The sequence below is a fragment of the Streptomyces sp. NPDC029138 genome (assembly GCF_055564375.1).
In genome coordinates, this window is sequence record NZ_JBVHWM010000077.1 from 1 (window position 1) to 45643 (window position 45643).

A 45643-nucleotide genomic window follows, 5' to 3' on the forward strand; every position below is an offset into this window, starting at 1 on the left:
GAGTTCGCCCGACGTCGGTGGGGGAGTCGTGAAGCTGCGTGTTGTTGGTCGCGGTGTTGGGGACACCCCCCCCGACCCCGGCTCGGCATGCGGGCGTTGACGAAGTGCTTCAGCGGCTACGGCAGCCAGGGTGAGTGGACGGACACGTCTTCCCACCCTGGCCGGAGAAACAGAGATCTCTGGGGCATGAGAGCCGGAAGGTACGGCACTGACCGCGGTCGCGTCATCGTCCGCAGATCCGGCCGGGCCGCGCCGGTCGGCTACAGACGGCTGCCGGGGCGGTAGCCGAGGCGACGTGACGCCTCCTCGCCCGCCTCGACGACCACCGGGGCGAGGCGGCTCACGTCGGCCGGTGTGAGGCGCTGGGTCGGCGCGCCGATCCCGATGGCGGCGACCAGGTCGCCGCTGCTGCCGAAGACCGGTGCGCTGATCGAGGCGGCACCCAGGTCTCGTTCCTCGAACGATGCCGAGAAACCGCTGCGGCGGATCTCCTCCAGCTGCCGGTCCAGCACGTCGATGTCGACGACGGTGCGCGCGGTGTGGCGGGTGAGACCGTGGCTGACCGCGGCACGGCGCGCCGAGGGGTCGAAGGCCATGAAGACCTTGCCGGCCGACCCGGCGTGCAGGGACATCACCATGCCGATCATGAACAGCCGCATGACCACGTGCCGGGTCTCGGCGAGCGACACCACGGTGCGGAACGCCCCGTCGCGCACGTACAGGCAGGCCGTCTCACCGGTGCGGTCACGCAGCTGTTGGAGGGCCGGGCGGGTCAACTGGACCATGTCCAGGCCGAAGGTGCCCGGCGCCGCCCAGCGGACCAGCCCGAGGCCGATGCGATAGGTGTCGTCGACGCGGTCGAGGAAGCCCTCGCGGGTGAGGTTGTGCACCAGGCGCTGGCAGGTGCTGGCGGGGAGGCCGGTGGCCTTGGTGATCTGCTGGAGATTCAGTTCCGGCTGCTCGACGGTGAAGCACTCGAGGATCTGCCGAATCTTGTTCAGGACAAGCAGCGGCGCGGTGCCGCCTCTCTCGTTCTCGCTCATCGCCGCGTCTCCCCGCCAGGACTCTGCTGTCTACGAGGACATACCGTATGTCAGCCGGGTGCGTGCCCGGCACGCAGAGGTGCCGGCGCCGCGGGCACGGCCGACAGTGCCGAGTCCAGCTTGCGCCCGAGCAGGACGCGCAGTTCCTCGCGGAGCGCGGCCAGCCGCTCCACGTCGATGCCGGTGGCGATGCCGGCTTGGTGGAAGAGGTTGACCAGGTCGTCGGTGGCGATGTTCCCCGCGGCGCCGGGCGCGAACGGGCAGCCCCCGATCCCGCCGAGCGCGGCGTCGAACCGGCGGACACCGAGCTGGAGGGCCTCCCAGGCGTTGGCGGAGGCCATGCCGTAGGTGTTGTGCAGGTGCAGGCCCACCGGCATGTGCGGCAGCCGCGCCTGGACGGCCTTCACCGTCCGCCGGATGTGCCAGGGGCTGGCCGCGCCGATGGTGTCGGCGAGGTGGAGCACCGAGATGCCCAGGCCGGTCAGACGGTCGGCGATCCGCACCACCAGTTCGGGTGGTGTCTCGCCGTCGAAGGGGCAGACGAAGGCCGTGGCGATGGTGGCCTCCAGCTGGACCCTGGCCTCGGCCAGCAGCTCCGCGGCGGGCTTGAGCCGGTCCAGCGCCTCCGCGGTGGGCACGCCGGCGTTGGCCCGGCTGTGGCCGTCGCTGGCCGAGACGGTCAGGCGGACGTGGCGGACTCCGGCGTCCAGCGCGCGGCGGGCACCGCGCTCGTTGAAGACCAGCGTGTGCAGGGAGGCCGATTCCCCGGCGCGCAGCTGTGCGGCCAGGCGGTCGGTGTCCGCCATCTGCGGAACTTTCGCAGGGTGGACGAAGGAGCCGATCTCCAGGGAGGTCAGCCCGGCCTCCAGGAAGCCGTAGGCGAGCCGGAGCTTGTCCGCCGTCGGCACGATCACCGGTTCCATCTGCAGTCCGTCACGGAGCAGGACCTCCGTGATCAGGACCTGTTCGGGCATGCCGTTCATTCACACCACTCCCATGTCGCGCAGCGCCGCGCGGCGCTGCGCGTCGATTCCGATCTCGGCCAGGACGGCGTCGGTGTGCTCGCCCAGTTCCGGGCCGAGCCAGCGGGTGCGACCCGGCTGCTCGGTGAACCGGGGCACGACACCCGGGAAGGCCACCTCCCGCTCGTCGTCGGCGGCGACGGCCACCCGGTGACGCTCGAGCATGCCGCGCGCCGCGAAGTGCGGGTCCGTGGCGATCTCCGCGGCCGTGAAGATGGGTCCGGACGGGATCTGTCCGTCGTCCAGGAGCTTGAGCACCTCGTCGTGCGGCAGGCCGCCGGTCCATGCGGAGATGGCGTCGTCCAGTGCCTCGGCGTGCCGTACCCGCCCGGCGTTGTCGGCGAGATCCGGGTCGGAGGCCAGATCGGGCCTGCCGATCACCTGCATCAGCCGCCTGAAGATCGAGTCGCCGTTGCCGCTGATCACGACGTACCGGCCGTCGGAGCACAGGTAGGTGTTGGACGGTGCGATGCCCGGCAGGGAGCTTCCGCTGCGTTCCCGCTCCACCCCGAAGGCGTCGTAGTCGGGGGTCAGGGACTCCATCAGGGAGTAGACCGCCTCGTACAGAGCGACGTCGACCGTGTCGCCCCGGCCGGTGGCCGCGCGCCGGTGCAGGGCGGCGAGCGCGCCGATGACCGCGTAGAGGCCGGCGACGGAGTCGGCCAGGCTGACGCCGACCCGGGTCGGCGGCCGGTCCGGGTAGCCGGTCAGGTGCCGCAGCCCGCCGATCGCCTCCGCCACTCCCCCGAAGCCGGGCCGGTCACGGTAGGGGCCGGTCTGCCCGTAGCCCGAGATACGGGTGAGGATCACGCCGGGGTTGACCTCGCGCATCTGCTCGATGCCCAGCCCCCAGCGCTCCAGCGTGCCGGGCCGGAAGTTCTCCAGCACGATGTCGCAGCGGCGGATCAGCCGCAGGGCTACGTCCCGGCCCTCCGGGTGCTTCAGGTCCAGGGTGAGGGAACGCTTGTTCCGGTTCATCGCCCGGAACAACAACGACGTGTCGCCCTCGTGCAGCCGCCAGCGGCGCAGTTCGTCGCCGCCGACCGGCCGTTCCACCTTGACGACGTCCGCGCCGAAGTCGGCCATCAGCCGGCCCGCGGAGGGGGCGGCGATGAAGTTGCCCAGTTCCACCACGCGCAGGCCTGCCAGGGGCCCTTGCGGGCACCCCTCGCTCTCGCTGCTTCCAGCCATGAGCACTCTCCTAGTGCCGCTCACAATGTGGGTTCTCAACTCAGCATGCGGGCGAAGAGCAGCCTCCGTCAAGCGGCCTTATGGGGTGACCGGCGGCCGGCAAGGGGGTCAGGGAGGAAATAAGTGGATGTCAGGCAGAGCCTGTGGGGCAATTTCGTTTTCGCCTCAACCATTGACCTGGAGTGGCCATCCCCTCATCATGAGTTGCCATCCCACGGGCCTCGGTTATCCGAGTAACTTCACGCGAGCGGTGACACTGGCGTCGCAGCATCAGCAGTCCGCCGACCACTGCTCCCACCCGCACAGCACGGCCCCCTGGGGCCGCAGTCAAGGAGCGAGCGGTATGTCAGACGTCCCGGTCCTGGTCAACACGGCCGTGGCCATCATCGCCACCGTCGTCCTGATCGTCAGATTCCATGTGAACCCAGTGATCTCCCTGGTGCTGGGCTCCCTCTACCTGGGGCTGACGACCGAACTCGGCCTGGACAAGACCGTCCAGACGATCACGAAGGGCTTCGGCGACATCATGGCCGAGGTGGGCCTCCTGATCGCCTTCGGCGTCCTGATGGGCGCGATCCTCCAGGAGATGGGCACCATCGAGGAACTGGTCCACCGGCTGATCCGGCTGTTCGGGCCCAAACGGCTGCCCTATTCGCTGGCCCTCACCATCGGCACCCTGCTGCAGTCCATCTACCTGGACGTGCTGCTGGTCATCTCCGCTCCGCTCGCCCGCTCCGCTGCCCGCCGGATCGGTCACCTGGGGACGCCGCGGATGGCCGTCGCCATGGCCATCGCACTGGAGTGCGGCATCGTCCTCGTCGTCCCGGGTGTGGGCGCACTCGCCCTCGCCGCTCTGCTGCACGTACCGCTCGGCACCATGCTGCTGTGGGGCCTGGTCCTGATCGTCCCGACCATCATCATCTCCGTCGCGATCATGACCTTCCTGTTCCGCAAGGGCTTCTGGAACCCCGCCAACGACGAGACGGCCCTGACCCACGAGGCCGGTCTCGCGGCCGGTGACGAGGCGCACACCGAGCAGACGGCCGGGGCCGGACAGCAGACCGCGGCCCGGTCGCAGGTCACCCGGCACGGGACGGACTCGTCATCTGCCGGGGCGGCCACGGCCACGCTCGTCGGCCCCGACGGCGCCGGGGCGGACGCGGAGGAGGCGGAGACCGCCGCCGGCCGGCCCCACCTGCTGCTCAGCTTCGCCCCGCTCCTGCTGGCCCTGCTGCTGATCGCCGCGGGGGCCATCGCGGAGGCCGCGGGCTGGCACAACCGCGTGCTCGCCTTCCTCGCCGACCCGGTCGTCGCCCTGCTCGTCGGACTCATCGGCACCGTGGTCGTCGGCCGGATGCACATGGGCCGGGAGCGGGTCGACGACGCCATCACCCGCGGGTTCAAGGACAGCGGCCAGATCCTCATCCTCACGGCCGTCGGCGGCTCGCTCGCCGCCGTGGTCGCCGCCGGTGGCCTCGGCGACATCCTGCGCGGCTACTTCGGCGCCCATACCTTCGCTCCACTGCTGCTGGTGTGGCTGATCGCCGCGGTCCTGCACATCGCGGTCGGCTCGGTGACCATCTCCGCCATCACGGCCGCCGGCATCCTCGCCCCGCTCGCCCCCGGCCTCGGCATCGACCCCGTGCTGATCGCCCTGGCCGCGGGGACCGGTTCGCTCTTCGCCGTCCACGTCACCAGCAACACCTTCTGGCTGCTGCAGTCACTGATGGGGCAGACCACCCGCGGCACCCTCAAGACCTGCACGGTCGGTGTCTCCCTGGCCTCCGTGGTCGCCATCATCCTGCTCCAGCCGATCAGTCTGCTGTTCTTCTGACACCACCGAGCCGAAGCGGCCTGCCGGTTCAACATCCCGGCAGGCCGCTTCGGCCTTCCCGTGTCGGGTGCCCTGGCGGAGGATCCGGTTCAACGGAGAGCGCCCGGCCCGGGCGGAACGACTGGACGAACAGCGCGGCCTCGTCGCCGCGCCGCCGTCCTCCCCGGGCGTCGACGCGCCGCACGCCCGTCGTGCCGTGCTCCACCAGCCCGCGCGCCTCGCTCGAGTCGGTTCGTTGAGGCGGGGCGCCTCCGCGGCGAACGGCGCGTCCGACTCCGCCCGTCCTACGTCGTCAAGAGCCCACAGGCGGGGTGCGCGGCCACCAAGGCGGCGGTGAAGGTGCTCACCGAGGGACTGCGCGAGGAATCCGGGCCCGACCTGCGTGTCACCCTCGTCTCGCTCGGCTTCACCAGCGCCGAAGGCGTCGGCAGAAGAGCCGGCCCCGAGGCCGTGGCCGCGATGCCCCGGCAACGCGAGGAGATCGCCATGCCGCCGTCCGCCATCGCCTCCACCATCGGCTACGCCGTCGAACAACCCGACGGCATCGACGAAGGAAGAATGTCGTCAGCCCTGCCGAGCAAGTCTGACCCGCCGTCGCCGCCCTCGTGGAAGGCTCGGCGTCGGCGCCCCAGGCGGGCGCCGACGCCGCACTGCGCAAAGTGGGGCGATCATCGCCCTGCGCGTCACCCGCGGACGAGCGCCAGTACCTCGTCGGTGATCCGCTCCAGCGTCTGTCTGCCCACGGCCTCGGCGTTGAGCCGCAGCAGCGGCTCGGTGTTGGAGGGGCGCAGGTTGAACCACCAGTCGTCGGTGGTGACAGTCAGGCCGTCGAGTTCGTCGATCCGCGTGCCGGGGCCGGTGAACGCCTGCCGCACGGCGGCGATCGTGGCCGCCTGGTCCCGGACCGTGCTGTTGATCTCCCCCGAGGCCGCATAGCGCTGGTAGGCGCGCACCAGGTGCGAAAAGGGTTCCGGCCGGCTGCCGAGTGCCGCAACGACGTGCAGGGCGGCCAGCATGCCGGTGTCCGCGTGGAAAAAGTCGCGGAAGTAGTAGTGCGCCGAGTGTTCGCCGCCGAACACAGCGCCGGTGCGCCTCATCTCGGCCTTGATGAAGGAGTGCCCCACGCGCGTGCGGACCGGGTTGCCGCCGTGCTCGCGGACGACCTCCGGCACGGTCCTGGAGGTGATCAGATTGTGCAGGACGGTACTGCCCGGGTGGTCCGCGAGCATGCGCGCGGCGATCAGCGCGGTGACGGCGGAGGGGGAGACGGGCTCGCCGCGCTCGTCGACCACGAAGCAGCGGTCGGCGTCCCCGTCGAAGGCGAGGCCCAGGTCGGCCCCGCCGGTGCGGACGGCGCGCTGCAGGTCGACGATGTTGGCCGGATCGAGGGGGTTGGCTTCGTGGTTCGGGAAGGTGCCGTCGAGTTCGAAGTACAGGGGGACGATCTCCACCGGCGTGTCACGGAAGACCGCCGGCACGGTCAGGCCGCTCATCCCGTTGCCGGCGTCCACCACGATCCGCAGGGGGCGGACCGCGGAGAGGTCGACCAGGCCGCGCAGGTGGGCCGCGTACTCCCCGAGCAGGTCACGGCGGGTGATCGAGCCCGGGGCGCGGCCGGGTGCGGGGAGCCGTTCGCCGGCCGCCCAGCGTTCCACCCGGGCGCGTATCTCCCGCAGGCCGGTGTCCTGGCCGACCGGGACCGCTCCCGCCCGGCACATCTTGATGCCGTTGTAGCGGGCCGGGTTGTGGCTGGCGGTGACCATGGCGCCCGCCCGGTCCAGGGTGCCGCTGGCGAAGTACAGCTCGTCCGTGGAGCACAGGCCGATCTCCACCACGTCGGCCCCCTGGCCGGCGGCGCCGCGTGCGAAGGCCCGGGCCAGCGCGGGTGAGCTGGGACGCATGTCGTGTCCGGTGACGACCGCGGTGGCGCCGGTGGTCTCGACGAGCGCGGCGCCGAAGAGCCGGGCAAGCTCCTCGTCGAGCTGGTCGGGGACGACGCCGCGGACGTCATACGCCTTGACCACAGCGGACAGGTCGACGATGGGGCCGTCGTTCACGTCGTTCATGCCGAATTCTCCTCATGGGTCGTCCACACGGTGGTGTCCTGGAGCACGTGGCGGCCGTCGAGGGGTGAGCTGGACAGCAACACCCGGGCGCCGTCGTCGAGTGGGACCGGCCGCTTCCCGAAGTTGACCAGGCAGCGCAGCCGGTCCGTACGCTGGAAGGCGAACCACTCCCCGCTCGCGGGGCCCTGCAGGCGCGGGACGGTGTCCGCGGCCGGGTGGGCGCGCCGCAGGCGCAGGGCCGCCCGGTACAGGGCGAGCATGGAGGACTTGTCGGCCTGCTGTGCGGCGACGGTCAGTGTGGCCCAGTCGGCGGGCTGGGGGAACCAGCACTCTTCGGCGCCGGCGTCGCTGAAGCCGTAGGGCGGGGTGGTGCCCGCCCAGGGCAGTGGCACCCGACAACCGTCGCGTCCGCGCTGCCGGTGCCCGGAGCGCTCCCACAGGGGGTCCCGGATCCGGTCGTCGGGGATGTGCGCCTGCGGCAGGCCCAGTTCCTCGCCCTGGTAGACGTAGGCCGCGCCGGGCAGGGCCAGCATGAGCAACGCGGCTGCCCGGGCGCGCCGTTCGCCGAGCGCGCCGCCTCCGTAGCGGCTGACCGGACGGATCGCGTCGTGGCTGGAGAGGACCCAGGTGACCGGAGCGCCCACCGTCTGCATGGCGAGGGCGGACTGCTGGACCACCTCGCGCAGCGCGGCCCCGTCCCAGGGGCACTCCAGGAAGGCGAAGTTGAAGGTCTGCTGCATCTCGCCGGGGGCGACGTAGCGGGCGAGCCGCTCGCGGTCGAAGATGCCCGCCTCGGCCACCATGACCCGTTCGTGCGGGGCCACCGCCCCGGCGGGGGCCGGGTGCCGGTCGAGCAGGGCCCGCCAGTCACGGAACAGCGGGTGCAGTTCGGGCTGGTCGTAATAGGGCATCAGGTGGTTGCGGTGGATGTCCTGGTGCTGGCGGGGGCCGGCGTCGGGGAGGCCCTCGGCCTTGAACAGGGTGTGGGCGACGTCGACACGGAAGCCGTCGACACCGCGGTCCAGCCAGTGGGTGAGGATGCGCTCGAAGTCGGCGACGACTTCGGGATGGCGCCAGTTCAGATCCGGTTGTTCGGGCGCGTGCAGGTGCAGGTACCACTGGCCGGGGCTGCCGTCCTCCTCGTCGATCCTGGTCCAGGCGGGGCCGCCGAAGGCGGACTGCCAGTCGTTGGGTGGCAGTTCGCCCTTCTCGCCGCGGCCCTCCCGGAAGACGTAGCGCGCTCTGGCTGATGAGCCGGGCGCGGCGGTGAGCGCCTCGCGAAACCACGGGTGGCGGTGCGAGGTGTGGTTGGGAACCACATCGATCAGGACCTTCAGGCCCAGCGCGTGGGCCTTGTCCACCAGCGCCGCGACATCGTCGGGCGTTCCCAGATCGGGGGCGACGCCGGTGTGGTCGGTGATGTCGTAGCCGCCGTCCGCCAGGGGTGAGGGATAGAACGGGGTGATCCACACCGCGTCGACCCCCAGGTACGCCAGGTGGTCCAGGCGGGCGGCGGCTCCGGGCAGGTCGCCGATGCCGTCCGCGTCGCTGTCGCAGAAGGCACGTGGGTGGATCTCGTAGCAGACGGCCTCCCTCCACCAAGGCACCCTGCCGTCGTCGCCCGTGGCCGTGGGGGCCGTCATCGCACTCCTCCCCCGGCCGGGGCCAGGGCGGAGAGTGCGACGGTCCGCCCGGTCCGCGCGGACCGGGTCGCCGCGCGGGCCACAGCCACCGCCGCGAGCCCGGCACGTGCGTCGGCCCGCGGTCTGCCTCCGTGTGCGGCGCAGTGCACGAGGTCCGTCATGGCGGCCCGTACGCTCTCGGCGTAGACGTGCTGTTTGCGGGCCTCGCCGCCGAGGTCGACGACGCACTCGACGCGGTGCGGCACGCTGCGGGTGACGCCCCGGCCGCGGGCCGGCCGGGGCGAGCCCGCGTCGCGTGCCACGGACACGCTGACGCGTTCCCCGCCGTGCGGGCGCAGCCCGGGTACGGCGAGCAGTTCGGCAGCCCGTTCGGGCAGAGCCTCCCAGCGCGCCGCGCCCGCCTCGTCGGTCCACGCCGTGACCGTCGCGTACGTCGGGATCCATCCGGTGACCCGGGCCTCGGCGAAGCCGTAGTCGAGCCGCAGCAGCTGACGCTCGGCGCGATGGGCGTGGGTGAAGGAGTGGGCGTGGGTGGCGACCGCTCCGCCGGGGTGGGTGGCCGTGGCCACCACGATGTCCACGGGGCCGCCGCCGTCCCGGCGTACCTCGATGCCCTGCACCTGCAGGGGCTCCGCGCCCATCAGAACGTTGGCGGCGTCGAAGAAGTGGACACCGTGCTCGACATGGATGCCGCCGCTGCGCGCCGGGTCCCAGAACCAGTGGTCCGCGCCCAGGTCCTCGTCGGAGGCGTCGTTCTCGAAGGCGAACCGCCGCAGCCGGTCCAGCAGGTGCTCCTCCCCCAGCCGCTGGAGCAGTCGCAGCACCGGGTTGTAGCGCAGTACGTGGTCGACGACGAGGACGCCGGGCGAGCGGCGGCCGGCCGCCTCGACCCGTGTGGCGTCCTCGACGGTGAGGGCGAGGGGTTTCTCGCAGAAGACGTGCTTGCCCGCTTGGAGGGCGGTGACGGCGGCGTCCGCGTGCGCGGCCGGCGGGGTGGCCACGACGACCACGTCGACGTGCGAAAGGGCGGCGACCTCCTCCACTCCGGCGTGGACCGTGGCGTCGTGTTGCACGGCCAGTCGCTGAGCGCGCCGGCGGTCGGAGTCGGCGCACGCCGCGATGCGGAGTCCGGGGATGTCGCGTATCGCCTCCAGCACGAACGTGCCGAAGTCACCGCAGCCGACCAGTGCGACGGCGTACTCGGTGGGCGCGGCCCTCACTCGGACCGGTCCAGCCGGGCCACGCCGATGTGCGCGTCGGCCATGCCGTAGAAGACATAGCGCACCCCGTCGATCTCCTCGATCGCGGTCGGGAAGACAACGTTGGGCACGGTGCCGGAACGTTCCTCCTCCGTCTCCGGGGTCATCAGCGGTTCGGACGTGCGGGCCAGGACGCGGGCCGGGTCGGCGGGGTCGAGGATCATCGCCCCGGCCGCGTAGTTGACCGTCTGCGCCTGTGCGAAGGGGTCGTCGATGGTGCCGGAGACGCCGTGGTGGATGAGCAGCCAGCCCTCCTCGACCCGGATGGGGGCCGGGCCCGCTCCGATCTTGAGTTCTTCCCAGGGGTGCTCGGAGAGTGCGACGAGGCGGTGGTGGCGGGGCCGGGTCAGGGCGCTCAGGTCCCGCTCGACCTCCTCCACGGGCACGTAGGAGATCCAGATCCCGGGGCGCTCGTCGGTCACGCCGGCGGGCAGGTGCACGCCCTCACCGGGCCGGAACCAGCCGAGGTCCCACATGGGACGGTGCAGCATCGCGTAGGACGGCGTGCCGTCGGGCCCCGGCACGGGCTCGGGGAAGTGCACGACGTCCTTGTTCGGGAAGAGGTTGAGGTCGGTGTCCAGGTCGGGCTGGTAGGCGAACTGGAGCGGGCCGAGGCGCTCCCAGTGGAGCAGGTCCTTGGAGACGGCGAGGGCGGGCTTGGGGCCGAGCGGTCCGTAGGCCACGTAGGACATGACGTACAGGCCCAGGGTCTCGATCCAGGTGGTGCGGGGGTCCTCCACGCCGGCGTTGTTCCTGCCGCGTTCCCAGCCCGCGTCGGGGGCGAGGACCACCCCGCGCCGCTCCACTGCGACGGGCACTCCCTCTTCGAGGACGACCTCGGCGAGGCCGACGCGGGAGACGTTGCCCTCGGCGACCAGGCGGGGCAGCAGGTGCAGGGTGCCGTCGGGTGTGCGGCCCGAGGCGGGGTTGAGGACCCCTTCGGCCTCGTGGGCCTCTCCGGGCAGGGGGGACATCACGACGCCGAGCCGGGTCAGGGTGTACGGAACGGCGGCGGTGGTGCGGTGGGACACAGGATCAGCCCTTCGTTGCTGAGTCGAGGTCGGTGGAGGTGAAGCGGCTCTGGAAGAGGAGGTAGAGGCCGACCGCCGGGGCGGCGAGCACACAGGCTCCGGCGAGGATGGCGCCGAAGGGGTTGGCCGCGCTGGAGGCGACGGTGCTGATGTAGTTGGCCAGGGAGACGGCCAGGGGCTGCATGTCCTGCCGTTTGGTGACGAGGAAGGGCCACAGGAACTCGTTCCAGGGGCCGGTGAAGCTGAGCAGCACGACCGACAGCAGGGCCGGTCTGCACAGCGGCAGGGCGATGCGGAAGAGGATCTGCAGCTCGCCGGCGCCGTCCATGCGGGCCGCCTCGAACATGGCGGCCGGCAGTTGCAGGAAGAACTGCCGGAAGATGAACACCGCGCTGGTGTTGATCGCGAACGGAAGGATCATGCCGGCGTAGGAGTCGGCCAGGCCGTAGTCGCGGACGATCAGGACGTACAGCGGGATCAGCAGGAGCTGGAAGGGGACGACCTGGACCAGCAGGACCAGGGCGAAGGTCGAGCCACGCCCGCGGAACTGAAGACGGGCCAGGGCGTAGCCGGCGAGCAGCCCGAACACGGTGGTGCAGACGATCACGCCGCCGGTGAAGATGCCGGAGTTCACCAGGGAACGCCCCAGTGAGATGGCCGAGTCGATGGCCGCGTAGTTGTCCAGGCTGAGGTTGGCCGGGTTCGGGAACGCTCCTGCCGGCCCGGAGTCGGGCTCCTTCTGCAGCGAGCCGATGATCATGTAGTAGAAGGGGAAGAGGAAGGCGAACGCCCCGAGGAGCAGGGCGATCCGCGATCCGAGCGCCCGGGGGCGCCACCGAGGGGCGGGCCGGGTGGCCGCGTGGTTCCCGTGGGCCGGGCGGGGCGTGACGTCGGTGGTCATCTCAGTCCCTCTCCACGAGTCGGCGGTAGACGAGGGAGACGGCGGTGACGAGCACGACGAGGATCACGCCGATGGCCGCGGCCTCGTCCGGGTGCCCCTGCTGGAGACCCCGCTGGTACATCAGCAGTACCGGCGAGGTGGTCGCGCCGTCGGGTCCGCCGCCGTTGGTGAGCAGGTAGGGCTCGGTGAACAGGTTGGCACCGGTGATGGTGGCGAGGATCAGGACGAGGAGGGTGGCCGGGCGGACCGCCGGGACGGTGATCGAACGGAAGATGCGCAGCCGGCCGGCGCCGTCCAGGGCCGCGGACTCGTACAGTTCGCGGGGCACGTTCTGCAGTGCCGACAGGTACAGGACCACGAAGAAGCCCAACTGCTTCCAGGCCACGAAAATCGCCACGACCGGCATCGCGAGATGCGAGCTGACCAGCCAGGACGGGTCGGGTGCCAGCGAGCCGAGGGCCCGGTTGACCAGTCCGTCGGAGTTGAACAGGAACATCCACACACCCACGACCGCGACGCTGGCGGTGATGTACGGGATGTAGTACGCCGTACGGAAGAAGGACCGCAGCGGCAGTTTCGTGTTCAGTGCCGTGGCCAGGACCAGGGATGCGACGACGGTCAGCGGCACGTTGATGACGAGGAAGACGGTGATGTTGGCGAAGGAGTGCCACACATCGGGATCGGTCAGCACCGTCCGGTAGTTGTCCAGCCCGACGAAGGGCCGGTCGACCTGTACGCCGGGCGCGGCGAAGAAGTAGTCGTGGAAGGACATCCACACGGCGAAGCCGAGGGGATAGACGAAGATCGCCACGAGGTACAGCAGGTACGGCGAGACGAACAGCATGCCGATGGGCTGGTGCCCGCCCAGGCGCAGCCGCCACGGCTGCCTCGGCGCCGGCGTCCTCCGCGCGGCCCCGGCGGCGTGCCGGGGCCGGTGGGTGTCATGGGTGGTGGAGGCCATGGCGGGTGCTCACTGGTCTTCCGCGAGCTTGTCCACCTTGGCCGCCGCGCCCTTCAGGGTTCCGGTCAGGTCGCCCTTGCCGAAGATCACGGCCTTGGTGTAGGCGTCACGGAACGTCTGCCAGATCTCGACTGAGTTGGGGACGTTCGGCGCCTCGACGGTGTGCTCGGCCTGTTCGGCGAAGACCTTGTAGGCCGGGTGGGAGGCGAAGTAGGACGGGTAGGCGGCCGTCAGGCCCGCGCGCATCGGCATCTGGCCGGTCGCCTCCAGCAGCTTGCCGTCCTGTTCCTTGCCGGTGGCGAACTTCAGGACGTCCCAGGCCGTCCCCCGGTTCTTGCAGCTGGTGTACATGCCGATGGACTTCTCGTCGCTGAACGTCCCCTTGCCGGGGGTACCGTCGGCGGTGGGCACCGGCACGACGCCCCACTTGACCTTGTCGCCGTAGACGGAGACCGCCCAGGGGCCCACGGTGGCCATGGCGGCCTTGCCGTCGGCGAAGGCGTCACCGTTGTAGCTCTCGTTCGGCGCCAGGTGCTCGGCGTACATGGTCTTCCACAGCTGGGCGGAGCGGATGCCCTCGGGGGAGGCGAACTGGGCCTTGCCGTCCTCGACCAGCTGCTTGCCGGTCTGCGCCGCGAACATCGGGTAGTAGTCGAACCAGGACTGGTAGAACTGCGAGGTGGGGGCCGGCCAGATCGCGGCCTTGGCGGCCTTGGCGGCCACCAGCTTGCGCGAGGTGCGCAGGAAGTCCTGGTAACTGGCGAGCTTGGGGTGAGCCGGGTCCAGCCCGGCCTTCTTGAACAGGTCCTTGTTGTAGAAGATCATCACCGGGTTGCTCTTCCAGGGCATCTGGTAGTACTTGCCGTCCGGTGACGCGTACTGCGAGAGCGTGCCGCCGACGCGCTTTTGCAGGTACTTCCTGCCGTCGGGGAACTCGTCGAGCGCGACCAGACCGCCCTGCTTCTGGAAGCCCGGTACGGCCGCCGGGGCGGTGTTGAGGACCAGGCACGGGGCGTTGCCGGCGGTGATGGCCGCGCCGATGACCTCCTCGGAGCTCTTGCCCGCGGGGATCTCCTGCGCGGTGATCTTCTCCTTGGGGTGCGCGGCGTTCCACTCCGCCACCATCTGCTTGCCCCACGCCACTTCCTGCGCGTTGTTGGAGTACCAGATGGTGATCGGGCCGCGGGCGTCGGCGGAGGCGCCGGCGTCCGCTCCGCCGCTGCCGCACGCGGAGAGCGCGAGGGCGGCCACCGGCAGCATGGCGAGGAGGGCCTTCTTCATGAGAGGTTCCGTTTCTGGCTGGATGAATCGCTTGCGGTACGGCCCGGCCGGTGCCGGCTCCCACCCGTCCCGGGGCGGAAGGGCACCTGCGCGCCGCAGGTCTGTCTGTCTCAGCGGACCGGCACGGGGCCGGTGGAGCCGCGCACCACCAGGGCGGCCGGCTCGAGTTCCACGTCGGGGGTGGTTCCCGCCCCGATCAGCTCCACCAGTGCCTGGGCCGATGCCCGGCCCCAGGAGAACGGGTTGGCCCGGCAGGTGGTCAGCGGAGGGCTGGTGTAGGAGGCGAGGGGAACGTCGTCGAATCCCACCACCGACAGGTGGTCGGGCAGCCGCAGTCCGGCGTCCTGGGCGACCGCCATGCCGGCCGTCGCCGACAGGTCGTTGCCGTAGACGATGGCCGTCGGCGGGGTCGTTCGCTCGAGCAGGGCACGCGTGGCCCGAGCCCCGCCCTCGGCGGTGAAGCCGCCCGGCAGTGCCGTCCCCTGCGGCAGGCCGGCTTCGGCGAGTGCCTCCGCCCAGGCCTGGCGGCGGCGCCGGGCGTGCACGAACTCCTCCGGGCCGGCCACGTAGGCGATGTCGCGGTGTCCCAGGCCGATCAGGTGCCGTACCGCCTCGCGAACGGCGGGCCGGTCGTCGAGGTTGACCACGGGCAGGCCGGTGTCGGCGTCCGGGGCCCCGACGGCGACGGCGGGCAGTCCCAGTTCGGCGACCAGCGCCGGGCGGGGGTCGTCGGCCCGCAGGTCGGTGAGGAAGACGCCGTCGACGCGCTGGTCGGCGGCGAGCCTGCGGTAGGTGTCGACCTCGCTGCCGGGGCGGCTCATCTGGAGCATCAGTCCGTCACCGCTCTCGCAGATGACCGCCTCGATGCCCGCCATGAACGCGGGATAGAACGGGTCGGTGCCGATCAGTTCGGGTTCGCGGGCCAGGACCAGTCCCAGGGCGCGGGCCCGCCCCGTGGACAGGGCTCGGGCACTGGTACTGGGCGTCCACCCCAGTTCCTCGGCGGCGGACCAGACGCGCTGCTGCGTGGCCGACGCGACGCCGGGGCGGTTGTTGAGGACGAAGGAGACGGTCGCGCGGGACACTCCGGCCAGCTTGGCCACATCCGCAATGGTGGGACGGCGAGGCATGCGCGTACCGCTTCCTTTCGACAGGAGCCGTTCCAGGGGCCTTCCGAGGGCCGTCCGGGCTTTGCACCGCGCGGCGGAACAGCGGGTGTGTCACCGGAGCCGCACAGCTGAAGCCGGGTGGAACGGGAAGGAACCGGCCCAACGTTTGAACCGGTTTAAATGGCTGATCGGTAGCGTCTGCTCCAACAGCGCGACAAGTCAAGAGCCGAAACAAAAACGGCGGCTTGCATACCGATATGTACAGTTATGCCGCTCTTCTGCCAGGCGGAAGGTACGCCGACCGGCGCCGGGCACCGCCGTGAGCGGCGCACGGCCGGGCGGACGACGGGCAGCAGAGGGTGCCCATTGCTCCGGGTTCGAGCGTGGCACGGACGCCGGTCGCACGGTTGCCGGGACGATGGGCCGTACTGGGCGCGGCCGCCCCAGGTGACATCCGACCGCCGGCACGTCCGATCTCGTCAGCGACGCCGTGCAGTTCCTCGCGCCGTTGGCCGCCGACGACCTGATGCGGGCCGCAACCGCGCCCCTCGACGTCGTACCGGCGGTGTGGTTCGAGCCAGGGCTGCCGGAGCGGATCGTCGCGGACGCGGGCAATGAACCCGGCCGGATGCCGCTGGTCCCGTCACATCGCCCTGGCCACCGACCGGCGCCTGGAGGTCCTCGACGCCTCCCGCACATGGCGTCCGCTGCTCGGCCATGTCGGTCTTCGGCGACTGGTTTGTGCCCCAGGGGGCCTGCCCAGCACGGTCGCCCTCCGCGCCTTCTCCGGACCGTTGGAGTTCGTGCTCGATTCGGTCGGCGTCGGGGTGCCGGCCTTCCCCCAGGAGCAGTTCGGCCTGCCGCTCGGTCGCCACGCCACCGGCCGTGAGGCCGACCGCGGCCAGGCCCCGGCCCTTCCAGACGCCGGGTGGGACACCGGCCACGCCCTCGTCGGCGCGCCGCTATGCATGATTCCGGGTGGCCTCCGGCAGGCCTCCCCCTTGCAACATATTTGACACGGCAAGGAAATTTGCGTTTCGATGCTGCGCACCGGCCGCCCGCGACTGCCTCGCCCTCCCCCGGTCGGTCCGGCGCGGAAGCGTCCGGCGTCGCACTGAGCATCGGAGCAACCCATGAGCTTTCTGCTGAACGACGTGGCACCCGACGACCCGATGCGGAACAGGCGCGGCGCGCTCTACGTCCCGTCCGGCGAGGGTCCGACCGTGTGGGGCGCGGACGACGTCTACACGGTCAAGGCCACCGGCGCGCAGACCAACGGGAACATCGGCTTCATCGAGGCCACCGTTCCGGCAGGCGGCGGCCCGGTCCCGCACGCGCACACGAAGGAGGACGAGACCTTCTACGTGCTGGACGGAGAGCTGGAGTTCATCGACGGCGACCACGCCTTCACCGCCGTGGCGGGCGACTTCATCCACGTGCCGAAGGGTATCCGGCACGGTTTCAAGAACAAGGGCGTGCACGCCGCCAGGCTGCTGTTCATCTACACGCCGCCCGGCCTGGAACAGCTCATGCTGGACCACAGCACGCCCGCGCGTCCGGGCGAGACACCACCGCCCATCGACGAGGACATGGCCGCGCGCGCCGAACAGGTGATCAAGCGGTCCGGCACCATCATGCTGCCGTGACCGCACACCGCTGCGGGCACCCGCGACATGGGTGCCCGCAGCGGCATGTGTCAGCCGGTGCCGTACCGCACCGGCCGTACCGTTCCGCCGGGCGACGTCAGTCGTTGAGCGCGCGCAGCTCCTCCTTGTGCCTCTCGATCCAGTCCGCGTAGGCCTCGAGGCGTCAGGCCGTCAGGCCCCCGGACGACCACGTTCACCGACCTGATCGAGGCTCCTCGGTGGCATCGCGCCCCTCCCTGACGGGCCGCCACCCGCGCCCCGGCCGGACCTCGTGTCCGGGGCGAGTCCGGCTCGTCCGGGACGGCTATGCCTTCACGTCGAGGCGTGCGACAGCGCCGATCTCGACCAGCTGGTCCGGCAGCGCGAGGTCGGAGACACCCATCACCGTGCTGGTGGGGCGGTGCCGGCCGAAGTACTCCGCGTGGAGGCGCGCGGTGGCATCGAAGTGGTCCCGCAGGTTCCTGACCAGCACCGTCGTCTCCACGATCTGGTCGCGCTCGGCCCCGAAGTGCTGCAGCACCAGATCCAGGTTGCCCAGCGCCGTCCTCACCTGGAGCTCGAAGTCACCGACGCCGACGAAGTTGCCCTCCTGGTCGTGGGACAGCTGTCCGGAGACGTACAGCGTGTCACCGGCCCGTACCGCCTGGCTGTAGCCGTACAGGGATTCCCACGGCATACCGAAACCGAACTCCTCCACCCGGGCGGTCCCGGCGGCACCCGCACCGGCGGCCTGGGCCTCCTGGGCGCCCAGTGCCCAGCCCACCGGTGCGGCGGCTCCTGCGGCAGCGGCCGCCTTGGCTACGGATCTGCGGGAGACGAGGGACATGGCTTTTCCTTTCGTTGCCTGTGCGCCGGCTCCGTCGAATCTTTCAGGCCTCGTTCCGAGGGGCATCGGTCATCTTGCTTAGAGGTGTTTCCTATTCAGCCCGCCTCGGCGTGCTGCCGCGAGTCCGCAGGAGCGGGACCGTTGCGTTCCGGCTGCCGCTGCCGAAGGAGTTGTTGTCGCTCACGCGGCCGTTGGACACGGCGTAGAGAGAGCCGGCTCCGAGCGCCCGCGTCGGTGACGTCCGTGACGCGGGCGCGCTCCGTCGCCCGGCAGTCGTGATTCCGCTGCGCCGGGCGAGGTGGTGTCAGTTGATGCCGACGATCGTTCCCGAACCGTTCGGGTAGGCGACGTAGGCGGTCGACGGGCCGTCGCTGGCCACGCCGCTCCAGCGGTCGGTGACGGTCAACGGCTCGCCGGGCGTTGCGGATGGGTGTGCCGGGGACACGCTGAATGTGCCCGGTGCCCGGGTGCCCGACGGTCCCACGGGGTTCGCCTGAAAGGTGAAGCGGATGACCTCCTCGTTCGGCTCACCGTATGTGAACACGCCCGCACAGCACGTGTGGATCCTGGACAAGCCGCCCTACATGGAGCGCAACGGTCTGCCGCGCACCGACGAGCGGGAGAAGGCCATCACGACGGCCTGGGTGCGGGCTGGCATAGACGTCCGTTCCATCTATTGTCCCGAGTCCATGGAGCGTCCCGGGCGTCTGCAGACGGTCCGGGGACGCGGGCCGGACCAGGGGGGGGGGGGGGGGGGGGGGGGGGGGGGCCCCCCCCCCCCCCCCGCCCCCCCCCCCCCCCCCCCACCCCCCCCCCCCACCCCCCCCCCCCCCCCCCCCCCCCCCCTCCCCCCCCCCCCCCTCCCCCCCCTCCCCCCCCCACCCCCCCCCCCCCCCACCCCCCCCCCCCCCCCCCCCCCCCCCCCCCCCCCCCCCCCCCCTGAGCCCGCGCGCGCCGCCGCGCTCGGTGCCGGGTTACGGGCGGATGCCGAAGGGGCCGAGGAGGCCGCCGTCGATCCTCTGGGATTCCAGCAGCGCGTAGGCGTTGTCGACGGTGAAGACGTCGGCGGCGGCCAGGATGCCGGTGTACTTGGCGGTCACCTGGTCGGCCGCCTGGCGGGCGACGGCGTCGAGGTAGGTCTTGAAGATGGCCCACGCGTTGCCGCTCGGCCCGTACTTCTCGAAGTAGGGGGTGGGGTCCACCGTCGCCGAGGCGTCGCGGACGGCTTCGTCGAGGTCGGCCATGTACCGCATCTGGAGAGTGCCGTCGGCACGGTGGCCGAGGCGCCCGAGGTGGCCGCCGACCAGCGTCTGCCAGGGGTAGTCCATCGCCACCTGGTGGGCCTTGACCCAGGCGGGGATGTCCTGGGAGACGGCGAGGTTCTTGAACGGTACCCAGCCCGGGTAGAGCACGTCCACGACCATGAGGGTCTCGTGTGCCGGGGCATGGATGAAGATGTTGTCGGGCGAGTGGTTGGGGCCGTGGTAGGCGAGTTCCAGCCGTTCACCACCCACCTTCAGGACGTAGCGGTCGTCGAACGTCTCCGTCGGGAGGGGCCGGTTGGGGTCGCGGTCGAGGCGGAGCAGACGGCGGGTCTCGGTGTGTCCGATGCGCACCACGTCCTTGCCGAAGATGACCGAGGCGCCGATGTGGTCGGCGTGGGAGTGCGAGTAGACGAGGTGGGTGACCTTGTCGGGCATGCCGTTGGCCCTGGTCACTTCCTCGATGGCGCGCAGGAGGTTGCGCCCGATCGTGGGTGGCGCGTCGACGAGCACGACGCCTTCCGCGGTGGTGAGGAACATGGCCTGGTAGTAGGTGTCGGTCACCCAGTAGAGGTTGCCCTGGATCCGGCCGACGTAGTAGCCGTCCGCGTTCGGCGCCGGGCCGGCCGAGGCGGCGGGCACGGGCGCGAAGTCCGGCAGCGTGTCCGACTCGGCCGCGCGGGCGGAGTTCGCCCACGGTCCGCCTTGCAGGGCCGTCGCCGCGGGCACGGCGGCGGCGACGGCCGCCGTCCGCAGGAGGGTCCGGCGCCTGGGAGCGTCGGCGTTCATGGGTCCGGTCGTCATGACGGTCCAGCCTTTCTGTGGTGGGATGCTGCGTCACCGGCCGCCTGAGGGCCGCGCCCGGGGTCGCGTCGATGGCCGTGGCGGGGTGCGGGGTGGTGGGCGATCCGGGCCGGCCCCCGGCCGCCGGGGAACGCCCTGGTGGTCGAGAGCCGGGGGCGACCGCTGTCGTCGGCTGACGGGCGATCAGTCTGCTGAGGACGCGGTACGAGAGCATCGGTCGCACGACTGTGGCCTTCCGCGGGCATGCGACCGGGGTACTCCCGGCCGTCGGTGCCCGGTGTCCGCCGGAGCACGGTGTCCATACGGCATCCGACTGCGCCGGCCGTGGTGCCAACCGGCGGCCCCGGGCATGTCGCCGCCCCGTGGACAGGCCGGCAGCCACAGGACCCGGACAGACACGGTCGTGGGTCGTGTCGGCCGAACCGGGGTCGCCGATCGGCCCGTTGCTGCCCGCGCCCGGACCGGAGGGCGTCGACGGGTGGCCGAGGGTGCCGCGTCGGCACGTGTTTCGCCGGGCTGCTCGGCGGGCCCCGCTCATGCTCCGTCGTGAGCGGTCCGCGTGGTGATCCCGCGCAGCACGTGGGGCAGGATGCCCCCGTGACGGTAGTGGGTCACCTCGCGGGGAGTGTCCAGGCGCACGGCGGCCCGGAAGGTCCGCCCGTCGGCCCGCACCCGCACCGTGCGGATGGGCGCGCCACCGTCGGCACCGTCCTCGAGCGCCGCCGCGAGGCCGATGACGTCGTACACCTCCTCCCCGGTGAGTCCCAGCACGGTGACGCTGTCGCCCGGGAGGAACTGGAGCGGCAGGATGCCCATCCCCACCAGGTTGGAGCGGTGGATGCGCTCGAAGGACTCGGCGAGGACGGCTCGCACCCCGAGCAGCGCAGGGCCCTTGGCAGCCCAGTCGCGGGACGATCCGGTTCCGTACTCCTTGCCGGCCAGCAGGATGTGCGGGATGCCGGCGGCGCGGTAGGCGGCGGCCGCGTCGTGGATCGTGGTGACCGCTCCGCCGGCGGTGAAGTCGCGGGTGAAGCCGCCCTCGGTACCGGGGACGAGCCGGTTGCGCAGCCGGATGTTGGCCAGAGCTCCGCGCACCATCACCTCGTGGTTGCCGCGCCGTGAGGCGTAGGTGTTGAGCCGGGCGGGCGGTGTGCCGCGCGCGACGAGATGACGCCCGGCCGCGCTCTGCGGCGGTATGGCACCGGCCGGCGAGAGGTGGTCGGTGGTCACGGAGTCGCCGAGGCTGGCCAGCACCCGCGCGCCGCGGATGTCCGCGACCGGACCGGGTTCGTCGCCCACCGCGTCCAGGAACGGCGGTCGCCGCAAGTAGGTGGAGTCGTCCGGCCAGTCGAAGAGCTCGCCCGACGGCGCGTCGAGGGCCTCCCAGCGCGCATCGCCGGTGAACACGTCGGCGTAGGCGCGGGTGAACATGTCCGGCCTGACGGTGGAGGTGATGACCTCCCGTATCTCGTCCGCGCTCGGCCAGATGTCCCTCAGCAGGACCGGGCGTCCGTCCTGGCCGGTGCCGAGGGAGTCGCTGGTCAGGTCCGTGTCGACCGTTCCGGTGAGGGCGTAGGCCACGACGAGGGGCGGTGACGCGAGGAAGTTCATGCGCGCCTCGGGATGGATGCGGCCCTCGAAGTTGCGGTTCCCGGAGAGCACGGCGGCGACGGTGAGGTCCTGCTCGCGCACCGTCTCCGCCACCCCGTCGGCCAGGGGGCCGGAGGCACCGATGCACGTCATGCAGCCGTAGCCGGTCAGGTGGAAGCCCAGTTTCTCCAGGTACGGCGTCAGCCCCGCTGCGTCCAGATAGTCCGTGACGACGCGGGAACCGAGCGACAGGCTGGTCTTCACCCACGGCTTGCTGCGCAGCCCGCGGACGACGGCGTTGCGGGCGAGCAGTCCCGCGCCGACCATCACCGAGGGGTTGGCGGTGTTGGTGCAGGACGTGATCGCGGCGATCACGACGGCGGCGTCCGTTACCTGTTCGGGCGTGCCGTGGGACGCGGCCGGGGTGGCGCTCCCCGGTTGCCGGGCGCCCGTCCGCTCGCGCAGCGTGTCGCGCACCGCGGCACGCACCTGCTTCAGCGGCACACGGTCCTGCGGGCGGCTCGGGCCGGCGAGTGACGGCACGACGGTGGCGAGGTCGAGCCGAAGGGTCTCCGTGTACCGCGGCGGCGCGTCCGGCCGGTGCCACAGCCCCTGTTCCTTCGCGTAGGCCTCGACGAGGGCCACGTGCCCGGAGGTCCGGCCGGTGAACCGCAGATAACGCAGGGTCTCGTCGTCGATCGGGAAGTAGCCGCAGGTCGCGCCGTACTCCGGGGCCATGTTGGCGAGGGTGGCCCGGTCGGCGAGGGAGAGCCGGGCCGCGCCGTGGCCGTGGAACTCCACGAACTTGCCCACCACGCCGTGCCGACGCAGGAGTTCGGTCAGGGTCAGGACCAGGTCCGTGGCGGTGGCGCCCTCGGGCAGTTCGTCGTCGAGCCGTACGCCCACCACAGGCGGTATCAGCATGGACAGGGGCTGGCCGAGCATGGCGGCCTCGGCCTCGATGCCGCCGACGCCCCAGCCCAGCGTGCCCAGGCCGCCGACCATCGTGGTGTGCGAGTCGGTGCCGAGGCAGAGGTCGGGGAAGGCCCAGCCGTCGCGGGCCATGACCACGCGCGCCAGGTGTTCGAGATTGATCTGGTGCATGATGCCTGTGCCCGGCGGTACCACCACGACGTCGCGCAGCGCGCCGCGGCCCCACTTCAGGAACCGGAAGCGCTCCGCGTTGCGCTCGTACTCCAGTGCCGCGTTCCGCTCGGCCGCGTCCGGCCGCGCCGTCACGTCGGCGACGACCGAGTGGTCGACCGTCAGCTCGACGGGTACGACCGGGTTGACGCGTGTGGGATCGCCGCCGCGCTCGGCGACTGCGGTGCGCAGCGCGGCGAGGTCCGCGAGGGCCGGCACGCCGTTGGTGTCGTGCAGGAAGGCGCGCGCCGGATGGATGTCGACGGCTCGCGCGAAGGAGTCCAGGGAGCCCCAGGCGAGCAGTGACCGGACCTGATCAGGCGTCACCGCCCCGCGGTCCTCGTGGCGCAGCAGGTTCTCCAACAGGATCTTGATCGTGTACGGCCAGTCAGGCGGCGCGATGTCGGAGATCCGGTGCATCGCGTGCCTCTCGCCGCCGACGGTGAGCACGTCCGCGGTGCCGAAGCGGTTCCGTCCGCCCTCGAGGTTGTCCATCCGTGCAACTTCCTTCCGTTCTTGACGGGGTGTCGGCCCGTTCGGGGACCCTCCCCAATGATTGACAACATCTGTTTCACGAAACTAGCGTAGCTATGCAACATCTGTTTCGTACACACCCGAGAGAGGAGCCGCCGTGGATGCGGCAACCTGGGGACTCATCGCCGCGACCTTCGTCGCCTGCTTCGTGGAGATGGTCGAAGCGACGACGATCGTCATGGCGATGGGCTACACCCGCAGCTGGCGTTCGGCACTCACCGGAGTGGCCGCCGCCCTGGCCCTGCTCGCCGTGGTCACCTCGATCGCCGGCTACGCACTCGAGCGCTGGTTCCCCGAAGCGGCACTGCAGTTGGTCATCGGCGGCCTGCTGTTGATATTCGGCATGCAGTGGCTGAGGAAGGCGATCCTGCGCTCGTCGGGCCGCAAGGCCATCCACGACGAGGACGCCATCTACCGCGAGGAGGTGGAAGCGGCCAAGGCCGCCGGGCAGCACACCGGCCGGCTCGACATGTTCTCCTTCATGGTGTCCTTCAAGGGCGTGTTCCTCGAGGGCATGGAGGTCGTCTTCATCGTCATCACCTTCGGGCTGAACGCGGACAACGTGCCCGCGGCCAGCGTGGGTGCCCTGGCCGCCGTGGTCGTCGTGCTCGGCATCGCGTTCGCCGTGCGCCGCCCGCTGTCGATGATCGACGAGAACCTGCTCAAGTACGGCGTCGGGCTACTGCTCGCGTCCTTCGGCACCTACTGGGTCGTGGAGGGGACCGGCATCTTCCGGGCCGGCCGGGAGAGCCTGGAGTGGCCGGGCGGCGATCTGGCCCTCCTCGTCCTGCTGGCCGCGTGGTTCCTGCTGAGCCGAGGCCTCGTGGCCGCCCTGCGCACGTCCCGCACCAGCACGCCGGCCGCCGCCGGACCGATCGAGGAGAACGTGTGATGAGCCTGCTGAAGTCTTTCGGACGGTTCTGGTACGACTTCGTCGTCGGCGACGACTGGAAGATCGCGGTCGCCGTGGTGCTGGCCCTGGCGCTGCTGCTGGGGGCCCTGTCCATCGGCCTTTTCGCAGACGCCGGACTGACCGTGCTCGGGGGCGTCCTGCTGATGGCCGCCTTCACCGTCAGCCTGATCATCGACGTACGGCCCGGATCGTCGTGACCCCTGCGACGCGGGTCGGCGGCCGGGCCGGGAGCGCACTCCCGGGCCGGCCGTCGGCTCTTTGTCGTGAACCGCTCCCGGCGCGTAGTATCCGCTACACACCGCCCGCCGGCGAGCCGAGGAGAGCCGTGACCGCCGCTGCCCGCAAACTCCCCACCCTTCAGGAGCGGGTGACCGCACGTTACGACTCGCTCACGCCCACCGAGCGCAAGGTCGCCACCTACCTGTGCGAACATCCCCAGCAGGCGGCGTTCTCCTCCGCCGAGGAGATCGCCACGGCCACCGGCACCAGTGACGCGAGCGTCGTCCGCACCGCCAAGTCCCTTGGTTTCGAAGGCCTTCCAGGGCTCAAGCGCACTCTGCAGGAGCATCTCGGCACGCTCCTGACGCCCACCCACCTGCTGCACAACACGATCAGCAACTTCAGCGAGGGTCCCGAGGGCGTCGTGGGCAGCCTGCTCGCCGAACGGGCGGAGCTGCTCAACGAACTGGGGCGCACGCTGGACCCGACGGCCTTCCGCACCGCGGTGGAACTGGTCGCCGGCGCCCACGAGACCCTGGTGTGGGGCCTGGGCGGGGACGCGAGCCTGGTCGAGTACACGGTGACCCGTCTCAACCGGCTCGGCTACCGGGCGCGGCCGGCCTCGGAGACCGGGTTCCAGCTGGTGGACCGGCTGCTGCCGCTCGGCCCCGACGACGTGGTCCTCGTCATCGCGCAGAACCGCATCCGGCCCGAGCTGGAGGTGACCCTCCAGCACGCCGCGGACACGGGGGCGCGGATCGTCCTGCTGACCGACACGCTGCGCGAAGCGCTGCAGGAGCGGACCGACGCCGTGCTGTCCGCCCCCACGGGCCGCCCGGAGATGTACGGCGGGCAGAGCATGTTCCTCATCGTGCTGGAGGCGCTCACGCTGGCCGTGGCGGCACGCGACGAGCAGCGCGCGATGGAGACGTTCGACAAGCGCAACCAGCTCAGGGAACTGCTCGACGCACACGTGGCGGCCAGGGCCCACACGGGCGGCCGCAGGGGCGGACGGCGCCGCGCGTGATCCGCCGCCCTCGCCGGGCGGCGGATCATCCCACGTCGCTGACGGTCCTCTCATAGACGTCCGCCTCGAACGCCTCCAGCATGCGCTCGCACTCGGCGACCTTCTGCCGGGCCAGCTCCTTGCCGTCGGCGTCCATCCAGTCCCGGGACTCGACCTTGCCCAGCCAGCGCTTGAGTTTCTCGAGGTCCTGGCGGATCTCCTCCGCCTCCTCGAACGTGTAGTTGCCGCGGAAGCGCTCGAACTCGATCTCCTTGAAGAACTTCGTCTCGCACTCCTCGACGATCTCCGCGTACTCCTTCGCCGACTGGGCGCGCAGTCCCTCGACGAACTGGACGCGGGCGTCCTCCTCCACATCGGTGAGGGTCAGGAAGACGCTGGAGCCCCCCAGCTCGTCGATGCGTTCGCGGACCCGGGTCAGCTTCTCCCTCAGGTCCCCGCGGTCGGGCAGGACGCACACCGCCTGCTGCACGTAGAAACCGCCCAGCCGCTTCAGCTGCCGCCACACCGCGACGCGCGCCCCCGACGACTCGTTGGGGACGCGGTAGATCAACAGCAGCCAGGGGCCCCGCGTCGGATCGGTGGCGGTCGGCTCGGTGCGGATGTCGGTTGCCATGCCGCAAGGCTAGTCTCCCGGCTCGGCGGGTCGCTCGCCGGTCGCCGCCCCACGCTTGTACAGAGCCGCGCACAGGGCGCGTACGGCGGCCGCCCAGTCGGCGACGATGCCGATGTCGCACTGCGCGAAGACCGGCGCGGTGGCGTCGTGGTTCACCGCCAGCACGGTCGTCGCGCGCTCCACACCGCTCATGTGCCGGGTGCTGCCGGAGACGCCCAGCGCCAGGTACAGCTCGGGGGCGATGGCGCGCGCCGTGATCCCCAGCTGCCGCGAGTGGGGCAGCCGGCCGGTGTCGGTGACCTTGCGCGTGGCGGCCAGCTCCGCACCCAGCAGCAGCCGCAACGGTTCCAGCTCCGCGTACCGCTGCGGATCCACCCCCTGGCCCACGCCGATGACCGCCCGGGCCCGTTCCAGGGCGTCGTAGTCCCCGTCCGGTTTGAGCGGACCCGCCTGCAGGGCCGGGTCCGGCGGCACGTCGACCTGCCGCGCGGGCAGCGCTCCGGTGACGGCCCGCGGGGTCCGCAGGGGCAGGCTGCCGGTGCGCAGCGTCGCGATCTGGACGGGTCCGAGACTGTCGATCTCCGCGAGGGTGGCCTGGCCGGACGGCTTGGTGCCGACCAGGCGGGGAGCGCCGGTGCCGTCGGTTCGGGGTTCCACGGCGACGAGGTCGGACATCAGGCCGCTGTCGAGGCGTGCGGCGAGCCGGCCGAGCACCTCGCGTTCCCACGAGCGTGCTGCGCCCAGCAGGGCCAGTGGCCGGCCATGGGCGGTGATCCAGTCGTGCAGCACGGCCGCCACCGGCCGTGCCGCGTCCCCGTTGAGCACCAGGAGTTCGTCGGCACCCCACGACGCGAACGCGCCGGTGTCCGTGCCCGGCTGGACGACGGCGGTCACCTGGGCGCCGAGGTGTGCGGCGATGGCGGCGGCCTCGCCGAGCAGGGCCCGTGGTTCGGCGGTCTCCGCGGGCCCGGTCAGGGCCAGGACCCGGCAGGACGCACCGACGTGGCGGCGCGGTGGCACGGCCGGGGAGGGACGGGCGTCCGCGGCGGACGGGCCCGTCCGGGACCGCCACAGGTCGAGCGCGCGCTCCACCTGCTCCTCGAGGGTGCCGGACAACAGCACCGGTGTGCGCGACCGCGCCTGCCGGCGCGACCCGGTCACCCGGGTGGGGCTGCGCACGGGGCCGGCGTGCCCGAGGTCGGCTCTGGTCAGGGTGCGGACGCGGTCGGTGCCGGGCCAGGTGTCGGCGGCTGCCTTGGCCGGCTGGCACGAGCGCTCGGCGACGGCGACCACGGCGGGCAGGGCCACCTGCACGCCGCGCAGCCCTTCGTCGGACTGCAGCGTGGTGCGCAGCACGCGGACGCCGTCCTCCTCGGCCACGTCGATCTCCAGGGCCGCCCCGACGAAGGGCAGTCCGAGCAGCTCGGCCACCATGGGTCCGACGGCGGCGGTGTTGCCGTCGACGGAACTGCGTCCTACGAGGATCACATCGGCGCCGGTGTGGGCGTCGACGGCGGCGGCCAGCACCCGGGCCGTCACCAGGCAGTCGGCGCCGGCCCAGGCGGGATCCGTCAGGTGCAGCGCCTCGTCGGCGCCGCAGGCGAGGGCCTCGCGCAGGACGTGCACGGCGCGGGAGGGCCCCATGGTGACGACGGAGCTGTGGCCGCCCGGTCCGGCGGCGAGCCGGACGGCCTGGGCCACGGCGCGCCGGCACCAGGGGTTCATCTCCGCGTCCCCGGCGGTGCGCCGCAGCCGGCCGTCGGGGCCGAGATCTCCCGAACCGCCCTCGCGCGGTACCTGCTTGACCAGGGCGACGGTACGCAGGGCAGGCGCCGCCCCGGTCACACCGCCACTGCCGTGAGCGATCGGCCCGGTCATGAGACGCTCGTCCCGACCAGCAGACCGACGCCGTAGGTCACCGCCGCGGACAGGCCGCCGAGCAGCAGCTGCCGGCGCCCGCCGAACCACATCGGACGTGCCGTCAGCCGGGCTATGCCGCCGCCGGTCACGACGAGTGCCAGGGCACTGACGACGAGCGCCGGGAGAATACCGACGGCGCCGAGGAAGAACGGCAGCAGCGGCACGAGGGCGCCGACCGCGAAGGCCGCGAACGACGAGGCGGCCGCCGTCCAGGGCGAGGGCAGGTCGTCGGGGTCGATGCCGAGTTCCTCGCGCACGTGCACGCGCCAGGCCACCTCGGGCTGGGCGGTGATCTCGCGCGCGACCTCGGCGGCCAGTTCCGGACGCAGTCCCTTGTCCTCGTAGATCAGGGTCAGTTCGCGCAGCTCCTCTTCGGGATTGGTCTCGAGTTCGCGTCGTTCGGTCGCTATCTCGTCATGGGCCAGGTCACGCTGGGAGGAGACGGAGGTGTACTCGCCGGTGGCCATGGAGCAGGCGCCCGCGACCAGTCCGGCCAGGCCCGTGAGGATCACGGTGTGGGCCGGGGCGCCGCCGCCGACGACGCCGGCGACGAGGGAGAAGTTGGAGACGAGGCCGTCCATCACGCCGAAGGTGGCGGGGCGCAGCCAGCCGCCCGTCACGTCCCGGTGGGCGTGGTGCAGTTCGGGCAGGCGGCTGTCGACGGTCAATGACATATGCGGGGATTCCGTTCTCGTGGTGCGCGGGCGTGCGAGAGCAAGGGCGGAGGCGGAAGAGGGCAGGGGGAACCGCGGGAGCGGCGCGTGCGGCCCCCGTGGAGGAGGCGCCACCGGCATGTCGTAGCGCGCGGGTACCGGTGTGCGGCGGACGCTCAGGCGGTGCCGGCCGCCATCGCGCGGGTGCCGCGCCGGCCCGGTGCGGGGCGGGTGGTCCGGTCCTGGCGCACGGGGATGCACAGCGGCTTGCCGCTGACGGGGTGGTCGACGACCCGTGACTCCACCCCGAAGACCCGCTGGATGAGTTCGGGGGTGAGGACGTCCACGGGGGTGCCCTCGGCGACGAGCGCGCCGGAGTGCATCACGAAGATGTGGTCGGCGTACTCCGCGGCCATGTTGAAGTCGTGCAGGACCATCGCGATCGTCGTGCCGTGGTCCCGGTTGAGGTCCGCGAGCAGGTCCAGCACCTCGAGCTGGTAGGCGACGTCGAGGTAGGTGGTGGGTTCGTCCAGCAGGATGATGCCGGTCTCCTGGGCCAGGCACAGGGCGATCCACACCCGCTGCCGCTGGCCGCCGGAGAGCTGGTCCACATGGGCGTGCCGCATGTCGGCGACCCCGGTGACCTCCATGGCCCACTCGACGGCCTCACGGTCGGCCTCCGAGGGGACCTTGAGCGACGAGCGGTGCGGATGACGTCCGAACGCCACCAGGTCCTCGATGGTGATGCCCTCGGGCGCGGTGAGCACCTGGGGCAGGATGGCCAGCAGCCGGGCCACCTCGCGGGTCGGGGTCTTCTGAATGGACTTGCCGTCCAGCACCACCTGGCCGGCGCGCGGCGGCAGCAGCCGGGCGAGTGCCCGCAGCGCCGTGCTCTTGCCGCAGCCGTTGGGCCCGATCAGGACGCTCACCTTGCCGTCCGGAACGGCCAGGCAGAGATCCTCGGCGATCACGCGGGTGTCGTAGGCGAGTTGGACGTTGTGCGCCTGCAGTCTCATCGGTCGCTCCTACTTGCCCAGCTTGACCAGCAGATAGAGGAAGTACGGTCCGCCGATGACGGCGGTGACCACGCCCGCGGGTATCTCCAGGGGCGGGGCGATGCCGCGGCCCACGGTGTCCGCGAGCAGCATCAGGAGCACGCCGGTCATGGCCGCCGCCGACAGCAGCACCAGGTGCCGGCCTCCGACCAGGCGGCGGGCGATGTGAGGTGCGATCAGACCGACGAACGCGATGGTCCCGGCGACGGCGACGCATACGCTGGCGAGGGCCACGGCGAGCAGCAGCAGGTGGCGGCGGGTGCGCTCGACGGGTTCGCCGAGCCCTGTCGCCAGGTCGTCGCCGAGTCCCAGCACATCCAGCCGTCGCGCCAGCATCAGCACCACCGGTACGAGCACGGCGATCCACGGCAGCGCCATCCACACGGTCTCCATCGACCGTCCGAAGAGGCTGCCGGTGAGCCAGATCAGGGACGCGTTGACGTCCAGCGGGTACTTGACCAGCAGGTACCGGATGCCCGCCTCGAAGGTGGCGCTGACGGCGATGCCCACCAGCGCGAGCCGGACCGGGGAGACCCCGCGCCGGTAGGCGAAGACGTACACCAGTCCGGCTCCGACCAGTCCCCCGGCGAAGGCCGCGGGCGGCACCAGGGCGACGGACGCGGTCGGCAGGGTCAGCACGAGCAGCATGCCCGCGAAGCCGGCGCCCTTGGTGACGCCCACGATGTCGGGCGCGGCCAGCGGGTTGCGGATCACTCCCTGCATCACCCCGCCGGACACGGCAAGGCCGATGCCGACCACCCAGCACAGCAGCACCCGCGGCAGCTGGAAGTCGAGGACGACCTCGGCGGCGTCGCTGCTGCGCCGCCCGGCCAGTGCGGTGAGGACGTCGGCGAACGGGATCGGCGTGGCCCCGATCGTGAGGCTGACGAAGCTGCCGGCAAGGGCCAGCACCAGGAGCGAGCCGACCAGGATCCAGGGTCTGCGGGCCGCGACGACGGTGCGGCGCACGGGTCGTCCCACGGCTACGTTGACGGTCATCGCGTGACTTTCTGCCGTCGGGCGAGATAGATGAAGATCGGTGCCCCGACGAGAGCCGTCACCACGCCGGTGGGTACCTCGAAGGGTGGGTTCACGTAGCGGGAGCCGATGTCGGCGTAGACGGTGAGGACGGCTCCGACCAGCATCGCCACGGGCAGGACCCGCAGGTGGTTGGAGCCGACGAGTCTGCGTGTGATGTGCGGTGCGATCAGCCCGATGAAGGCGATGGGGCCGGCCACGGCGACCGAGGCGCCGCACAGCACGATGACCACGGCGGCGCCCAGCGCCCGGGTGCGTTCCACGTGCTGGCCCAGGCCGCGGGCCATGTCCTCGCCCAGGGCGAGGATGTTGAGCGACTTGGCCAGCGCCATGGCGACCAGCAGCCCGGCGGCCGTCCAGGGCAGGGCGGTGGTGAGGTCGTGCCACTGGGCGAAGTTGACGCCGCCGACGAGCCAGAACAGCACGGACTGCGTGTCGTTCTCGTGGAAGATGACCAGTACCTGGGTGAGGGAGACGAGCAGACTGCTGGCGGTCACTCCGGCCAGGGCGAGCCGGACCGGGCTGACCTTGCCCGTCCCCATGCCCGCCAGGACCATCACCGTGATGCCCGCCGCCGCCGCGCCGCCGAAGGCGAGGAGGATGGAGGGGGCGCCGGCCATCGACGGCACGACGGTGATGGCCGCCACGACGACCACGGCGGCGCCGGCGTTGACGCCCATGATGTCGGGTGACGCGATCGGGTTGGCCGTGATCGCCTGCATCACCGCGCCGGAGACGGCGAGGTTGGCGCCGACCAGGGCCGCGAGCAGCACCCTCGGCATCCGGATGGTCCGTACGATCTGCTCGGCCGGGGAGTCCGCCGAGAACCACGCGTGCGCGACCGAGGACCAGCCGATCCGTTCACTGCCGAGGGAGAGGGCCCACAGCATGCCGACGGCCAGCAGGCCCACGCCGGCGACCGCGACGGCCACGAGGACGACCCGTGGGTCCCGCCCCCGGCCGGCCGGACCGGCCAGGGGCGACTTCACTGCGGCTGCCGGGGCGCTCATGAGGCGGGGAAGAGCTTCTCGATCGCCTCACGGGCGATCGTCTCGGCGGCGAGGGTGCCCCGGCCCTTGGACCAGACGCTGCCGTCGACCACGTAGGTGGCCTTGTTCTTCACGGCCGGGATGCGCTTCCACAACTCGCTGGACTGCCACTGGTCGCTGAGGGTCCTGGGGGTGTTGCGGGCCATGAACAGGACGTCGGGAGCGGTGGTGACCATGGACTCCAGGGTCATGCTCAGGGTGGCGTCCTGTCCGTCGGTGGAGGGCACGGTCGTCAGTCCCAGGCCGCGCAGCACGGTGGGGGCGAAGGCCCGCTGGGTCTGGGCGCTGACACCCTTGTCGTAGGTGATGGCGAAGACGATCCTGCGCTTGTCACCGCTGGGAACCCGGGCCTTGAGGGCGGCCATGGTCTTGCGGTGCTCGGCGAGGGCTGCCGTCATCCGGTCGCACTCGTCCACCGCCTCGCCGACCACCACCTCGCTGTTCATCACACGGTCGTAGTCGGCGGCGTTGCTGGCCAGGGCGACCGTGGGCGCGATCTTCCGCAGCTGTGCGTAGACCGCGGCGTCGCGCTGGCTGTCGGCGATGATGAGGTCGGGTTTGAGGGACTTGATGACCTGGAGGTTCGGGGACTGCCGCAGGCCTACCGAGGTGTAGTGGCCGACGGCGTCGCGCAGCGGCTTGAGGATGCGCTCGGGCTTTCCGTCGTCGGCTATGCCCACGGGCTTGACGCCGGCGTTCACCAGCGCGTCCACGAAGGAGAATTCGAGGGCGACGACGCGCTTGGGTTTGCCGGTCACCGTGGTGGTGCCCAGGTCGTGCTTGATGGTGCGGGAGTCCTTGCCGCAGCTGGCGCTGTTCGGCCGGGCCTCGGGACGGGCGGCCTGCTTGCCGCCACCGGCGCTGCCGTCGTCCTTGGCGACGGACCCGGCGGTGCCGCCGCAGCCTGCGGTGAACACGGCGAGGGAGAGGACGGCGGCGCCGAGGAGGCCGGTGGACCGTCTCGGCGGACGCGGGCTGAGGGCGCGGGGCATCGAGGCTCCAGGGGTGAGGGACGGGGACGAGGGGATGCGGGTGCCGGTCGCCGGGCGGTCAGCCCGTGTGGGCGGCTGCGTGCGGAGCGGGGGATGACGAGTCGCCCCACGCCGGGCGGGTGGGTGCCGCGGGGCCGTCGTACAGGTTCCAGGGCGCCTGCACGTACGCGTTCTCGCACGGCGGTCCCGCGGTCAGCAGGTACTCGCCGGTGCTGAGGTCCACCAGGCTGGAGACCACCGACTGGTAGCGGTCGGCCTCGTGGCGACGTGGATCGGCATGCTGACACACCCCGTTGGGATGTGCGAAGTGGTCGCTCATCACTTCACGCACGTGGGCCCGCAGCGCGGAGCCGGAGGTGATGGTCCGGGCGGCGCGCAGGCCGTCGGTGACGCGGGGGACGCGGAAGAGGGAGTCGACGGAGAAGGGCCGGTACGTCCCCTCGATCTGGGGCGGGACGAAGGCCTGGAAGTGGTTGCCGTGGACCAGGAGTCCGTCGGTGGGGTACATCCAGCCGTGCCGGCCCGGCGTGGTCTCCAGGTCGATCGCGAAGCCGTCGCGGTGGGTGATGAGGAGGTTGCTGGGGGCGGACTGGGTGACCTGGAACGCGGCCCGCAGCGCGTCGTACACGTCCCATGACTCCAGGATCTTGCGGCGGACGAAGGTACCGGGCACGCTGAGCCCGGTCTCGAAGCCACCGCCCAGGCCGTTGGCGTTGAGGGCGAGGCCGGCGGAGTTGGCGCCGTGTCGGCCGACCTGGCCGGCCTCGGTCTGGCAGATGAACGTCGGCCGGCCGGGCTGCTGGACGCGCAGCACGACGACGGTGTCGGCGACCCGCTCGCGCCAGTCCCAGTTCTGACCGCACAGCACATGGCCGAGCCCGTTGGCCTGGGCCAGCAGCGCGAAGGACGTGCAGCCCTCGTCGGCCTTGTCGTCGAAGGGGTTGGACTGGCTGAGTTCGAACCGGGCGTTGAGGGCGAGGATCTCCTCGAAGTCCCGTTCGGCGCCCTCGGCGATGCCGCGGATCTCGTCGAGGATGCCGGGCAGGTAGTCGTCGACGAGGGGTACCCAGGCACGGGCCCGGGCGGTGGCCTCCTCCCATCGCAGTCGCGCGGTGCGCTGGAACAGTTCCGCGTAGAAGTCGACGGAGCGTGCTATCAGTTCGCGTGCGGCGGAGCCGTACTGCCGGCCGCGCTCCCGGGGATCGGCACTCGTCAGGTCGATGAAGAGGAGTTGCTCGGACATGAGAACTTCCTGGGGCGAGTGAGGGCGCTGTCTACCGGCTCGGTGGGGGACGGGCGGGCTCCACCGGGAACCGGCCCCGCCGGGTGGTGGAAACGTAGTAACCACTACAAGGACAGTCAATAGATGTAGTGAAATCCATCAGAACTCCCTGAAGCGTCTACAACACTCATTGTCAATGTCTGTAGCGAACGCTACCTTCTAGAGCGCGCCCGGCCGTTGGAGGCCTTCGCGCACGCCCTACCCGGTGCCCGTCCGGCCCTGGCCGGCGCCGCACCCCGACCGAAGGGGAAGACACGCTGTGAAAGACACTGCGGAGACGGTCCTGGGCCTGTTGCCCAGGGACGTCGCCTACGCGGACGTCCGCGTCGTCGACCGCACCCACGAGTTGGTCCTCGTCGAGCACAACGGCCCCGGTGACGTCATGCGGGAGACCTCGCTCGGCGTCGGTGTGCGGGTCGTCGTCGGCGGACACTGGGGATTCGCGGCCACGCACCGCCTGGACCACAGGGGCCTGAGCGCCGCCGTCACCGAAGCCGTCGCGCAAGCCCGTGCGGCGGGCGGCGGGGGCGTGGCCAAGATCCCGCTCGGCCAGCCGGTCACCACCCGGGCGCGATGGTCCTCGCCGATGGTCGTCGACCCGTTCACGGTGTCGCTCTCCACCAAACTCGACCTGCTGGACGCGGCGGTCACCGAGGCCGGCACCGCCGGGCCGCTGGTCCGGCAGATCGAGGCGTCGATGGACTTCTTCCGCGACGACAAGGTCTTCGCCAACACCGAGGGCGCGCTGATCGAGCAGACCATCACCGAGAGCGGCGGCGGGCTGATGGTGGTCGCGTCCGACGGCGACGACGTCCAGCGCCGCTCGTTCCCCCAGGCGGTGCCCCGTTCCATCCGCGGACAGCGCGGCCACTTCGCCACCGCCGGTTACGAGCACATCCCCGCCCTGCGGCTGGTCGAGGAGGCCGCGCGGGTCGGAGCGGAAGCCGTCGCCCTGCTGTCGGCGCCCCAGTGCCCCGACGAGACCACGGCCCTGGTCGTCACCGGCGCCCAGCTCGCCATGGTGCTGCACGAGTGCGCGGGCCATCCCATGGAGGCCGACCGCGCGCTCGGCTCCGAGGTGAGCCTGGCCGGCGGCACCTACGCCTCACCCGACCGCCGTGGCACCTTCCCCTTCGGCTCCCCCCTCGTCTCCGTCCACGCCGACGCCACCATCCCCGGGGCACTGGGCAGTTACGCGTTCGACGACGAGGGCGTCGCGGCCCAGCGCACCGAACTCGTCAGGGACGGCATCTTCACCGGCTACCTCTCCGGCCGCGAGTCGGCCGCCGCCCTCGGTCAGGAGTCCTCGGGTGCCGCCCGGGCCGACGGCTGGCAGCGCATCCCGCTGGTCCGGATGACCAACCTCTGCCTGGAACCGGGTGACTCCTCGCTCGCCGAGATGATCGCCACCACCAAGCGCGGCGTCCTGATGGACATGACCAAGAGCGTCTCCATCGACGACCAGCGCCTGTCCTTCCGGCTCGGCGCGGAGGCCGGGTGGGAGATCCGCGACGGGCGGCTCGGACGCCTGCTGAAGAACTGCACCTACTCCGGTGTCACACCACGGTTCTGGGCCGGCTGCGACTCCCTCGGCAACCAGGACGAGTTCCAGGTCCACGGCATCCCCTCGTGCAACAAGGGCGAGCCCCTCCAGGTCGCCCACATCGGGCACGGCACGGTCCCCGCCCGCTTCCGCGACGTCCAGATAGGCACCCCATGAGCATCGATCCCCGCGACGTCCGCACCGCGCTCGACATCCTGGGCCGGGGCACCCACCTCGACCTCGCCCAGGAACGCACGGGCCTGCTCCGCTACGCCCGGTCCCGGATCACCGCGCAGCACAGCGAGGAACGCCTGCGGGTGCGCGTACGGCTCACCCGGCGGGGCAGGACCGCCCTGGGCACCCTGGAGACCCTCGACCCCGGTGCGGTCAGAGCCCTGGCCGCCCAACTCGACGCCGCACTCGCCCTGCTGCCGGCCGCGTCCGGCGCACGGCGGGCCAGGCCCGGTTCCGTCCCCGCCGCCCGGCCCGAAGTGGGCGTCTCCACACTCGGCGCCGGCCCCGCCGAACGCCACGCCTGGTTCAGCACGGTCAAGGACGGTCTGGCCGGCGCCGCCCTGCTCGGCGGCTCCATCCGGCACGACGTCGTGCACCGGGTGGTCGCCGATCACGACGGCCTCTACCGCGAGGAGACCCTCACCAAGGCGTCCCTGCAGGCGATCGCCGAACGCGACGGCAGATCCTCGAGCATCCGCCTCGTCCACCGGGACGCCGCCCGCATCGACCCCGGCGACGTCGCCCACCGGCTTCTGGACGACCTGGCGGACCTGCCCGAACGGGAGCCCGTGCAGGGCACGTTCCGGGTCCTGCTCAGGCCCCAGGCCGTGATCACCCTGCTCGCGACCTACGGCTACGTGGCTCTGGGGGCCGCCGGATACGCCGAGGGCCGTACCGCCGTGGCCGGCCGCATGGGCGCCAGGGTCACCAGCGAACTGATCACCCTCACCGACGACGGCACCGACCCCGCGGGCCTCGCCAGCGGCTTCGACCCGGAGGGCACGCCGCGCCGGGCCACCCGGCTGATCGAGAACGGCGTGCTCACCGGGGTCGTGTCGGACCTCGGGCACGCGGCCGTGACCGGCGGCGTGTCCACCGGCCACGCGGTGCCGGCGGGCTGGCGCTTCGGCGCCGACCCCTCGCCCTCCCATCTCCTGCTGGACGGCGGCGACCACACCGAGCAGGAGCTGGCCGGCCTCTGCGACGAGGGCCTGGTGATCAGCCGTCTCGACTATCTGCGCATCCTGCACCCCAAGGACACCCTCGTCACGGGCACGACGCGGGACGCGACGTACTGGATCCGCGACGGTGTGCCGGTCGCCTGGCAGCCGTCGGTGCGCCTCACCTTCCGCATGGACGAGGTCCTCGACGCCGTCCTGGCCGTGGGCAGTCGCCGCGAGCGCGGCGAAGCGGTGTTCATGGAGAGCGTCGTCGCGCCCGCCCTGCTCGTGGACGCCGGCCCGATCAGGCTCTGAACCGGAAGGCGGCGGCCCGGCGCTGAGGGCCGCCGTCCGGCCACCGCCACCTCGCGGTACGGTGCGTCGCGCACCGGACACAGCGCTCACCGCTCCCCCGCCGCCTGTCCGCCCGCATAGGGGGGCCTGCCGCTGCCGGGCACTGCCGGCGGACCGCTGCCGGTCCCCGGCAGGACCGGTGCCGCGGGCGGTGTGACGGCGGCGGACGCCCGAAGCCGTCGTCGCCCGGCGCCGGCAGAACCGGAGGCATGGCCCATGCATGAGATCGCCCTGGCCGACGGCCCGGTCCTCTTCCGCGGCGCGCTCGATCTGGAGCGGCGCCCCGGCGGCGGACTGCTGCCCCGGCGCCTGCCGGCGTGGACGCGCGAGCAGTATCCCGACGCGTTCATGGACTTCGTGGCGGCGATGCCGTCCGGCGTGCGGCTGGCCTTCCGCACCGCGGCCCGGACCCTCGAACTCGATCTGCTCACCACCGTGCGGCACTTCGACGGCACGGCCGCACCCACGTCCGCCGGGGTGCTCGACCTGGTGGTGGACGGCCGGCTCACGGCGCGGGCGGTCGCGCCCGTGGGCCGGGTGCTGCGGCTGGCCCATGCGCGGGCCTGTCCGCGGGAGGTCGCCGGCGAGCCGGGCACGGTCCGGTTCCGGGCCCTGCCCGCGGGCGTGAAGGAGGTCGAACTGTGGCTTCCCCAGCAGGCCCCGTGCGAGTTGCTCGCCCTGCGTGCCGACGCGGAGGTGACGCCGCCCGCGCCGTCCGGTAGGCGCCGCTGGGTGCACCACGGCAGTTCGATCAGTCACTGCACCCAGGCCGACGGGCCCACCGGGACCTGGCCGGCGGTGGCGGCGGCGCTGGGCTCGCTGGACCCGGTGAACCTGGGCATGGCGGGCAACGGGATGCTGGATCCCTTCGTCGCCCGGACGATCAGGGACCTGCCGGCCGATCTGATCAGCCTGAAGCTGGGGATCAACCCGGTGCTCAAGTCGGCGCTGAAACCGCGCACCTTCGTGCCCGCCGTGCACGGCTTCCTCGACACCGTGCGAGAGGGCCATCCGGACATCCCTCTGCTGGTGGTGTCACCGGTGTTCTGCCCGCGCCTGGAGTCCGCCGACGCAGCCGGCGCCACGCCGCCGGGCACGGGCGCGGGCCCGGCGGGCACCGGCCACGGCCGACGGGCCGCCGAGACGGGTGGCCCCGGGAAGGGACCAGGTGATCCTGAGGAGGAACCGGGAGATGCCGGGCAGGAACTGGGCGACACCGGAGAGGCCTCGCTCGCCCCGCTGACCCTGCCCGTGGTCCGCGAGGCGCTGGAGCGCATCGTGCTCGGTCGCCGCCGCAGCGATCCCCGCCTGCACTACCTCGACGGGCGCGAGCTGCTGGGGCCGAGGGACGCGGCGGACATGCCGGACGGCGTCCACCCGAACGCCGCGGGCTACCTGACCATCGGCCGGCGCTTCGCCGAGCGTGTGCTGGGCAACGGCGGGGCGTTCGCCTGACGACGCGCTCAGGCCCTGCCGCCCGTCAGCACGTCGGCGAAGAACCGCTGAACGTGGGGAAGAGCCGCCGAACCGCTGTGGCCCATCCCGGGTATCAGCTCGAAGCGCACACGAACACCGTGGCGCTCCCAGTTGTCGCGCAGGGACGTCATGCGCTCGACGCGGGTGTCTCCCCCGGCGTCCAGGCCGGGTTCGGCGATCTCCCAGGTCTCCGTGTCGGCGTCGCCGACGAGCATCTGCACGGGTACCGTGTGCAGGACGTCGAGGTCGATCTCCCGGCCGAACCGCTCGGCCACGTCCGCGGTGCCGAGCCACCACGGCACGTCCGGGTCGATGCGGGTGATCCGGCCCGGGGCGCCGACGGACAGGGCGGTGAGCCGCTCGGCGTGCAGATACGCGAACCGGTGCGCGAACTGCCCGCCGCCGGAGAAGCCGTGCATCAGGAACCGCTCGGTGGCGACGGTGTAGCGCCGGCCGATCTGCTCGACGATGTCCAGCAGCACCTCGTCGTAGCGGATCCCCTGGTGCAGCAGCCGCTTGTAGCCGTGCAGGTCGCCCGGGTCGGCGACGCCCGCCGGGAAGAGCGGCGCGAGCACGACGCAGTCGTGCTCCTCGGCGAACTCCCGGAACATCGTGCGGTAGCGCTCCGCCGTGCGGTTGGTGCCGTGCACCACCACGACGAGGGGCAGCGGCTCGGTCGCCCGTTGATGGGCGGTCGGCACGTACAGGCAGTACGAGAAGCGCTGATCACTCTGGGAGGCGAAGAACGCCGTCACGCCGGAGTGGAAGAACTCGGTCGGGTGCAGGATCCGGGCGCCCGCCGTGGCGGGCTGTGATGTCTTCAACGGTTTCCCTTTCACCGCGGGTTGCCACGACCCCTATCTGTAGCATATGTATCAACCAGTCGACCAGATCGTAGTGGCCACTACAGCGGCGGTGCGGAGCACACCGCGCCCGCCATCCCCCTGCCGACCTGACGGCACGTCATAACCCCTTCGAGGAAAGGCAGTCCGTGAAGATCCTGGTCCTGCCCGGTGACGGCATAGGCCCCGAGATCACCGGGGCGACACTCGACGTGCTCGACGGCGTCGATCGACGGCTCGGCCTCGGCCTGGACTACGAGACCCGCGACATCGGGCTCGCCGCCCTGACGGCCTGCGGCACCACGCTCCCCGACACCGTGCTCGAGCGCGTTCCCGAGGTGGACGGCGTCCTGCTCGGGCCCGTCTCGCACTACGAGTACCCCGGGCGCGCCGAGGGCGGGATCAACCCGTCGGCCGAACTGCGCACCACTTTCCAGCTGTACGCGAACGTCCGCCCCTGCCGCTCGCGCCCCGGACTGAGCATCCTGCGGACCCCCATGGACCTCGTCATCGTCCGGGAGAACACCGAGGGCTTCTACTCCGACCGCAACATGCACGCGGGCAGCGGTGAGTTCATGCCGGACGCGGACCTCGCCCTGTCGGTGCGCAAGATCAGTGCCCGGGCCTGCGCGAGGGTCGCCCGGACCGCCTTCGAACTGGCCCGGGGCCGCCGCAGGAAGGTCACGGCCGTCCACAAGGCCAACGTGCTCAAGCTCTCCGACGGGCTGTTCCTGCGCGAGGTGCGCAGGGTCGCGGCGGACTTCCCCGACGTCGAACTCGAGGAACTCATCGTGGACGCGACCGCCGCGCTGCTGATCCGCAGCCCCGAGCGGTTCGACGTCGTCGTCACGACCAACATGTTCGGCGACATCCTCTCGGACGAGGCCTCGGAGCTGTCCGGCAGCCTGGGCCTGGGCGGATCCGTCAACGCGGGCGACACCATCTGCGTCGCCCAGGCCCAGCACGGCTCCGCCCCCGACATCGCCGGCCAGGGCGTCGCCAACCCCACGTCCCTGATCCTCTCCGCCGCCCTGCTGCTGGACTGGCGCGGCCACCGGGACGGCGACGACCGGCTCCGCCGCGCCGCCGCCCTGATCGGCGCCGCGGTCGACACCGTCCTGGACGACCCCGCCACCCGCACCCGCGACATCGGCGGCGGCCTGGGCACCGCCGCCTTCGCGACCGCCGTACGCAAAGCCGTCGAGAACACCGTGGAGGCCGCCTCGTGATCGCCTCGATCGACCCGGCCACGGGCGTCGAACTCGCCCGCTTCACCCCCGCGTCGGACAGGGAGGTGGACGCGGTGCTGACCGGGGCCGTCGCGGCCCAGGCCGCCTGGCGCCGCCGCACCGTCACGGAGCGCACGTCCCTGCTGCGGCGGCTGGCCGACGTGCTGCGCGAGGGCAGGGACGGCTTCGCCCGGCTCATCACCGCGGAAATGGGCAAACCGATCGGCGAGGCGGAGGCCGAGATCGACAAGTGCGCGGCCACCTGCGCCTACTACGCCGAACACGCCCCCGCCCAGCTCGCCGACCGGCCCGTGCACTCCGACGCGGCCGAGAGCGCCGTGGTGTACGAGCCGCTGGGCGTGGTGCTGGCCGTGATGCCGTGGAACTACCCGTTCTGGCAGTTCGTCCGCTGTGCCGCACCGGCCCTCGCCGCCGGCAACGCGGTGGTGCTCAAGCCCGCCGACAATGTGCCGCAGTGCGCCCTGGCCGTCCTACGGGCGGTCCGGGAGGCCGGAGCTCCCGAGGGGCTGTGCGGCACCCTGCTGATCGAGGTCGAGCGGGTGGCGGACGTCATCGCCGACCCGCGCATCGCCGCGGTCAGCCTGACCGGCTCACCCCGGGCCGGTGCCGCCGTCGCCTCCCGGGCGGCCGCCGCCCTCAAGAAGCAGGTTCTGGAACTCGGGGGTTCGGACCCGTTCGTGGTGCTCGCCGACGCGGACGTGGAACGGGCGGCCGCCACAGCCGTCGCCTCCCGCTTCGTCAACGCCGGCCAGAGCTGCGTCAACGCCAAGCGGTTCATCGTCGAGGAGTCCGTCGCCGAGGAGTTCGTCGCCGCGTTCACCAAGGGCGCTGCGGCGCTGGTCGTCGGGCATCCGGCGGAGCGCCGTACCACGATCGGGCCGCTGGCCCGCTCCGACCTGCGCGACACCCTCCACGGCCAGGTCCTGCGCAGCATCGCCGCGGGCGCGGAACTCGAACTGGGCGGCGAACCCGCCTCCGGTCCCGGCTGGTTCTACCCACCGACCGTGCTCGACCACGTCACACCGGGCATGCCGGCCTTCGACGAGGAGACCTTCGGCCCCCTCGCCGCTGTCACCCGGGTGCGGGACGCCGAGGAGGCCATCACCATGGCCAACCGCACGGAGTACGGGCTCGCCGCCACCCTGTGGACCGAGGACCTGGTGCGGGCCCGCACCGTCGTGGGCCGGCTGGACGCGGGTGCCGTCTTCGTGAACGGCATGGTCGCCTCCGATGCGCGACTGCCCTTCGGCGGCATCAAGAAGTCCGGCTACGGCCGTGAGCTGGGCCTTGAGGGCATCCGCGAGTTCGTCAACGTCAAGACCGTCTGGATCGGCCCCGCCACGGCGGACCGGCCCGCGCCGAACGGAGCCAACCCCCGATGAACACCACACCCCCGTCCGCCTCCCCCGCGGACCACGCATCCGCCGCACCGTGCGGTTCCTTCCCGCCGGCCGTCCTGCGCCCCGCCGATCTGCCGGCCTTCCAGCGCGGCGGCGGGGTCAGCACCACCCCCCTGGTCACCCGGGCGGTCGGCGCGCAGGTCTTCCTGAACGGCATCACCCTGTTCGGACCCGGCACGGGGATCCCCCCGCACACCCACGACTGCGCGGAGAGCGTGGTCGTCCTCGAGGGTGACGCGGTGGTGGAGATCGACGGCACCGAGCACCGGCTGTCCCCGTACGACACCACCTACGTCGCCGCCGGTACGCCGCACCGCTTCCGCAACGCCTCGACGACCGCCCCGATGCGAATCCTGTGGACGTATGCCTCGGTGGACGCGACCCGGACCATCGTGGCGACGGGGGCCACCGCCCGCGTCGACGCCGAACACGCGCACCCCGCCGAGCCGGAGACCGGGGCGGGAGGACAGCCGTGATCACGGAGGTCGCCCGGATCGATGTCCGGCCGGGCAGCGAGGAGGCGTTCGAGCAGGCGGTTGCCGAGGCCCTCCCGGTATTCCTCGACGCGGCGGGCTGCCATGGGGTCGCACTGCACCGCGTCGTGGAGCATCCACGGCGCTACCGCCTCGTCGTGTGCTGGGAGAGCGTGGAGCACCACACCGTGACGTTCCGCGCCTCCGACGGCTTCCGCCGGTGGCGGGCCCTGGCGGGTCCCCACTTCGCGGCGCCGCCCGAGGTGGAGCACACGTGCACGGTGCTTTCCGGGTGACGGCGCCGGATGCCCGACCGACGCGGTGCGCGCGTCCCGCAAGGACGTCACCGTGTCGGGGCGGCCGACCGGCCGATCTCCCGCACGATGGCGCCCGTCGTCCCGAAGTCCTGTCGTGCGCCGTCGCCGGGTTCGACGGCCGCTTCCCGACTCGGCGCTGCGCCGCTCAGCGGCGGCACCACACTGCCGGCCGATCGCGGTCCGGCAGCCGGCAGGTCCCGTCCGGATCCACGGGGCGGTGCGCGGGGCGCTCGTCCACCGTGCCCCGGCCGGCGGCACCGCGCCGCCGCCCCAGGTTCGCCGCTAAAGTCCCTGCCGACCGCTCGCCCGAGCACCGTCGGCCCCCCGGCCCGCCCGCGCGGGCCGACCGGAACCGCTCCGGCCGCACAGGACCGCCCGCCGGCCGGCCCTGCGCGGCCGGGGCACACGAAGGGCCGTGAGGACCACGCATGGGCAGCGCCTCCCCGGAAGGCTCGTCCGCGCCCGGCAGGCGCCCCCCCACGGGCCCACTTTGGTCGTCGGCCTCCGCATCGGCTGACCCCGCACCGAGCGGCGCTACACCGCGGCCTTCTCCGCCCGGTCCGGCGCCTCCTCGTCGGCGTTCAGGCACTCCGCCAGGCAACGCGTCCGGGAGAGCCGGAGGACACCGTAGGTGAGCAGGCCGAAGCCGAGCAGGGCCGACAGGATCCACGGCCCCGTACGGGGCTGCTCGGCGTAGAGCGTCACTCCCAGCACGACACCGGTCACGGCGTCGGTGAGGGTCAGAGCGGGCTGTGAGCCGATGAGGGGTCCGGCCTGCATCGCGGCGCCCAGCAGGAAGAGGGAGGTACCGCCGATCACGGCGAAGCCGTACGTCTGCCAGGACAGGAGGAACGCCACGAGTCCCTGATCGTCCAGGACGTCCATGGCCGTCTTCATCAGCGCCGCGGCGAGCGCGTTGCCGAGAGCGGCGCCGGCGGCCAGGGCGGCCGCCCGCGCCAGGCCGAAGGGCCGACGCAGGGCGGAAAGCACGAGTGCGGTCGCGAGGGCACCGATGACGACGAGGGTCGGCGCCCACCAGACCACCGGTACCCGCTCACGTCCCCCGGAAGGCGCGAGCGAGAGCAGGAAGACGGCGAGCCCGACGGCGATGTACGCCACCGACGCCCACGACCTGCGCGATCGACGCACATGGAAGACCATCCCGCCGATCACGAGGGCCAGCGGCAGCTCCAGGATGAAGACCGGCTGCACGACGGCAAGCGAACCGGAGGCCAGCGCCCATGCCTGGAGAATCGCCGACAACGTCACACCGGCGATGCCCGCGAGCCAGACCGGCGTCCGCAGCAGGTCGGCCAGCAGCCCGACGCGCAGTGACGTCGACGCGGGCACGGTCAGCGCCGCACGCCGCTGCAGCACCGTTCCCAGCGCATTGCTGCAGGCCGCGAGAACGGCGAGAACGACGGAAAGGGTCATGGCCGCTGCTCTCCTCACCAACCCCGCGATACCGCCCACCGCTGTGGGTGAGAACAACCGACGCAGTCGGCACGGCATTCCGCGGGCGCTCTGTTCAGTACCGTGTCGGGCCATCGCGGAATCTCCGGCGTCACCGGGTCGGCCAGGTCGGCGGACTCGTCGTGCAGCCGGCGGTCCCGCCGTTGGACTCCGATCTCGTGACGCTGCCGGTCCGGTACGTGCCGGACGGCGGGCGTGGCCGGGTCCGTCATCGCGACTCCTCGGTGGGCGGGGCGGGGGGTCCCGCACGGGAAGGGGGTGGCGTCGGGCTGCGCGGACGCGGGGTGACCGTGGCCGTGCGGTCGGCGGTCCGCCCGGCGTGGTCCGCGGGCGGCGGGTGGGCCGCCGCCCTCATGCCCGCGATCCGGCCGAAGCGTTCCGAGAGCCGCGGTCGGTGCGGTGCCCAGCACGGGCGTGGAGACGGCGCGGTGTCCCGGGCGAGCGAGCGATCACCCCGTGGGCGCAGGGGTGCTCAGCGCCCGTCCGATGCCACGGGCCGCGGCCAGCAGCGACGGGACCAGCTCCATGGGCCGGGCCTCGCCGGCCGGGACGACGACACCGATCGCCGCGACCGGCCGGGCGTTCCTCCCCGGTACGGGGACGGCGATGCCCGTCGCCCGAGCGTGGACGAAGCCGTCGCACACGGCGTAGCCCCGCCGACGGGTGGACGCCCACAGGCGGCGCAGGTCGCTCGGGTCCGTCGGGGTGCGGTCGCTCAGCCTCGTCAGCGGCCCGGCGAGGACCTCCTCCTGGGCCCGGGCCTCGGCGTGCGCCAGCAGCACGGCACCGGCCGCCGCCGCGTGGGCGGGTATCCGGCGCCCCGCGTGCAGGAGCAGTCCCGGGAGGGACTCACGGGCCCTGAGCCACTCGAGCACGAGCACCTCGGTCCCGTCGAGGACGGTCAGCTGGGTGTGCTGCCGCGTCGCCGCGTGGATGTCCTCCAGGAAGGGCATGGCGGCCTCCCGGAGGTCCAGGGCCCGGGCGCCCAGCGCGGCGATCTCCCACAGGTGCAGGCCGACGCGCACCCCGTGCCCTTCGGTGCGCTCCAGGAAGCCGACGTCCAGGAGCTGGGCGACCAGGCGGTGCGCCGTCGGTACGGGCAGGGCCGCCCGCCGGGCGATCTCGGCGACGGTCAGCACCCGGCTGTCCTGACCGAACGCCTCCAGGACCCGTGCGGCACGGGCGAGCACCGACTCACCGGCCTGGGAACGCGCCATGTCCTGTCTCCGTTCGCGAGGCCCGGTCCACTGCCGCCGCGGGAGGCCCCGGCGGTGCGCCCCCCGGCCGTCGGCATCCGTTCACGGCGGTACGGCGCCGCACCGTACTGGCTCCTCCGTGGCGCCGTACTACGCGGCGGCACCGGCGGACCGGGAAGGACGGATGTCGTAGGAGATGCGTCCGGCGGGGAGGTAGAAGAGGGCGATCAGGGCGCC

The 45643-nt window shown here is 72.1% G+C and carries 39 protein-coding genes; 13 read left to right on the forward strand and 26 right to left on the reverse strand.

Annotated elements, in window-relative coordinates:
• Positions 1–260 precede the first annotated feature (260 nt).
• Genes ACZ4WH_RS37685 through ACZ4WH_RS37695 form a run of 3 tightly spaced genes read right to left on the reverse strand, consistent with a single transcriptional unit; the run spans position 261 to position 3256 of the window.
• Positions 261–1043: an IclR family transcriptional regulator gene (locus ACZ4WH_RS37685; protein ID WP_468189476.1), complete on the reverse strand. Its 783-nt coding sequence runs from the start codon at positions 1041–1043 to the stop codon at positions 261–263.
• Between the two features lie 50 nt (positions 1044–1093).
• Positions 1094–2017 (reverse strand): hydroxymethylglutaryl-CoA lyase, encoded by a 924-nt coding sequence (locus ACZ4WH_RS37690; protein WP_468189478.1) that lies wholly within the window; start codon positions 2015–2017, stop codon positions 1094–1096.
• Positions 2018–2026: 9 nt separating this feature from the next.
• The gene (locus ACZ4WH_RS37695) at positions 2027–3256 is read right to left on the reverse strand and encodes a CaiB/BaiF CoA transferase family protein (protein WP_468189480.1); all 1230 of its coding nucleotides are present in this window, start codon (positions 3254–3256) and stop codon (positions 2027–2029) included.
• A 343-nt stretch (positions 3257–3599) separates the two neighbouring features.
• Here ACZ4WH_RS37695 and ACZ4WH_RS37700 point away from each other — a divergent pair, with 343 nt between their 5' ends.
• Entirely contained in the window at positions 3600–5090 is a 1491-nt protein-coding gene (locus tag ACZ4WH_RS37700) for a GntP family permease (protein WP_468189482.1), read from the forward strand.
• Positions 5091–5773: 683 nt separating this feature from the next.
• Here ACZ4WH_RS37700 and ACZ4WH_RS37705 read toward each other — a convergent pair.
• The 8 genes from ACZ4WH_RS37705 to ACZ4WH_RS37740 all read right to left on the reverse strand — a co-directional run bounded on the left by ACZ4WH_RS37705 (position 5774) and on the right by ACZ4WH_RS37740 (position 15362).
• Positions 5774–7132 carry a phosphomannomutase/phosphoglucomutase gene (locus tag ACZ4WH_RS37705; protein ID WP_468189547.1) on the reverse strand — a complete coding sequence of 453 codons (1359 nt, stop codon included), beginning with the start codon at positions 7130–7132 and terminating at the stop codon, positions 5774–5776.
• Positions 7133–7152: 20 nt separating this feature from the next.
• Positions 7153–8799 (reverse strand): glycoside hydrolase family 13 protein, encoded by a 1647-nt coding sequence (locus ACZ4WH_RS37710; protein WP_468189484.1) that lies wholly within the window; start codon positions 8797–8799, stop codon positions 7153–7155.
• Entirely contained in the window at positions 8796–10019 is a 1224-nt protein-coding gene (locus ACZ4WH_RS37715) for a Gfo/Idh/MocA family protein (RefSeq protein WP_468189486.1), read from the reverse strand. The genes ACZ4WH_RS37710 and ACZ4WH_RS37715 overlap by 4 nt, the downstream gene beginning before the upstream one ends.
• On the reverse strand, positions 10016–11089 hold the full coding sequence (locus ACZ4WH_RS37720) for a glycoside hydrolase family 130 protein (RefSeq protein ID WP_468189488.1): 1074 nt from the start codon (positions 11087–11089) through the stop codon (positions 10016–10018). Before ACZ4WH_RS37720 ends, ACZ4WH_RS37715 begins: the two co-directional genes overlap by 4 nt.
• Positions 11090–11093: 4 nt before the next feature.
• Positions 11094–11990 carry a carbohydrate ABC transporter permease gene (locus tag ACZ4WH_RS37725; RefSeq protein ID WP_468189490.1) on the reverse strand — a complete coding sequence of 299 codons (897 nt, stop codon included), beginning with the start codon at positions 11988–11990 and terminating at the stop codon, positions 11094–11096.
• Between the two features lies 1 nt (position 11991).
• A complete protein-coding gene (locus ACZ4WH_RS37730; RefSeq protein WP_468189492.1) occupies positions 11992–12951 on the reverse strand; it encodes a carbohydrate ABC transporter permease in 960 nt (319 codons plus the stop codon).
• 9 nt (positions 12952–12960) lie between these two features.
• A complete protein-coding gene (locus ACZ4WH_RS37735; protein WP_468189493.1) occupies positions 12961–14232 on the reverse strand; it encodes an extracellular solute-binding protein in 1272 nt (423 codons plus the stop codon).
• 110 nt (positions 14233–14342) lie between these two features.
• Positions 14343–15362, reverse strand: coding sequence for a LacI family DNA-binding transcriptional regulator (locus ACZ4WH_RS37740; RefSeq protein WP_468189495.1), 1020 nt, complete (start codon positions 15360–15362; stop codon positions 14343–14345).
• A 593-nt stretch (positions 15363–15955) separates the two neighbouring features.
• Here ACZ4WH_RS37740 and ACZ4WH_RS37745 point away from each other — a divergent pair.
• Together ACZ4WH_RS37745 and ACZ4WH_RS37750 are read left to right on the forward strand one after the other, a co-directional pair.
• Complete coding sequence (locus ACZ4WH_RS37745; protein WP_468189497.1) at positions 15956–16357, forward strand: hypothetical protein; 402 nt, start codon at positions 15956–15958, stop codon at positions 16355–16357.
• 117 nt (positions 16358–16474) lie between these two features.
• Positions 16475–16987 carry a cupin domain-containing protein gene (locus ACZ4WH_RS37750; protein ID WP_468189499.1) on the forward strand — a complete coding sequence of 171 codons (513 nt, stop codon included), beginning with the start codon at positions 16475–16477 and terminating at the stop codon, positions 16985–16987.
• Positions 16988–17291: 304 nt separating this feature from the next.
• Here the strand turns inward: ACZ4WH_RS37750 and ACZ4WH_RS37755 are convergent, their stop codons facing one another.
• From ACZ4WH_RS37755 to acnA, 4 genes are all read right to left on the reverse strand, one after another.
• Entirely contained in the window at positions 17292–17813 is a 522-nt protein-coding gene (locus tag ACZ4WH_RS37755) for a RidA family protein (RefSeq protein WP_468189501.1), read from the reverse strand.
• 304 nt (positions 17814–18117) lie between these two features.
• The gene (locus ACZ4WH_RS37760; protein ID WP_468189503.1) at positions 18118–18357 is read right to left on the reverse strand and encodes a hypothetical protein; all 240 of its coding nucleotides are present in this window, start codon (positions 18355–18357) and stop codon (positions 18118–18120) included.
• A 430-nt stretch (positions 18358–18787) separates the two neighbouring features.
• Positions 18788–19879: an MBL fold metallo-hydrolase gene (locus ACZ4WH_RS37765; protein WP_468189505.1), complete on the reverse strand. Its 1092-nt coding sequence runs from the start codon at positions 19877–19879 to the stop codon at positions 18788–18790.
• Positions 19880–20413: 534 nt separating this feature from the next.
• Entirely contained in the window at positions 20414–23107 is a 2694-nt protein-coding gene (gene acnA / locus ACZ4WH_RS37770) for an aconitate hydratase AcnA (RefSeq protein WP_468189507.1), read from the reverse strand.
• A 136-nt stretch (positions 23108–23243) separates the two neighbouring features.
• Between acnA and ACZ4WH_RS37775 the strand changes: the two genes are divergently transcribed.
• The 3 genes from ACZ4WH_RS37775 to ACZ4WH_RS37785 all read left to right on the forward strand — a co-directional run bounded on the left by ACZ4WH_RS37775 (position 23244) and on the right by ACZ4WH_RS37785 (position 25305).
• The gene (locus ACZ4WH_RS37775; RefSeq protein ID WP_468189509.1) at positions 23244–24038 is read left to right on the forward strand and encodes a COG4280 domain-containing protein; all 795 of its coding nucleotides are present in this window, start codon (positions 23244–23246) and stop codon (positions 24036–24038) included.
• Complete coding sequence (locus ACZ4WH_RS37780) at positions 24038–24256, forward strand: hypothetical protein (RefSeq protein ID WP_468189510.1); 219 nt, start codon at positions 24038–24040, stop codon at positions 24254–24256. Before ACZ4WH_RS37775 ends, ACZ4WH_RS37780 begins: the two co-directional genes overlap by 1 nt.
• 128 nt (positions 24257–24384) lie before the next feature.
• Positions 24385–25305 carry a MurR/RpiR family transcriptional regulator gene (locus tag ACZ4WH_RS37785; RefSeq protein ID WP_468189512.1) on the forward strand — a complete coding sequence of 307 codons (921 nt, stop codon included), beginning with the start codon at positions 24385–24387 and terminating at the stop codon, positions 25303–25305.
• A 25-nt stretch (positions 25306–25330) separates the two neighbouring features.
• On the opposite strand, the gene ACZ4WH_RS37790 is transcribed toward ACZ4WH_RS37785, so the two are convergent.
• The 8 genes from ACZ4WH_RS37790 to ACZ4WH_RS37825 all read right to left on the reverse strand — a co-directional run bounded on the left by ACZ4WH_RS37790 (position 25331) and on the right by ACZ4WH_RS37825 (position 33868).
• On the reverse strand, positions 25331–25918 hold the full coding sequence (locus ACZ4WH_RS37790) for a Chromate resistance protein ChrB (protein WP_468189514.1): 588 nt from the start codon (positions 25916–25918) through the stop codon (positions 25331–25333).
• 9 nt (positions 25919–25927) lie between these two features.
• Positions 25928–27796: an FAD-binding protein gene (locus ACZ4WH_RS37795; protein ID WP_468189516.1), complete on the reverse strand. Its 1869-nt coding sequence runs from the start codon at positions 27794–27796 to the stop codon at positions 25928–25930.
• On the reverse strand, positions 27793–28512 hold the full coding sequence (locus ACZ4WH_RS37800) for a VIT1/CCC1 transporter family protein (protein ID WP_468189518.1): 720 nt from the start codon (positions 28510–28512) through the stop codon (positions 27793–27795). Before ACZ4WH_RS37800 ends, ACZ4WH_RS37795 begins: the two co-directional genes overlap by 4 nt.
• A 155-nt stretch (positions 28513–28667) precedes the next feature.
• Positions 28668–29507 carry an ABC transporter ATP-binding protein gene (locus tag ACZ4WH_RS37805; protein WP_359277161.1) on the reverse strand — a complete coding sequence of 280 codons (840 nt, stop codon included), beginning with the start codon at positions 29505–29507 and terminating at the stop codon, positions 28668–28670.
• 9 nt (positions 29508–29516) lie between these two features.
• Positions 29517–30545, reverse strand: a complete 1029-nt coding sequence (locus tag ACZ4WH_RS37810; protein ID WP_468189520.1) for a FecCD family ABC transporter permease — start codon at positions 30543–30545, stop codon at positions 29517–29519.
• Positions 30542–31594, reverse strand: a complete 1053-nt coding sequence (locus ACZ4WH_RS37815) for a FecCD family ABC transporter permease (RefSeq protein WP_468189522.1) — start codon at positions 31592–31594, stop codon at positions 30542–30544. Before ACZ4WH_RS37815 ends, ACZ4WH_RS37810 begins: the two co-directional genes overlap by 4 nt.
• Positions 31591–32625, reverse strand: coding sequence for an ABC transporter substrate-binding protein (locus tag ACZ4WH_RS37820; protein ID WP_468189523.1), 1035 nt, complete (start codon positions 32623–32625; stop codon positions 31591–31593). The genes ACZ4WH_RS37815 and ACZ4WH_RS37820 overlap by 4 nt, the downstream gene beginning before the upstream one ends.
• A gap of 58 nt (positions 32626–32683) precedes the next feature.
• Complete coding sequence (locus ACZ4WH_RS37825) at positions 32684–33868, reverse strand: C45 family autoproteolytic acyltransferase/hydolase (RefSeq protein ID WP_468189525.1); 1185 nt, start codon at positions 33866–33868, stop codon at positions 32684–32686.
• Positions 33869–34166: 298 nt separating this feature from the next.
• Here ACZ4WH_RS37825 and ACZ4WH_RS37830 point away from each other — a divergent pair, with 298 nt between their 5' ends.
• From ACZ4WH_RS37830 to ACZ4WH_RS37840, 3 genes are all read left to right on the forward strand, one after another.
• Positions 34167–35627, forward strand: coding sequence for a TldD/PmbA family protein (locus ACZ4WH_RS37830; protein WP_468189527.1), 1461 nt, complete (start codon positions 34167–34169; stop codon positions 35625–35627).
• Positions 35624–36940 carry a metallopeptidase TldD-related protein gene (locus tag ACZ4WH_RS37835; RefSeq protein WP_468189529.1) on the forward strand — a complete coding sequence of 439 codons (1317 nt, stop codon included), beginning with the start codon at positions 35624–35626 and terminating at the stop codon, positions 36938–36940. The genes ACZ4WH_RS37830 and ACZ4WH_RS37835 overlap by 4 nt, the downstream gene beginning before the upstream one ends.
• Positions 36941–37195: 255 nt before the next feature.
• On the forward strand, positions 37196–38434 hold the full coding sequence (locus ACZ4WH_RS37840) for an SGNH/GDSL hydrolase family protein (protein ID WP_468189531.1): 1239 nt from the start codon (positions 37196–37198) through the stop codon (positions 38432–38434).
• An 8-nt stretch (positions 38435–38442) separates the two neighbouring features.
• Here ACZ4WH_RS37840 and ACZ4WH_RS37845 read toward each other — a convergent pair whose 3' ends face one another.
• On the reverse strand, positions 38443–39279 hold the full coding sequence (locus ACZ4WH_RS37845) for an alpha/beta hydrolase family protein (RefSeq protein WP_468189533.1): 837 nt from the start codon (positions 39277–39279) through the stop codon (positions 38443–38445).
• 167 nt (positions 39280–39446) lie between these two features.
• Between ACZ4WH_RS37845 and ACZ4WH_RS37850 the strand changes: the two genes are divergently transcribed.
• From ACZ4WH_RS37850 to ACZ4WH_RS37865, 4 genes are read left to right on the forward strand one after another with little or no spacing between them, the layout of a single operon-like run.
• A complete protein-coding gene (locus ACZ4WH_RS37850) occupies positions 39447–40526 on the forward strand; it encodes an isocitrate/isopropylmalate dehydrogenase family protein (RefSeq protein ID WP_468189535.1) in 1080 nt (359 codons plus the stop codon).
• Positions 40523–41929, forward strand: a complete 1407-nt coding sequence (locus ACZ4WH_RS37855; RefSeq protein WP_468189537.1) for an NAD-dependent succinate-semialdehyde dehydrogenase — start codon at positions 40523–40525, stop codon at positions 41927–41929. Before ACZ4WH_RS37850 ends, ACZ4WH_RS37855 begins: the two co-directional genes overlap by 4 nt.
• Positions 41926–42423, forward strand: a complete 498-nt coding sequence (locus tag ACZ4WH_RS37860) for a cupin domain-containing protein (protein WP_468189539.1) — start codon at positions 41926–41928, stop codon at positions 42421–42423. Before ACZ4WH_RS37855 ends, ACZ4WH_RS37860 begins: the two co-directional genes overlap by 4 nt.
• Positions 42420–42716 (forward strand): antibiotic biosynthesis monooxygenase family protein, encoded by a 297-nt coding sequence (locus ACZ4WH_RS37865; protein WP_468189541.1) that lies wholly within the window; start codon positions 42420–42422, stop codon positions 42714–42716. The genes ACZ4WH_RS37860 and ACZ4WH_RS37865 overlap by 4 nt, the downstream gene beginning before the upstream one ends.
• 555 nt (positions 42717–43271) lie before the next feature.
• On the opposite strand, the gene ACZ4WH_RS37870 is transcribed toward ACZ4WH_RS37865, so the two are convergent.
• Both ACZ4WH_RS37870 and ACZ4WH_RS37875 read right to left on the reverse strand, forming a co-directional pair.
• Positions 43272–44171 (reverse strand): DMT family transporter, encoded by a 900-nt coding sequence (locus ACZ4WH_RS37870; RefSeq protein WP_468189543.1) that lies wholly within the window; start codon positions 44169–44171, stop codon positions 43272–43274.
• 488 nt (positions 44172–44659) lie between these two features.
• The gene (locus ACZ4WH_RS37875; protein WP_468189545.1) at positions 44660–45427 is read right to left on the reverse strand and encodes an IclR family transcriptional regulator; all 768 of its coding nucleotides are present in this window, start codon (positions 45425–45427) and stop codon (positions 44660–44662) included.
• Between the last annotated feature and the right edge of the window lie 216 nt (positions 45428–45643).

What these genes read in the sequence shown, in the direction of transcription:
- ACZ4WH_RS37755 (WP_468189501.1), bottom strand. Translation starts at nt 17,813, where the DNA reads ATGTCCCTCGTCTCCCGCAGATCCGTAGCCAAGGCGGCCGCTGCCGCA.
- ACZ4WH_RS37790 (WP_468189514.1), bottom strand. Translation starts at nt 25,918, where the DNA reads ATGGCAACCGACATCCGCACCGAGCCGACCGCCACCGATCCGACGCGG.
- ACZ4WH_RS37870 (WP_468189543.1), bottom strand. Translation starts at nt 44,171, where the DNA reads ATGACCCTTTCCGTCGTTCTCGCCGTTCTCGCGGCCTGCAGCAATGCG.
- ACZ4WH_RS37800 (WP_468189518.1), bottom strand. Translation starts at nt 28,512, where the DNA reads ATGTCATTGACCGTCGACAGCCGCCTGCCCGAACTGCACCACGCCCAC.
- ACZ4WH_RS37815 (WP_468189522.1), bottom strand. Translation starts at nt 31,594, where the DNA reads ATGAGCGCCCCGGCAGCCGCAGTGAAGTCGCCCCTGGCCGGTCCGGCC.
- ACZ4WH_RS37710 (WP_468189484.1), bottom strand. Translation starts at nt 8,799, where the DNA reads ATGACGGCCCCCACGGCCACGGGCGACGACGGCAGGGTGCCTTGGTGG.
- ACZ4WH_RS37765 (WP_468189505.1), bottom strand. Translation starts at nt 19,879, where the DNA reads ATGACGACCGGACCCATGAACGCCGACGCTCCCAGGCGCCGGACCCTC.
- ACZ4WH_RS37825 (WP_468189525.1), bottom strand. Translation starts at nt 33,868, where the DNA reads ATGTCCGAGCAACTCCTCTTCATCGACCTGACGAGTGCCGATCCCCGG.
- ACZ4WH_RS37835 (WP_468189529.1), top strand. Translation starts at nt 35,624, where the DNA reads ATGAGCATCGATCCCCGCGACGTCCGCACCGCGCTCGACATCCTGGGC.
- ACZ4WH_RS37745 (WP_468189497.1), top strand. Translation starts at nt 15,956, where the DNA reads ATGAACCCGGCCGGATGCCGCTGGTCCCGTCACATCGCCCTGGCCACC.
- ACZ4WH_RS37820 (WP_468189523.1), bottom strand. Translation starts at nt 32,625, where the DNA reads ATGCCCCGCGCCCTCAGCCCGCGTCCGCCGAGACGGTCCACCGGCCTC.
- ACZ4WH_RS37875 (WP_468189545.1), bottom strand. Translation starts at nt 45,427, where the DNA reads ATGGCGCGTTCCCAGGCCGGTGAGTCGGTGCTCGCCCGTGCCGCACGG.
- ACZ4WH_RS37685 (WP_468189476.1), bottom strand. Translation starts at nt 1,043, where the DNA reads ATGAGCGAGAACGAGAGAGGCGGCACCGCGCCGCTGCTTGTCCTGAAC.
- ACZ4WH_RS37750 (WP_468189499.1), top strand. Translation starts at nt 16,475, where the DNA reads ATGAGCTTTCTGCTGAACGACGTGGCACCCGACGACCCGATGCGGAAC.
- ACZ4WH_RS37700 (WP_468189482.1), top strand. Translation starts at nt 3,600, where the DNA reads ATGTCAGACGTCCCGGTCCTGGTCAACACGGCCGTGGCCATCATCGCC.
- ACZ4WH_RS37840 (WP_468189531.1), top strand. Translation starts at nt 37,196, where the DNA reads ATGCATGAGATCGCCCTGGCCGACGGCCCGGTCCTCTTCCGCGGCGCG.
- ACZ4WH_RS37740 (WP_468189495.1), bottom strand. Translation starts at nt 15,362, where the DNA reads ATGCCTCGCCGTCCCACCATTGCGGATGTGGCCAAGCTGGCCGGAGTG.
- ACZ4WH_RS37725 (WP_468189490.1), bottom strand. Translation starts at nt 11,990, where the DNA reads ATGACCACCGACGTCACGCCCCGCCCGGCCCACGGGAACCACGCGGCC.
- ACZ4WH_RS37795 (WP_468189516.1), bottom strand. Translation starts at nt 27,796, where the DNA reads ATGACCGGGCCGATCGCTCACGGCAGTGGCGGTGTGACCGGGGCGGCG.
- ACZ4WH_RS37810 (WP_468189520.1), bottom strand. Translation starts at nt 30,545, where the DNA reads ATGACCGTCAACGTAGCCGTGGGACGACCCGTGCGCCGCACCGTCGTC.
- ACZ4WH_RS37695 (WP_468189480.1), bottom strand. Translation starts at nt 3,256, where the DNA reads ATGGCTGGAAGCAGCGAGAGCGAGGGGTGCCCGCAAGGGCCCCTGGCA.
- ACZ4WH_RS37730 (WP_468189492.1), bottom strand. Translation starts at nt 12,951, where the DNA reads ATGGCCTCCACCACCCATGACACCCACCGGCCCCGGCACGCCGCCGGG.
- ACZ4WH_RS37735 (WP_468189493.1), bottom strand. Translation starts at nt 14,232, where the DNA reads ATGAAGAAGGCCCTCCTCGCCATGCTGCCGGTGGCCGCCCTCGCGCTC.
- ACZ4WH_RS37780 (WP_468189510.1), top strand. Translation starts at nt 24,038, where the DNA reads ATGAGCCTGCTGAAGTCTTTCGGACGGTTCTGGTACGACTTCGTCGTC.
- ACZ4WH_RS37860 (WP_468189539.1), top strand. Translation starts at nt 41,926, where the DNA reads ATGAACACCACACCCCCGTCCGCCTCCCCCGCGGACCACGCATCCGCC.
- ACZ4WH_RS37805 (WP_359277161.1), bottom strand. Translation starts at nt 29,507, where the DNA reads ATGAGACTGCAGGCGCACAACGTCCAACTCGCCTACGACACCCGCGTG.
- acnA (WP_468189507.1), bottom strand. Translation starts at nt 23,107, where the DNA reads ATGGACAACCTCGAGGGCGGACGGAACCGCTTCGGCACCGCGGACGTG.
- ACZ4WH_RS37690 (WP_468189478.1), bottom strand. Translation starts at nt 2,017, where the DNA reads ATGCCCGAACAGGTCCTGATCACGGAGGTCCTGCTCCGTGACGGACTG.